Source organism: Isoptericola sp. NPDC056618 (assembly GCF_042792715.1).
Lineage (GTDB): Bacteria > Actinomycetota > Actinomycetes > Actinomycetales > Cellulomonadaceae > Isoptericola > Isoptericola nanjingensis.
Map to the genome: position 1 here is coordinate 1 of NZ_JBHTVZ010000024.1, position 54824 is coordinate 54824.

A 54824-nucleotide genomic window follows, 5' to 3' on the forward strand; every position below is an offset into this window, starting at 1 on the left:
GGCGTCCGCGCAAGGATGCGCGGCCGCCCGTCCTACCTCGGCGGATCTCGTACTACCTCGGCAGGGTCAGGCGGGCTCGTCCGCGAGCTTGTAGCCCAGGCCGCGGACGGTGAGCAGGAGCTGCGGTGCCCCCGGGTCGGCCTCGATCTTGGAGCGGATGCGCTTCACGTGAACGTCGAGCGTCTTCGTGTCGCCCACGTAGTCCGCACCCCAGACCCGGTCGATGAGCTGCCCGCGGGTGAGCACCCGGCCGGCGTTGCGCAGCAGCAGCTCCAGCAGGTCGAACTCCTTGAGCGGCAGCGACACCGCGTCGCCGCCCACCGTGACGGTGTGCCGCTCCACGTCCATCCGCACCGGGCCGACCTCGAGCACGGGCTCGCCGTCGTCGTCGTGCCCGTTCGAGGCCGCCTCGGGGGCCGCGGGGCCGCGCCGGCGCATCACCGCGCGCATGCGGGCCAGCAGCTCGCGGAAGGAGTACGGCTTGGTGACGTAGTCGTCGGCGCCCAGCTCGAGGCCCACGACCTTGTCGATCTCGGAGTCCTTGGCCGTGAGCATGATGACGGGCACGTCGCCGCGCTGCCGCAGCTCCCGGCACACCTCCGTGCCGGACAGGCCGGGCAGCATGAGGTCGAGCAGCACCAGGTCGGCGCCGCCGTCGTCGTAGGCGGCCAGCGCGTCGACCCCGTTCGAGGCCTCCACGACCTCGAAACCCTCGCGGGTGAGCTGATATGTCAGGGGGTCCCGGTAGGACTCCTCGTCCTCGACCACCAGGATGCGCGTCACGCACCTACCTCCTCGTCCGTCGTGCCTCGGTTGTGCTGATGGTTGTGCAGATGGGTGTGCTGATGGGTGTGCTGATGGTCGTGCTGGTCGGCGTGACCCGCGGTGAGCTCCGGGTCGCCCTGCGCGAGCTCCTGCGGCACGTCGGCCGCGGGGATGCGCAGGGTGAACGTCGAGCCCTTGCCCGGCTCGGACCAGATCTGCACGTCGCCGCCGTGGTCGGCCGCCACGTGCTTGACGATGCTCAGGCCCAGGCCGGTGCCGCCCGTGTCGCGCGAGCGTGCCGGGTCGACGCGGTAGAAGCGCTCGAAGACCCGGTCGTGCTCGTCGGGGGCGATGCCCACGCCCTGGTCGACGACGTCGATCTCGACCAGGCCGCGGCGCACGCGCACCCCCAGCCCCACGCGGGTGTTCTCCGGCGAGTAGGCGACGGCGTTGTCGAGCAGGTTGCGCACCGCGGTGACGAGCAGGTTGTGGTCGCCGTACACGAGGACGTCGGCCGAGCCGCCGACCGTGATCGTGATGTTCTTCGCCTGCGCGGTGGTGCGGGCGCGGTCCACGGCCTCGGCCACGACGTCGCGCACCGGGATCGTCGTGACCTCCTGCAGCGCGCCCGCCACCTGCAGCCGGGACAGCTCGATGATCTCGTGCACCAGGGCGGACAGGCGCTGCGCCTCCGCCTGCATGCGCTCGGCGAAGCGCCGCACCGCGACCGGGTCGTCCGCGGCGTCCTGCACCGTCTCCGCCAGCAGGGCGAGCGCCCCTACCGGCGTCTTGAGCTCGTGCGAGACGTTGACGACGAAGTCGCGGCGGATGGCCTCGACGCGGCGGGCCTCGGTGCGGTCCTCGGCGAGCACGAGCAGCTTGTCCGGGCCGACGGGCGCCACCCGGACCTGCAGCAGCACCGTGCCCGACCCGATCGGGCCGCGCGGCAGCTCCAGCTCCTTCTCGCGGATCACGCCGTCCCGACGCACCTCGCGCACCAGGTCGACGATCGCCGGGTGCTGCAGGGCGTCGTTGCGCACCACGCCCAGCGCGTACGCCGGAGGGGACGCCCGCACGACGTCGTCGTCCTCGTCCAGGACCACCGCGGCCGACCGCAGCACCGCGAGCACGCGGACGAGCCCCTCGTCGAGCTCGGCGGGGGCTGCCTCGGGCGACCGGCGCTGGACACGCTCGGAGAAGCGGAAGGCGAGGGTCGCGATCACGCCCACCACGACCCCGAAGATGCCCGCGACGACCGCGGTCACGCCCTGGATGATTCCGTCCACGAGGCAAGCGTAGGTCGCGGTGGCCCGGGAATCCGTCGCGGAGCGGAACTGCTCAGCGAGCCGTCGCCCACTGTTCACCTCCGACCCTCCCGGAGTTCACCTGGGCGCCCCCGGCCCGTCCACGAGCCGTGTCAGGCTGGCAGCAGACCTATTACCCCGAGAGGACTGCGATGCGAGAGATCTTCGAGGCCGAGCTGCGCCAGGTCGGTGACGACCTCATCGAGATGAGCCGGCTCGTCGAGTCGGCCATCCGGCGCGCGGGCGACGCCCTGCTGGAGGCCGACCACCAGCTCGCGCAGGAGGTGATCGCCTCCGACCACGCGATCGACCGGCTCGAGAGCGAGCTCGACGAGCGCTGCGTGCACCTGCTGGCCCAGCAGCAGCCCGTCGCCACCGACCTGCGGGTCGTCATCTCCGCGCTGCGCATCAGCGCCTCGCTCGAGCGGATGGGCGACCTCGCCCGGCACGTCGCCGAGATCGCCCGCGGGCGGTACCCCGCCCAGGCCGTGCCCGCGCCCGCCCGCGAGACGTTCGTCAAGATGCACGGCGCGGCGGTGCACGTCGCGCAGCGCACGACGGCGCTGCTCGCCACGCGCGACGTCGCCCTCGCCGCGGAGGTGCAGCAGGACGACGACCTCCTGGACGCCCTGCACCAGGACACCTTCGCCGCGACGCTCGACCCGGAGTGGCCCGGCACCACGCAGGAGACCGTCGACGTCACGCTGCTCGGCCGCTACTACGAGCGGTTCGGCGACCACGGCGTCTCCGTCGCGCGCCGCATCACGTTCCTCGTCACCGGCAACTTCGACGACGAGCACGCCCGCACCGACGCCTGACCGCCCGCGAGGTAGTTCCGGGCTCCGCGAGGTAGTCCCCCTGCCGGCGAGGTAGTACGAGCTCCGCGAGGTAGTACTACCTCGCGGAGCTTCGTACTACCTCGCCGTTTCTCGTACTACCTCGGCTCAGAGGACGCGGCACCCGAGGGGCCGCGGACCAGCGCGACGCGGCGGGGGCCGTCCATGAGGACGTCGACGGCGTCCACCCACTGCTCGACGGCGCCGGGCAGGCCGCGCACGGCGTCCCCGGCGGCGTCCCGCAACAGCTCGGGCAGCGCGCGCAGCCCGCGGGACGGGCGGTCGAAGAACGGCTCCGTCGCGGGGCCGTCGAGGGCCGGCAGCCCCAGCTCGCGCTGCCGCTCGTGCAGCGCGTCGCACGCGGCGCCGAGCGCGGCGTCCCGCTCCTGCCAGGTCGTGGCCGCGAGCGCCCGGTCCAGGTGCGGGCCCGCGGTCACGGCCGACGGGAGGCCCGCGAACGCGGTGCCGAGCCACTTGGGGTAGGGCGGCCAGCGCCGCTCCAGCAGCAGGCCGAGCCGCAGCAGGGAACCCGCCAGCCGCGCGGCGAGCACCCGCGACCCGGTGTCGTCCCCCCGTACCCCGGTGCGCCCGACGAACGGCAGCTCCTGCCCGACCCGCGCCCACTCGGCCGCGAGGACGTGCAGCCACACGTCGTGCGGGTACCAGGCGAGCCGGTCCCGGATCGCGGTGAGCTCCCCCGGCCCGTCGTGGAAGACGGCGCCGGCTGTCACCTCCAGCACGCTCTGCCCCGTGAGCGCCAGCCAACCCACGGCGTCGAGGTCGGTCGTCGGGTCGAGCCCGAGCCGCGAGGTCGCGAACCCGCGCGGGCTCGCGACCTCGACACGATGGCGCACCACCGGGTCCCAGGTCGTGGCGAACCGCACCGGAAGGCCCGCGTGCTCGGCCGGCAGCGCGCCCTCCAGGTGGGTGTCGACGGCCGCGACGTCCCGCTCGTCGACCAGCAGCGTGAGCCGCAGCCCCCAGTCGTGGTCGCGCGACGTCGCGTCGTCGAGCCCCAGGACGTCGGACCCGCTGCCCAGCCGGCCCGCGGCGTACGGCAGGCCGGGACGCCACGCCTGCAGCAGGGGGCGGACGACGTCGTCGTGGTACGCGCGGGCGAGGTCGATGCCGGTGGTCACGCCGCCATGCTGCCAGCAGGCCGCCGGAGGGCCGTCACACCGCGGCCCGCCGTACCGTCGAGAGGCTGAGGAGAGGAGACCACCATGAGGGTCCTCGTCGCCGGAGCGACCGGAGCCGTCGGCAGCAGGCTGGTGCCGCTGCTGCTCTCGGCGGGACACCAGGTCGTCGGCACCGCACGCAGCGAGCCGCGCCTCGAGGCGGTGCGTGCCGCGGGGGCGGAAGGGGTCGTCATGGACGGCCTGGACCCCGGCTCCGTCCGGGACGCCGTCACGGCCGCCGCGCCGGACGTCGTCGTGCACCAGCTCACCGCCCTGTCGTCGATCTCCGGCGACTTCCGCCGCTTCGACCAGGACTTCGCCGTCACCAACCGGCTGCGGACCGAGGGCACCGACTCCCTGCTCGCCGCGGCCGTCGCGGCGGGGGCCCGGCGGTTCGTGGCCCAGAGCTACACCGGGTGGCCCAACGAGCGGGCCGGCGCCCTGGTGAAGACCGAGGAGGACCCCCTCACCGGCGACCCCGGCAAGGAGGCCGTCCGGTCGTTGCGCGCCATCGTGCACCTCGAGCGTGCGGTGACCGGCACGCCGGGCGTCGAGGGCGTCGTCCTGCGCTACGGGGCGTTCTACGGGCCAGGCCAGGCCCTCTCGCGCACGGGCGCCGTGGCCGACCTGGTCCGCCGCGGGCGCTTCCCCGTGGTGGGGGGCGGCACGGGCATGTGGTCGTTCATGCACGTCGACGACGCCGCGACGGCGGCGGCGGCCGCCGTCGACCACGGCGCGCCGGGGATCTACCACGTCGTCGACGACGACCCGGCACGGGTGGCCGACTGGCTGCCGTACCTGGCCGAGCAGCTCGGCGGGCGGCGGCCGATGCGGCTGCCGGCCTGGCTCGCCCGGCCGATGCTCGGCCAGCTGGGGACGGCCATGATGACGACGGTCCGCGCGTCGTCCAACGCCAAGGCGCGACGCGAGCTGGGCTGGGCGCCGCGGTTCGCGAGCTGGCGCGAGGGGTTCCGGACCGGACTGGGTTGACCGCCCGGTCCCCTCGGACGACGACGGCGCCGCACCCGGGAGGGTGCGGCGCCGTCGTGCCGTGGGCCGTCCGAGGGACGGGGCCCGGTGTTACTTGCCCTGGTTCGCGACCGCCGCGATGGCGTCCTTCGCGGCCTCGGGGTCGAGGTACGTGCCGCCCGGGTTGGTCGGCTTCAGCGTCTCCTCGTCGAGCTCGTACACCAGCGGGATGCCCGTGGGGATGTTCAGCCCGGCGATGGTCTGGTCGTCGACGCCGTCGAGGTGCTTGACGATGGCGCGCAGCGAGTTGCCGTGCGCGGCGACCAGGACGGTCTTGCCGGCCTGGAGGTCCGGGACGATCTCCCCGTCCCAGTACGGCAGGGCCCGGTCGAGCACCTGCTTGAGGGCCTCCGCGCGCGGGATGGGCTCACCGGCGTAGCGGACGTCCGAGTCCTGCGAGAACTCCGAGCCCAGCTCGATCTCGGGCGGCGGCACGTCGTAGGAACGGCGCCAGAGCATGAACTGCTCCTCGCCGTACTGGTCGCGCACCTGCTTCTTGTCCTTGCCCTGCAGGTCGCCGTAGTGGCGCTCGTTGAGGCGCCAGTTGCGCTTGACCGGGATCCAGTGGCGGTCGGCGGCGTCGAGGGCCAGGTTCGCCGTGTTGATGGCGCGGCGCAGCAGCGACGTGTGCACGACGTCGGGGGTGACGCCCGACTCCTTGAGCAGCTCGCCGCCGCGCTTCGCCTCCGCGGTGCCCTTCTCCGACAGCGGCACGTCCACCCAGCCGGTGAAGAGGTTCTTCGCGTTCCACTCGCTCTCGCCGTGGCGGAGCAGCACGAGGGTGTAGGTCATGGGGTCCATCCTGCCTGCTGCCCGGCGCCGCCCGCACCGCGGGTCGGATCCCGGACTCGCGCCGTCCGGATCGAGCGGCCGGATCGAGCGGCCGGGTCAGGAGTCCGCGCGCTCGAGCACGAACACGGGGATCTCGCGGTCGGTCTTCGTCTGGTAGTCCGCGTAGTCGGGGTACGCGGCGACCGACCGCTCCCACCAGAGCGCCTTCTCGTCGCCGGTGACCTCGCGCGCGACGTACTCGTGCTTCTCCGGGCCGTCCTGGAGCTCCACCCGCGGGTTCGCCAGCACGTTGTAATACCAGACCGGGTGCTTCGGGGCGCCGCCCAGCGACGCGACGACGGCGTACGTGCCGTCGTGCTCCACGCGCATCAGCGGGGCCTTGCGGAGTGCGCCGGTCTTCGCGCCGACGGTCGTGAGGATGACGACGGGCATCCCGCGCATCGTCGTGCCCTTGGTGCCGCCCGAGCTCTCGTACTGCTCGACCTGGTTCGCGGCACGGGTGGACGGGCTGGGGACGTACTCTCCGGTGATCGGCATGCCACGTGCAATTCCCTGCCCGGGCGATCCATTCCCGGGCTACCGCGACGAGCGGGCCCGGTGCACCTTCGCCGCCTGGGCGTACACGTCGAGCATCGCCGCGGCGGCGCGGTCCCAGCTGAAGCGCTCGCTGGCGCGCCGGGCACCGGCGGCGAGGCGGGCGCGACGCTCGTCGTCGGCGAGGAGGTCGCCGAGCTCGCGCGCCCACGTCCACGGGCCGTGGTCGGGCACGAGGACGCCGGACGTCCCGTCCACCACGACCGTCTGCAGCCCGCCCACCGCGGCCGCGACGACCGGGGTCCCCGCCGCCTGCGCCTCGGCGGCCACCAGGCCGAACGACTCGTTGTGCGACGGCACCGCGACGACGTCCGCCGCGCGCAGGTAGTCGACCAGCTCCTCGCGCGGCACCGGCGGGCGCACGTCGAGGTGGTCGGTGACACCGACCTGGTGGGCCAGCGCCTCGAGCTCGCGCACCGCCGTCGCGCGGCCGCTGGCGCCGCCCAGCACGACAAGGGTCGGCACGCGCGAGCCGCCGCCGTCGCACCACGCCTCGGGCTCGGCGGCGTCGCCGGAGCTCGCGTGGTCGGCCAGCACCCCGAGCGCGCGGACCAGGACGTCCGGGCCCTTGAGGAGCTGGACGCGGCCCGCGAACAGCACGATCTTCCGGTCGGTGGGCAGGCCGAGCCGCTCGCGCAGGGCGCGGCGCGCCGCGTCGGCGTCCTCCCCCACCGCTGGCTCGAGCGGGCGGAAGACCTCGAGGTCGACGCCGGGCGCCACGACGTGGACGCGGTCCGGGTCGGCGCGGTACTCCTGCTCGAGGTCACGGGCCTCCTCGCGGGTCGAGGCGACCAGCCCGTCGGCGGCCTCGACCACCTGCTCCTCCCCCACGACCCGGCCCACGGGCTCCGGGGTGTCCCCCGGGGCCAGGGCCGCGTTCTTCACGCGCGCCATCGTGTGCATGGTGTGCACGAGCGGGACGTCCCACCGCTCGGCGGCCAGCCAGCCCACCTGCCCCGACAGCCAGTAGTGGCTGTGCACGACGTCGTACCAGTGCGGCGGGCGGTGGGCTTCCGCCCGCAGGACGCCGGCGGTGAACGCGCAGAGCTGGCCCGGCAGGTCGTTCTTGTCCAGCCCCTCGTACGGGCCCGCGGACACGTGCACCACCCGGATCCCCGGCTCGACGTCGACCCAGCGCGGCTGCGCGGACGCCGTCGCGCGCGTGAAGATCTCGATCTCCGCCCCCCGGCGGGCCAGGGCGCGGGCCAGCTCCATGACGTAGACGTTCATGCCGCCCGCGTCCCCCGTGCCGGGCTGGTCGAGCGGCGACGTGTGCACCGACAGCATCGCCACCCGCGGACCGGGCCGCTCGCCGGGGGTGGTCATCACGACTCCAGCACGCAGGCGGGAGGCGTCGGCAGCGCGTGCCGCGCCACCACCTCGCCGGTGCCCGTCGCGGGGTCGACCCGGACCGTCGCGAGCTCGCTGCGGCCCTGCAGCGCGACGACGACGGTCTCGGCACCGTCGGCGTCCGTGCCGGGCTGCGCGGAGCCGAGGACGGCGTGGTGGCGCGGCCACGCGCCGTCGCCGAGCGGGACGTCGGCGAGGTGCCGCAGGACCGGCGTCCCGCCGTCCGTCGCCACCGCGAGCACGGCGAGCAGGTCCGCGCCGCGCAGGCCGACGTGCAGGCGCGTGCCGTCGGCGCTCAGCGTGACGTGCGCGGGGAAGTCGCGGCCCGCCTCCGCCGCCGGCGAGACCGGCACTGCCGCCGCGGCCGTCCACCCGGCGCCGTCGCGCACCAGCACGTGCGCGCGGGCGTCGAGCTCCCCGACGACGACGAGCGAGCCGTCCGGCAGCGTGACGAGGTGGCGCGGCCCGGTGCCGGGCGGCAGGACGGCGGCGACGTCGGCCGCGGCGCCCGCCTCGGCGCCCTTGGCGGGGTACCGCCGCACGACGTCGGCGCCCAGGTCGCACACCAGCACGCCGTCGCCGGCCTCGGCCACGAAGTGCGCGTGCGGGCCGGCCTGCCGCTCGACGACGGGCCCGCTGCCCACGCCGGGGTGCGCGACGACACCCTCCGCCGCGAGGTCGCCCGTCGCCGGGTCGACGTCCACGGACGCGGCGACGCCGTCGCCGTAGTTCGCGACCCACACGGTGCCCCCGAGGGCCAGCACGTGGCACGGGTCGTCGCCCCCGGACGCGAGGGAGCCCGACGGCGCGAGCCGGGCGCCGTCGTCGGCGTCCTCCACGCGGAACGCCGAGAGCGTCCCCGCGGGGGTCTCGCCCACCGCGTAGAGCGTGCGGCCGGTCGGGTGCAGCGCCAGGAACGAGGGCGACGTGGCGGCCACGGCCGGCGCCGCCGCCTCCACCGCGCCGTCCGGGCCCAGGGCGACCCGCCAGATGCTCTCCCCGCTGCCGGGGCCACCGCCCGGCTGCGGGTAGGTGCCGACCCAGAGCTGCGCCCGCGCGTCCCGTTCCGTCATGGCCTCAGCCTATGACCGCACGACCGCCGCCCCGGAACGCGCACGACCCCCGACCGGAGCCCGGTCGGGGGTCGTGCGGGATGCTCACGCAGCCGTCAGTGGGCGGCCTCGTAGGCTTCGAGGACGGAGCTGGGGATACGGCCGCGGTCGCTCACCTTGTGGCCGTTCTCGCGGGCCCACTCGCGGATCTTGGCGAGCTGCGCGCGGTCGGTGCCGGTGCGACGGGCGGCGCTCCGCGTGCCGCCGCCCAGCCGCGTCGTGGTCTTGCGACCGTGACCGATCCAGGTGGCGAAAGCGTCCCGGAGCTCGGCCGCGTGCCTGGCCGTGAGGTCGATCTCGTACGAGACCCCGTCGAGCGCGAAGGTGACGGTCTCGTCGGCGTCGCCCCCGTCGATATCGTCGATCAGGACGATCTGCTGCTTCTGGACCACGTGAATTCCCCTCGGTCACGATATTCGGACAGAAGTGAGAATGCCCCTCGGGTCACTCGATTGTCAATCCGAATCCCCGGAATGGGAATCGCGCGACAGAATTCAGCGAGTTTCGGTTTCGGGGGCCGCGGCCGCAGCGGCCGCCGCCTCTTCCGCGTCCATCCTCTCGAGCGCGATCCGCTCGTTCCGGTCCGCGTGCAGGATCTTGCGCATCGCGAGCCAGAACAGCAGGCCCACGCCGACCGACGGGGCGAGCCCGCTCATGATCGCGAGAAAGGTGTCCATGGGATGACTTTCGTTCAGGCCGTCGGCTTGACGAGCGGGAAAAGGATGGTCTCGCGGATTCCGAGGCCGGTGAGCGCCATGAGGAGCCGGTCGACGCCCATGCCCATGCCGCCCGACGGCGGCATCGCGTGCTCCATCGCGGTGAGGAAGTCCTCGTCGAGCGCCATCGCCTCGTCGTCGCCCGCGGCGGCGAGGCGCGCCTGGTCCTCGAACCGCTGGCGCTGGACGACGGGGTCCACGAGCTCGGAGTACCCCGTGGCCAGCTCGAAGCCGCGCACGTACAGGTCCCACTTCTCGACGACACCCGGGATCGTGCGGTGCGCGCGCACCAGCGGAGAGGTCTCGACCGGGAAGTCGCGCACGAAGGTCGGCGCGTAGAGGTCGTCGCCCACGTGGTGCTCCCACAGCTCCTCGACGAGCTTGCCGTGGTTCGACTTCTTCGGGTCCACCGAGATCTCGGCCTTCTCGGCGAGGGCGAGAAGGTGGTCGACGGTCGTCTCGGGCGTGATCTCCTCGCCGATCGCCTCCGAGAGAGATCCGTACATCGTGATCTGCGCCCATTCGCCGCCGAGGTCGTACTCCTCGCCGTCCGGAAGGGTGACCGTCGTGGTGCCGAGAACGTCGAGAGCGGCCTTCTGCACGAGATCCTGGGTGAGCGCGCCGATCGTGTTGTAGTCGCCGTACGCCTCATAGGCCTCGAGCATCGCGAACTCCGGAGAGTGCGTCGAGTCCGCGCCCTCGTTACGGAAGTTACGGTTGATCTCGAAAACCTTCTCGATGCCGCCGACGACCGCGCGCTTGAGGAAGAGCTCCGGCGCGATCCGCAGGAAGAGGTCGATGTCGTACGCGTTCATGTGCGTGCGGTACGGGCGCGCCGAGGCGCCGGACGCGATGGTCTGCAGCATCGGCGTCTCGATCTCGAGGAACCCGCGGTCGTGGAAGTTGTCGCGCATCGAGCGGACGACGCCGGCGCGGGTGCGGACCATCTCGCGGGCCGCGGGCCGTGCGATGAGGTCGACGTACCGCTGGCGGACCCGCGCCTCCTCCGAGAGGTCCTTGTGCAGCACGGGCAGCGGGCGCAGGGCCTTGGCCGCCATCGCCCAGCTGTCGGCGAACACGCTCAGCTCGCCGCGCCGGGAGGAGCCCACCCGGCCGTGCACGAACAGGTGGTCGCCCAGGTCGACGTCGGTCTTGAACGACGCCAGCGACTCCTCGCCGACCTCCTTGAGGCTGAGCATCGCCTGCAGGCGGCGCCCCTCGCCGTCCTGCAGGGTGACGAAGCACAGCTTGCCGGTGTTGCGCAGGAACACGACGCGGCCGGCGACGCCGACGACGTCGTCCGTCTCCTGGCCGGCCTCGAGGTGCTCGTAGCCGGCCCGGACCTCGGCGATCGAGTGCGTGACCGGCAGGCTCACCGGGTAGGGCTCGACGCCCTGCTCCAGGAGCCGGTCGCGCTTCTCCCGGCGCACGCGCATCTGCTCCGGGAGGTCGTCCGTGGCCGCGGAGTCGATCGCGGGGTCGACGGCGGGCACGGCGGAGGCGGGGTTCTGCGGGGAGGTCACCCGTCGATTCTACGGGCGACGCACCTCACACCCGCCCGGCGGGGTCGGACGCGGTCAGGACGCCGCGGGCCGGGATCACGCGCGCAGGTCGAGCGCCAGGTCGAGGATCGGGGCGGAGTGCGTGAGCGCGCCGACGGACAGGTAGTCGACGCCGGTGCCGGCGACCTCGCGGGCCCGGTCCAGCGTGAGGTTGCCCGTCGCCTCCAGCTCGACGTGCGGGGGCACGCCGTCGCGCCCCTGGCGTTCGCGGACCGCGGCGACGGTCGCGGCGAGGACGGGCGTGGGCATGTTGTCGAGCAGCAGGAAGTCCGCGCCGGCGTCGAGCGCCTCCATCGCCTGGGCGGTGGTGTCGGCCTCGACCTGGACCAGCACGTCGGGGAAGGTGCGGCGGACGGCGCCGATCGCACCCCGCACCGAGCCCGCCGCGACGACGTGGTTGTCCTTGACCATCGCGACGTCGTGCAGGCCCATGCGCTTGTTGGTGCCCCCGCCGGCGCGGACGGCGTACTTCTCCAGGGCTCGCAGGCCCGGCGTCGTCTTGCGGGTGTCGAGCACCTGGGCGCCCGTGCCGGCGAGCTCGCGCGACCAGGCCGCCGTCGCCGTCGCGACCCCCGACGCGCGGGAGGCGAGGTTGAGCAGCGTCCGCTCCGCGACGAGGAGCACCTGCACGGGGCCCGCGAGGGCGGCGAGCACCTGCCCGGGCGTGACGGCGTCGCCGTCCTGCGCGTGGAACGTCACGGTCGGGGCCGGGAGCCCGAGACGACCGGCGACCTGGCGCAGCACCTCCGCCACCACGACGAGCCCCGCGACGGTGCCCGCCGACCGGGCCACGAGGTCCGCGGTGCCCGTGGCCGACGCCGGCACCGTGGCCTGCGTCGTGACGTCGCGGCCGGGCGCCGCGCCGAGGTCCTCGTCCAGCGCGGTCTCGACGACGCGGGCGACCCATGCCGCGTCCAGCCCGGGCTCGACGGCGGACGGCTGGTCGTGCACGGGCAGGTCGCGGGAGAGGTCCGGGCGCAGGTCGGTCACGGTGCGCAACGCTACCCTCCGCGAGGTGGTACCGGGCCTGCCGAGTGCTACCTCGCGGAGTCTCGTACTACCTCGGCAGATTCGGTACTACCTCGCGGGCTCGTTCCACCTCGCGGAGGGTGCCGTCCTCGTCGAGGGCGAGCGTGACGCGGCGCCGCCACGCCGGGTCCGGCGCGGGGAAGTCGGTGCGGAAGTGCCCTCCGCGGGACTCCTCGCGCACGCGGGCGGCGTGCACCAGCGCGCTGGCGACCTGGTGCACGGTGGTGGTCTCCCACTCGGCGACCTGCGGGTCTGCGACGACGTCGGTCGCGCGGTGAGCGTCCGTCCGGACCCCGGCCAGCGCCTGCGCTGCGCGCTCCAGCGACTCCGCCGACCGCACGGGGCCCGCGCCGTCCGACGTCGCGCGCTGCACGCGCGAACGGGCTGCCGCCGCGACGAGCGCCGCCCCGCCCGGGCGCTCCTCGGGCTCGGGGGCCCGGCGTGGCCCGCCGTCCTCGACCTGCCGCACGACGTCGCGCGCGGCGCGGTGGGCGAAGACCAGGCCCTCTAGCAGCGAGTTGGAGGCCAGCCGGTTGGCGCCGTGCACGCCCGTGCACGCCACCTCCCCGACCGCGTACAGGCCGGGCACCGAGGTGCGGCCGCGCGGGTCGGTCACGACGCCGCCCGAGTGGTAGTGCTGGGCGGGCGCCACCGGCACCGGCTCCTCGGTCCAGTCGATGCCCTGGGCCAGCAGGCGGGCCGTGATGGTCGGGAAGCGGCGGCGCAGGAAGCCCGCCCCGAGGTGGCGGGCGTCGAGCAGCACGTGGTCGGCGTTCGTCGCGGCCATCCGCCGCACGATGGCGTGCGCGACGACGTCCCGCGGCGCCAGCTCGGCCAGCTCGTGCTCGGCCGGCATGAAACGGGCGCCGTCGACGTCGAGCAGCAGCGCACCCTCGCCGCGCACCGCCTCGCTGATGAGCGGCAGCTGCCCCTTGGCTCCCATGCCCTGCCACAGCACGGTGGGGTGGAACTGGACGAACTCCAGGTCGCCCACGGCCGCGCCCGCGCGCAGCGCGGCGGCGATGCCGTCCCCCGTCGCGCCGGGCGGGTTGGTCGACGAGCGGAACACCTGCCCGATGCCGCCGGTCGCGAGCACCACGACCGGTGCCAGCGCGGCCCCCACGCCGTCGCGGCTGCCCGCGCCGCGCACGTGCAGCGTGACGCCGGCGACCGAGCGGTGCCCGTCGGGGCCCGGGGCTCCGGTGAGGACGTCGAGCACCAGCGCGTTCTCGAGCACCTCGATGCCCGGGTCGTCGCGCACCGCCTCGATCTGCGCGACCAGGGCGCGGGAGATCTCGGCCCCGGTCGCGTCGCCGCCGGCGTGCGCGATGCGGTCGGCGCGGTGCCCGCCCTCGCGGGTGAGGGCGATGCCGCCGTCCGGGCCGACGTCGAACGACGTGCCGCGGGCCACGAGCTCGCGCACGCGGTCCGGGCCCTCCGTGACGAGCACGCGCACGGCCTCCGGGTCGCTGAGGCCGCCGCCGGCCGCCAGCGTGTCCGTGAGGTGGGCGTCGGGGGTGTCGTCGGGGTGCAGGGCCGCGGCGATGCCGCCCTGCGCCCACACCGTGGAGCCGGACGAGAGCGCGCCCTTGGTGACGAGCAGCACGCGCGGCACGCGCGAGCGCAGCTCCAGCGCCGCGGTCAGCCCGGCGATGCCGGTGCCGACGACGATCGCGTCGGCGGCCGTCGTCCAGCCGGGGGCGGGGGCGGCGAGGGCGCGGGCCAGCCGCGGCCCGGTCACGGACGGTTCACCGGGGGCGTCACCGGACGGCCGCGAAGGGCACGCCGCTGGACTCCAGGCCGAAGCCGTCGGGCACCTGTCCCGGGTCGTCGTCGAGCTCGACGATCCGGTTCTCCGGGTCGACGAACACGACGGCCGGGGAGTACGTGCGCGCGTCGGCGTCCGACATCGTGCCGTACGCGATGACGATGACCGTGTCCCCGGGGTGCACCAGGTGCGCGGCCGCGCCGTTGATGCTCACCTGGCGACCGCCGCGCTCGCCCGGGATGACGTAGGTCGTGAGGCGGGCGCCGTTGGTGACGTCCACCACGTCGACCTGCTGGCCCGGGTAGAGGTCGGCCGCGTCGAGGAGGTCGGCGTCGATGGTGATCGAGCCGACGTAGTGCAGGTCCGCCTGCGTCACCGTGGCGCGGTGGATCTTGCCGATCATCATCGGCCGCTGCAGGGAGGCGGGGCGGTTCGCGTGCTCAGTCACTGGCGTTCTCCTGGGGGTCCTCACCGGTAGCAGGGCCGCTGGCAGGGCTGCCGGCGAGGTCCACGGCCTGGTTGTCGATCAGTCGGGTGGCGCCCGTACGCGCCGCCACGAGGAGGAGGGCGGGGCCGCGGAAGTCCGCGGGCACCGGGTCCACGGTAGTCGGGTCGACGAGTGCGAGGTAATCGACCTCAACGCCCGCGGCCCCGTCCAGGATTCCCGAGGCCGCCTCCACGACCGCCGACGCACCCCCGCCGGCCGCGTCCGCGCCGGCGCGCAGGGCCCTCGAGAGCGCGAGCGCCGAGGCCCGCTCGTCGTCGGACAGGTAGGCGTTGCGCGAGGACAGCGCGAGCCCGTCGGCGTCGCGCACGATCGGCACGCCGAGCACCTCGACGTCCACGTCCAGGTCGCGCACCATGCGGCGCACGGCCAGCAGCTGCTGGGCGTCCTTCTCCCCGAACAGCGCGACGTCGGGGCGCGTCAGGTGCATGAGCTTGAGCACCACGGTGAGCACGCCGTCGAGGTGGCCGGGGCGCGTCTCGCCCTCCAGCACCTCGCCGACCCGGCCCGCCGACACCCGCACGATCGGGTCGCCGTCGGGGTAGACGACGTCCGGGGTGGGCGCGAAGACGACGTCCGCGCCGACGCTCGCCAGCTTCGCGACGTCGCCGTCCAGGTCGCGCGGGTAGCGGTCCAGGTCCTCCCCCGCACCGAACTGCAGCGGGTTGACGAAGATCGTCACGATCACCTGGCCGGTGGGGCCGGCCGCCTCGCGGGCCGCCCGCACCAGCTGCAGGTGCCCCTCGTGCAGGGCGCCCATGGTCATGACGACGGCGCGGCGGTCCGTCGGCTCCGGGCCGGACAGCGTCCATGCCCCGAGCGCGTCGTGCAGGTCCGCCCGGGAGCTCACGACGGCGGGCGCGTGCGGGGTGGTGGTCATCGGGGCTCCTGCGGGTCGTCGGGGTGGGACGCGGGCGGCGGCGCGAGGGCGTCGAGCAGCTCGCGGGCCGCGCGGTCGTCGATGCGGTGGGCGGCGAGCGCACGGCTCGTGGCACCGCGCGACAGCTCGGTGTACGACGCCGGCACGTCGGTGGCGCCCGTCCCGGCCGCCAGCGCCCGCAGGGCGTCGAGGTGCGTGCGCACCGTGCCGACGTCGCCGCGCGACACCGGGCCGGTGAGGGCCGTGATCGCCCCCGGCCCGTCGGGCACGTCGGCGGCGCGCGTCGCGCCGTCGAGCGCGGCGGACAGGAGCGGCGCGAGCGCGCGCCCCGGCTGCTCGACGCCGGCCGCCGCGAGCGCCTGGGCGGCCTGCGCCACCAGCACCACGAGGTGGTTCGCGCCGTGCGCGAGGGCCGCGTGGTAGAGCCCGCGGGCCTCCTCCGCGACGATCACCGGCTCCCCGCCGACCTCGACGACGAGCGCCTGGCCGATCGGCTGCACGGCCGACGGCGCCGTGACCGCGAACGTGCAGCCCTCCAGCCGGTGCAGGTCGAGCGACGTGCCCGTGAACGTCATCGCCGGGTGCAGCGCCACCGGGATGGCACCGGCCTTCCGCGCCGGGTCGAGGACGCCCACGCCGTACCGGCCGGACGTGTGCACGACGAGCTGCCCGGGCTGCCACGCGCCGAGCGTCGCCAGGCCGCTCACGACCTCCGCGAGCGCGTCGTCGGGCACCGCGAGCAGCACCATCTCGGCGCGCTCCACGACGTCGGTCACCTCGAGGTGCGGCACGCCCGGCAGGAGCGTCGCGATCCGCTCCCGCGACTCCTCGCTGACCCCGCTCGCGCCCACCACCGTGTGGCCCGCCGCGCGCAGCGCGCTACCGAGGACAGCGCCCACCCGGCCGGCGCCGACGACGCCGACGCCGAGGCGGCCGGGGCGCCCGGACGGTGGGACCGACGATGGTGCGGACGACGGCGCGGAATCCGGGCGGTCGTCGTCGGGCGCGCTCATCCTCGCCCCTCCATCCAGCGCTCCGGCCCCGCGTGGGCGCGGGCGGCCCGGGCGCGGGAGGACTGCTCGCCGAGCAGGCGCGCGGCCTCGTCCTCGGCGAGGTGGTGGACGGCCGGGCTGATCGGGCCGGGCGTCGAGTGCAGCACGAACGACGCGAGGCCGCGCCGTCGCTGCCACGGCCCCTGCTCGATCCCGAGGGACTGGGTGCGCTCGTGCGGCACCACCTCGAGCGAGCGGACGAAGCGGCCCCCGCGCGCCAGCAGCGCGCGGCCCGTGACCGCGTAGCCGTTGCGGCGCCAGCTCCACGGGTCGAGCAGGCGGGCGCTGCGCGGGCTGGTGACGAACCAGCGGTCCGTGCGGGCGTCGCCGGTGAGGGCCTCGTCGAGCAGCGCCAGCGTCTCGTCGGGGTTCTCGACCTCGAGGTCGGGCAGCACGAGCCACAGCGCCGTGAGCGCCTCCTCGCGCGGCCCGACCGGCAGGAGCACGTGCTGCTGCTCGCCCTGCTGCTGCCCCTCTCCGCCGCCGTAGCCGGCCACGTTGACCTTGACGCGCCACCAGTCGGGCCCGCGCCACAGCGGGCCCTGCGTGAGCGACACCGCCTGCACGCGGCCCGGCGGGATCGTCTGCGCGCGGGTCTCCAGCAGGCCGTGGCGCAACCGGATGCCGTCCGGCGACAGCGCGGCCCGGAAGCCGAACTCCCCCGCGAACCGCTGGAAGATGTAGCCGCCGACGCCGAGGATCGCGGGCAGCGCCGAGAACAGGATGCTCACCTCGCGGGTGACGGCGACGGCCACCCCGACGCCGATGAGCACCAGGACGCCGATCCACACGCCCGGCATCCGCAGCAGCGACTGCAGCAGGCGCGTCGCCGGCACCTCGTACACCTGGCGCTCGGGCGCCTCGGGCGCGACGCCGTCCTGCCCGTCGTCGGACGCGTGGGCTGCTCCTGCGGGCCGGGCGTCCGACAGGTCCGCGGGCGCCGTCGTGGTGTCCGGCGCTGGGCCTGCCCCGGTGGGCCGTGCGTCGGACAGGTCGGTGCGGCGGGCCGCCTTGACCCCGGCCGCGCGCGCGAGCAGGTCGGCACGCAGGCGCTGCGCGTCCGCCTCCTTGAGGAACCCGATGGCCACGCCCGAGTCGGAGCCGCCCGCCACCTCCAGGCGCAGCTCCGCCAGCCCGAACAACCGCGCGAGCAGCGGCTGCCGCACGTCGATCGCCTGCAGCCGGTCGAGGCGGGCGTGCCGCTGCTGGCGGAACAGGATGCCCTTGCGCAGCCGCACGGCGTCGTCGTCCACCGCGTACGCCGTCATGCGCCAGGCCAGCGCCGCGTAGCCGAAGATGATCGCGACGAGCAGCACCAGCGCGAGGATCACCACCCACCACAGGCTGCGGATCGAGTCGACCGCCCTGACCGCGTTCGACACGTCGTCGAGCACCTGCTGCCCGCCGATGACGAGGATCGCCACCACGGCCGCCCAGCCCCGCACGAACGGCGTGACCGGGTGCACGCGGCGCCACTCCTGCTCCTGCCCGGCCTGCTCCTGCCCGCCCTGCTCCTGCCCGCCCTGCTCCTGCCCGGCCGGTTCGTGCGTCGGCGCGTGACCCGTCTCAGGGGCCCGCTCGGGGCTCGGCTCGCTCACAGGCCCGCCAGCCTCGCCTCGCCCCGCGCGGTGAGGCGGTCACGCAGGCGCTCTGCCTCGTCGGGCACGAGGCCGGGGATGTCCGCGTCGGTGCTGGCCGACGCGGTGTGCAGCTGCACCTTCGCGATGCCGAGCTTGCGGTCCAGCGGACCCGCCTCCACGTCCACGTACTGCATGCGGCCGTAGGGCACGACGACGAGCGTGCGGAACATGATGCCCTTGCGGATCAGCAGGTCGTCGTCGCGCTCCGCGTACCCGATCGCGCGGACCTGGCGCGGCACCAGCAGCAGCGCCCACACCAGCAGCGCGGCCGGCACCCCGGCGAGCAGCCAGAACCACGGCGAGACGAGGACGGCGAGCACCACGCCGGCGACGATCGGCAGGGCCAGCGTCACGGACGTCGAGATGAGGCGCGCCGGGACGAGCCGAGGCGACACGCCCTGCCAGACGACGCCGGGCGGGTCGAAGGGGCCCGTCTGCCGCGTGGTCGACGGGTCGGCGCCCGCGGGGATGCTGGTCATGGGTCCATCCTTCCATCCGGGGACCCGCCGGCCACATCGTCCGACCGGCCCATCCGCACCGTCCCGCGTCCGACCTCCGGACGACACCGGTCTGCGCCGGTCTGGACCGGCGGTGCCGGTCACGACGGCAAGGGGTCCGCGTGCTCCTCGGTGTCGCCCCCGTCGGGGTCGTCGGACGGCGGCAGCTGGCAGAACTTCTCCACGACCAGCCCCACGACGCACAGCACCACGGCGCACGCCGCCGCGACGGCGGCGGCGACCGCCTGGTCGCGGCGCGCCTCGATCTGCAATTGACCCAGGACGACGAGCAGGCTCGCGACGTACCGTCCGGCGAGCAGCGCTCCGGTCAGCGCCCCCGCCTTGGCGAGCACGAACGTGCGGGCCGCGCGCATCGGGTCGAGGTCCGGGCGGTCGCCCTTCTGGTACGCGCGCACCGCCCAGCCCATCCAGAAGATGACGCCCGCCAGCGCGAGCATCGCGACGTCCTCCACCCACGCGACGGTGGGCAGGTAGACGCCGCGCGACTCGAGCAGCCGGAGCAGCCCGGCACCGCCGACCGCCACCACGGCGGCGACGACGGCGAGGAGGCGGACGGAGGTGCGGCGCATCTCAGCGGCCGTCCTCCCCGAACCGCTCCTGCGGGGCGGCGTGACCGGGCAGCGGGCCGGGGTGCGCCTCCGGCAGCGGGGCGAACGGGTCCGGGAAGGCGGGCAGGTCGGCGACGGGCGCGGGGGCCGGCGGCACCGGGTCGTGCCGCGGGGCCGGCGGGGCGAACGACGACGCGGCGGGCGGCGCCGCCGGGCCCGACGGCCGCTCCGACGGGTCGGCGGGCGCGGGGAACGGGCTCGCCGGGGCCGGGGGCACCGGCGCGTGCGGGGCCTCCGGGGCGTCGCCGCGCGGCTCCGCGGGGATCGGCGCGGGCGACCCGACGGGAGCGAACGGGCGCGGCATGAGCGGCTGGTCGGGGTCGGGGCCGAACGGGTCGGCCACGACGGCGCGCGCCTCCGGTGCGGGCGGGTCCTCCCGGCGCGGCTCCGGCACGGCAGGCGGCTCGACGACCCGGGGCTCGACGACGGGTGGCTCGGCCGCCGGGGGCACCGGCAGGTACGGCTCCGGCGCGTACTGCTCGGGTGCGTACTGCTCGGGTGCGTACTGCTCGGGCACGTACTGCTCCACGACCGGGCTGCTCCCCGACGTGGGCTCGGCGGACCGGGGGGTCTGTGCGGGCTCCGCGGGGTACGCCTCCGGCGCGTAGGTCTCCGGGGCGTAGGTCTCCGGGGCGTAGGTCTCCGGGGCGTAGGTCTCCGGGGTGGAGGGCCCCGGCGCGTACGACTCGGCGTGGGCCTCCGGCGCGTACGACGCCTGGGCGGCGTCGGCTGGCTCGTGCCCGGGCTGGTGGGCAGCCTGGTCGTCAGGCTCGTCGGCGGGCGCCGCCGGTGCGGACTGCGGCACCGGGGTGGACGGCGCCGCGTCGGCCGCCGCGGCGGAGACCTGCCCGGTGCTCTGCGTCGGGCCGGTCAGCCAGTCGAGCGCGAGCCAGCGGATGCCGGCGCGGTCGGGGGCGGTCACCGCGAGCTGGCCGACGGGGCCGCCGCCGGGCCCGCCGAGCAGCGCGTCAGGCGCCACCTCGGCCCACGGCACGAGCACGAAGGCCCGCTCCTTCGCGCGCGGGTGCGGCAGCTCGAGGTCGGGCGCCGTCACGACGAGCGACCCGTACTGCACGATGTCGACGTCGAGGGTCCGCGGTCCCCAGCGCTCGTCGCGGACGCGACCGTGCTGGGCCTCCACCTGCTGCGTGCTGCGCAGCAGGTCGCGCGGCGACAGGGTGGTCCGCACGACGAGCACCGCGTTGAGGTAGTCCGGCTGCTCCGGCCCCCCGACGGCGGCGGTGCGGGCGAGCGGCGAGACCTCCATGACCTGCACGCCCGGCAGGCGGTCCACGTCCGTCACGGCCTGGCGGAGCGTGACCTGCGCGTCCCCGAGGTTCGCCCCGAGCGCCAGCACGACGTCGACCGGCTCCGCGGGGGTGGCGTCCAACGGGTCGGCGGGGGGCGGCGCGGGCGCCTCGGCGGGCGGCGTGGCCTCGGCGGGCTCGACCGGCACCGCCGCGACCGGGGCCGGCGGCACGGGCGCGTGCGTCACGGCCGGCTCGAGCGGCGGGACGGGCACGGCCGCAGCGACGGGCACCGCCGTCTCGGCGGGCTCGTCGGCCGGGGCGGCGTCGACCACGGGCATGCGAGCGCGGTCGCGGCGCACGACGATCGCGACGTCGTCGAACGGGACCGGGATCGGCGCCTGCGGCTTGTGCACCCGCACGTCGACGGCCTGCACGGCCGCGTGGCTCAGCACGACGGCGGCGATCCGCTCGGCGACGGTCTCCACGAGGTCGACCGGGGAGCCCGCGAGGACGTCGTGCACCTCCTGGGCGACGTCCGCGTAGCTCACGGTCTGCCCGAGGTCGTCCGACGACGCGGCGGCCCGGGTGTCCAGGTGCAGCACGACGTCGGCGCTGAAGACCTGGCCGTCGGCGCGCTCGTGCGCGAGCACCCCGTGGTGCCCCGTCGCCGTGACGCCGGCGAGGCGGATCTGGTCGAGCGGCTGTCCGTCCGGTCCCGGTACGGCTGCGGCGAACGTCACGAGGGGCCCTCCTCATCAGCGGCGGTTCCTGCTCCGCCCACGGCGTGGGTGGGGTGTACCGGTGCGGTCATCCCGGCATCCAACACGTCGCGGGAGGCCGACGTCCAGGCGTCCGCGACCCGGACGGCGTCGGCGCTGGCACGCACGGCGTGCACCCGCACCGCCCACGCGCCGGCGGCGGCGGACAGCGCGGAGATCGCGGCGGTGGCGTCGTCGCGCTCGAGGGGCGGCGCGGGCTCGTCGGCGGACAGGCCGCGCGTGCCCTCCAGCAGGTGCCCCAGGAAGCGCTTGCGCGAGGCGCCCACCAGCACCGGGCGGCCGAGGGAGCTCAGGGCGTCCAGGTGCGCGAGGATCGGCCAGTTCAGCACCCCGGCCTTCGAGAAGCCCAGGCCCGGGTCGAGCACGAGCTGCTCCGGGTCCACGCCCACCGCGACCAGCGAGTCCATGCGCGCCGCGAGCTCGTCGCGCACCTCCGCGACGACGTCGTCGTACACCTCGAGGCTGTCCATGACGTCCGCGTGGCCGCGCCAGTGCATCGCGACGTACGCCACACCCGTCTCCGCCACGACGTGCCCCATGCGGGGGTCCGCGTAGCTGCCCGACACGTCGTTGACGATCCGCGCCCCTGCCGCGACGGCCGCCTCGGCGACGGACGCGCGCGTCGTGTCCACCGACACGACGGCGCCGTGCGTGGCCAGCCGCTCGATGACGGGGACCACGCGGCGCAGCTCCTCCGCCTCGTCCACGCGGGCCGAGCCCGGCCGGGTCGACTCGCCGCCCACGTCCAGGATCTCGGCGCCCTCGGCCAGCAGGTCGAGGCCGTGCTGCACGCCCGCGTCGGCGTCGAACCAGCGGCCGCCGTCGGAGAACGAGTCGGGCGTGATGTTCACGACGCCCATGACGAGGCACCGGCCCACGCCGGACAGCTCCGGGAGCCCGGCGACCACCGCGTCGCGCGGGTGCGCCGTCATGCCCGGGTCACCGTCCCGTGATGAGGCTCATGGCCTCGGCGCGCGTGGTCGCGTTCTGCATGATGCCGCGCACCGCCGACGTGACGGTCCGCGAGCCGGGCTTGCGCACCCCGCGCATCGACATGCACAGGTGCTCGCACTCCACCACCACGAGGACGCCGCGCGGCTCGAGGATGCGCACCAGCGCGTCCGCGACCTGCGTCGTCAGGCGCTCCTGCACCTGCGGGCGGCGGGCGTACACCTCGACGAGGCGCGCCAGCTTCGACAGGCCCGTGATGCGGCCGTCGGTGTTGGGGATGTAGCCCACGTGCGCGACGCCGTGGAACGGCACGAGGTGGTGCTCGCACGTCGAGTACACCTCGATGTCGCGGACCAGCACCATCTCCTCGTGGCCGATGTCGAAGGTCGTGGTGAGCACGTCCTCCGGCTCCTGGCGGAGCCCCGCGAAGATCTCCTGGTACGCGCGGGCCACGCGGGCCGGCGTCTCCTTGAGTCCCTCGCGGTCCGGGTCCTCGCCGACCGCGAGCAGCAGCTCGCGGACCGCGGCCTCCGCTCGGGCGGCGTCGTACGGCGGCACGTCGACGGCAGCCCGCATGCCCAGGTCCGTCACCGGGTCGGTCACCGGTGGTCCCCCGTCGCCGGCGGCTCGGTGTCGCTGCCGAGGCCGGGCCCGGCCTCCTGCAGGTCGTTCTCGTTGCCCACGATGGCGGCCTCGTCCTGCGGCACGACGACCTGCCCGTTGCCGTTGGACGCGGCGCGCTCGGCGTCCGTCATGATCGGGCCGCGCGTGTGCACGGTGCGCTGCTCGCTGGACAGCCACACGTCGCGCGGCTCGCGCTTGACGACGGGGGCGAAGACCTCGGCGAGCTCCGCCTGGTTGAGCGTCTCCTTCTCCAGCAGGCGCAGCACCAGGTCGTCGAGCACGTCGCGGTACTGGGTGAGCACCTGCCACGCCTCGTCGTGCGCCGCCTCGACGAGCTTGCGCACCTCGTGGTCGACGGTGCCGGCGACGGCCTCGGAGTAGTCGCGCTGGTGGCCCATGTCGCGGCCCAGGAACGGCTCGCCGGACCCGCTGCCGAGCTTGATCGCGCCGACCTTCTCGCTCATGCCGTACTCGGTGACCATCTTGCGCGCGGTCGCCGTGGCCTTCTCGATGTCGTTGCTCGCGCCGGTGGTCGGGTCGTGGAAGACGATCTCCTCGGCCACGCGGCCGCCCATCGCGTACGCGAGCTGGTCGAGCAGCTCGTTGCGGGTGGTGGAGTACTTGTCCTCCATCGGCATCACCATCGTGTAGCCGAGGGCCCGGCCGCGCGGCAGGATCGTCACCTTGGTGACGGGGTCCGTGTAGCGCATCGCCGCCGCGACCAGGGCGTGCCCGCCCTCGTGGTACGCGGTGATCTTCTGCTCCTTGACCTTCATCACGCGGGTGCGCTTCTGCGGGCCGGCGATGACGCGGTCGATGGCCTCGTCCAGCGCACGGTCGTCGATCAGCTGGGCGCCGCTGCGCGCGGTGAGCAGCGCGGCCTCGTTGAGGACGTTCGCCAGGTCCGCACCCGTGAAGCCGGGCGTGCGGCGCGCGACGACGGCCAGGTCGATGCTCTCGACCATCGGCTTGCCCTGCGCGTGCACCTTGAGGATGTGCTCGCGGCCCTTGAGGTCGGGGGCCTCCACAGCGACCTGCCGGTCGAAGCGGCCCGGCCGCAGCAGCGCCGGGTCGAGGATGTCGGGCCGGTTGGTGGCCGCGATGAGGATGACGTTCGTCTTGACGTCGAAGCCGTCCATCTCGACGAGCATCTGGTTCAGCGTCTGCTCGCGCTCGTCGTGCCCGCCGCCCATGCCGGCCCCGCGGTGGCGGCCGACGGCGTCGATCTCGTCGACGAAGATGATCGCGGGGGAGTTGTTCTTCGCCTGCTCGAACAGGTCGCGCACGCGGGAGGCGCCGACGCCGACGAACATCTCGACGAAGTCCGAGCCGGAGATCGAGTAGAACGGCACCCCGGCCTCGCCGGCGACGGCGCGCGCGAGGAGGGTCTTGCCGGTCCCGGGCGGGCCGTACAGCAGCACGCCCTTGGGGATCTTGGCGCCCACGGCCTGGAACTTCGCCGGGTCCTCGAGGAACTCCTTGATCTCGTGGAGCTCCTCGACCGCCTCGTCCACGCCCGCGACGTCGGCGAAGGTCACCTGGGGCATGTCCTTGCTGATCAGCTTGGCCTTGGACTTGCCGAAGCCCATGACGCCGTTGCGGCCGCCGCCCTGCGCCCTCGACAGGATGAACCAGAACACGACGCCGATGAGCAGGAACGGGATGAGGAACCCGAGGATCGAGCTCCAGAAGCTGGGCTGCGGGTTCTCGGAGTCGAAGCCCTTCGGGGGGTCCGCCTTCTCGACGGCCGTCGCGACGGCGTCGCCCTGCGGCTCGACGTAGAAGAACTCGACCTTCGTGCCGTGGTCCTGCTCGCTCTCGGTGCCCGCGCCGGTGACGTACTTCTCGCTCAGCTCCAGCTCGACGCGCTGCTCCCCGTCCACGACGAGGGCGTGGTCGACGGTGTCGCCGGCGAGCAGCTCGAGCCCCTGGGAGGTCTCGATCCGCGACACCCGCTCGGTGTTGAACGCGCTGAAGGCCAGCGAGACGAGCAGCAGGCCGACCACGATCCAGATGATCGGGCCGCTCAGGATCTTCTTGATGTTCATCGGCGACGGGGACGGTTCCCCGCTTCCCTTCCGTCGGGCAACGTGTGGTTCACGACGCTACACGCCGAGTGTGGACGAACCGTGGGTGTTCGCCCAGGGCGCGACGGCGCTCGTCAGCTGTAGACGTGCGGCGCGAGCGTGCCGACGAACGGCAGGTTGCGGTACTTCTCGGCGTAGTCGAGGCCGTAGCCGACGACGAACTCGTTCGGGATGTCGAAGCCGACGTAGCGCACGTCGACGTCCACCTTCGCGGCGTCGGGCTTGCGGAGCATGGTCGCGATCTCCACCGACGCCGGGCCGCGGGACCGCAGGTTCGCGACGAGCCACGAGAGCGTGAGCCCGGAGTCGATGACGTCCTCGACGATGAGCACGTTGCGGCCCGTGAGGTCGGCGTCGAGGTCCTTGAGGATGCGCACGACGCCGGAGGACTTGGTGCCCGACCCGTACGAGGACACCGCCATCCAGTCCATCTGCACCGGGTGGTGCAGGCGGCGCGCGAGGTCCGCCATCACCATGACGGCGCCCTTGAGGACGCCGACGAGCAGCAGGTCCTGGCCCGCGTAGTCCGCGTCGATCCGTGCGGCGATCTCGTCGAGCTTGCTGCCGATCTGCTCCTCGGTGAGCAGGATGTTGGCGAGGTCGCCTTCGACGTCCGACTGGTCCACGGTCACTCCTCGAGGGGCGGGGTTGGGTCTGGGGGGTGCGCCGCCCCGGCGGGGTGCGGCTCGGCGGGGCGCAGGTAGAGCCTGCCACACGCGCGGAGCGCTCGGGCGTCGCCCGGCAGGTGGACGTCTCCCTGCCCACGCCACGAGACGACGAGCGCGTCGAGGGCGTCCACGTGCCGCGCCGTCGTCGCGCCGGGCGGGCAGCCGACGGCCAGCGCCGCCGACCGCAGGGCACGCCGGCGCAGCGCGGCGTGCGCCTCCGCGAGGGGACCGACGTCGAGCACCAGGGTGCTGCCAGGGACCTGGCGTGCTCCGGTGGGCCGGGCCTCTGACGGCTCGCCGGCGGGAAGGGTGGCCGCGGCGAGCAGGTCGGCGGCCAGGGCGTCGAGCGCGTCGGCGTCGGCGCGCAGCTGGCCGGCGGTGCGCGCGAGCGACTCGACGACGCCCGGCCCCAGCGCGTCCTCCAGCACCGGCACGACGGCGGCCCGCACCCGCGTGCGGGCGGGCACGGCGGCGCCGCTCTCGCCGTCGACGGCCTCCGCGCCGTCGGGCATCAGGTTGGTGGGGTCGGTCCAGAAGTGGACGCCGACGGCGGCGCACACGGCCTCGGTCTGTGCGCGGCGCAGGCCGAGGAACGGCCGGCGGTAGCGGCCCCGGCGCCGGGGCATCCCCGCCAGCGACCGCGCCCCGCTCCCCCGCGCCAGCCCGAGCAGCACGGACTCCGCCTGGTCGTCGAGCGTGTGGCCGAGCAGGACGGCGACGGCCCCGGTCTCCTCGGCGACGCCGTCGAGCGCGGCGTACCGGGCGGCGCGGGCCGCGGCCTCCGGACCGGCCGCGCCGGGGCCGGCGCCCACCCGGACGCGACGTACCCGCACCGGGTCGAGGCCGAGGTCGCGGCAGCGCGCGGCCGCCGTGGCCGCCACGGCGTCCGAGCCCGCCTGCATCCCGTGGTCCACGACGACCGCCCCGACCCGCACCGCGAACCCCGCCGAGCGCACCGAACGGCCCACGCGCGGTCCCTCGAGCGCCGCGGCCGCCGCCAGCGCGAGGCTGTCCGCGCCGCCGGAGCAGGCGACGAGCACCAGGTCGCCCGCCGACAGCCCGCCGTCGCGCGCGAGGTCGCCGAGCTCGGCCCGCACGGCCGCGCGGGCCGCCGCGAGCGCCGGGTCGACGCGGGGCATGTCGTCGTCCGCCCGTCGTCAGCCGTGCACGCGACGGACCCAGGCGCGCGGGTCGGCGATCTCGCGGGCGGACGGCAGGAACCCGGGCCCCGACCAGACGGCGTTGAGCCCGTCCCGCCCGACCCGGTCCTCGACGGCCCGCACGAACGTTGCGCCGTCGCGGTACTGCGCGAGCTTGGCGTCCATGCCGAGCACGCGCCGCAGCACGACGTCCAGCGCGGGCGCCCCCTCGCCGTCGCGCCGCTTCTCGAACCGGGCGCGGATGGTGCGCACGGAGCGCACGACGCGCGGGCCGACGGCGTCCATCATCACGTCGGCGTGCCCCTCGAGCAGGGCCATGACGGCGGTGATCTCCTCGAGCTCGCGCCGCTGCTCGGGGCCGAGGATGCCGTCGAGCGGGGTGACGAGCTCGCCGCGCACCGCCCGCAGGACGGTGCGGCCGACCACCGCGGCCTTCTCCCGCAGCGGGGCGTGCGCCATCGCGACCGAGCCGCGGGTGACGCCGCTCATCAGGTCGCCGACGCGCCCCACCAGGTGGTCGGCGAGCCACGGCGCCGCGGCGAACTGGAGGGCGTGCGTCTGCTCGTGCAGGCACACCCACAGCCGGAAGTCCCGGGGGCGCAGCCCGAGCGCCCGCTCGACCTGAAGCACGTTGGGCGCCACGAGGAGCAGCCGGCCGTGACCGGGGGCGTGGCCGGCACCGTACGGGTCGAACTGACCGAGCACGCGGCCCGAGAGCAGCGCGAGCAGGCCTCCGACCTCCGCCGCCCCGGCCAGCCGCACCGCCGACGACGTGGCCGGCATCTCCCCGGCCAGCACCGCCATCACGGGGTCGGTCATGGCCCGCATCGACTGCGCGTTGGCGCGGGCCCAGCCGGCCCGGTCCACCACGTGCACGTCGCCGAGCACGCCCTCCGCGCGGGGCGCCGCGGGCGTCATGCCGGTGACCTCCAGCACGTGCCCGACGGCGTCCCCGGCCGCGGAGCGCAGCCCGGCGACCAGGGCGTCGAGGTCGTCGCGGGGGGCCGTGGCGCCCGGGCGCGCGAGCCGCCCGGCGATCTGGGCCGCCGCCGTCCAGTCCAGCAGGGGCTCGGCGGCGGGGGCTGGCGTGGTCACGGGACCACGGTAACCATCGCCGGGCGTACCGCCGGCGTCGACCTGGCCTACCTACCGGCAGCCGCAGTCGGCGAGCTTCCCCGCGAAGTTGTCGAAGATCACCCGCGCGCCGGCGGAACCGCCCTCGGGCACCTTGTCCGCGAGCGTCACGAACACCAGGAGCCGGTCGTCGGCCGTGACGACGGTGCCGGCCAGGCCCGTGACCTTCGGCAGGCTCCCCGTCTTGCCGTTGACGTAGCCGCGGCCGGGGTTCGACGTCGGGTAGCGGTCGTGCAGGGTGCCGTTCAGGCCCGCGACGGCGAGGCCGTCAGCGACGTCGCGCAGCGCGGGGTGGTCCGGGTCGACGGCGAGCGTCAGCACCGCGGCGAGCTGGCTGGGCGTCGCCCGGGACCCGCGGCCCAGCCCGGACAGGTCGACGAGCCTGGCGCCGTCCATGTCGACGCCGAGCTCCTCGACCTGCGCGGTCACGGCCTGGATCGCGGCCGTGCCGGTGCCCGGCTCGCCGGCGTCGAGCGCCACGATGCGGCCCACGACCTCCGTGATGGTGTTGTCCGAGCGGCGCAGCATGTCGCCGACGACGTCGCGCAGCGGCGCGGACTCCACCCGGCCGACCTCGCGGGCCGACGACGACGCCTCCTCGCGGGAGACCTCGCCGCGCACGGCGACGCCCCGCTTCTCCAACGCCTTCGCGAACGTGCGCGCGGCCGCCAACGCCGGATCCTTCTCGCGCGGTGCGTACTCCTCGTCCGTGGTGCGTGCGACGTCGACGGCGAGGGCGGCCACCGGGGCGGTGTAGCCGTCCCTGACGTCCGCGGCGGGCACGTCGGCGGGCACGGCCGGGCCCGAGAACAGCGAGTCGTCCAGGCCGAGGGTCACCGTGTCCTGCCCGGCGTCCAGCACCTGCGCGGCCACCTGGTCCGCGAGGTCGCCCAGGCCCGCACGGCCGTTCACCGCGTCGGGGTCGCCGGAACCGGCCGCGAGCATCATGTCGCCGCCGCCCACCAGCACGAGGCGTGTCTCGTCGTCGAGCACCGCCGTCGTCGGGAGCGTCGTGTCGCCGCCCGGGCCGGCGAGCGCGGCCACGGCCGTGAAGAGCTTCTGCGTCGAGGCGGGGACCATCGGCCGGTCCGGGGCGGCCGCGCCGAGCGTCTCGCCGGACGCGGCGTCGACGACGACGGCGCCCACCCGCTTGCCCAGGCGGTCGTCCTTCGTCAGCCCGGTGACGAGCCTGCCGACGGCGGACGCCGCGGGCTCCGGCGCGTCGGAGGGCAGGTCGGGCAACGAGCGCTCGGGGGTCGGGCCGGTGGTGGCGCCGGGCGCCGTCGGGAACGGGGCCGCCGGTGCGGGCGGGGGCGCGGTGGTGAGCATGCCCGGGACGACGTCGAGGGCGTCCGCCACGAGATAGCCGCCGAAGAGCGCGACCACTGTCGTGACGGTGGCGCCGACGCTGGCCCGCCACCCCATGTCGTCCTCCCGCGCCCCGTGAGCTGTCCGTGAGCCGTCCGTGAGCATCGTCACAGCCCGGACCCCGTGGCGCGCTCCGTGCGTATCTTCCCACGTCCGTCCGCGGTTCGACGCCGCCGCACCGGACCGGGCGGGCGCGCCCGCGCATGGCACACTTTGACAGGGCGTCCGCACCGAGCATGCCCGCAGCGAGCATGTCCGAAGCATCTCCCCGAGCACGTCCCGAGCATGGAGGAACAGTGGAGTTCGACGTCACGATCGAGATCCCGAAGGGCCAGCGGAACAAGTACGAGGTCGACCACGAGACCGGTCGCATCCGCCTCGACCGCATGCTCTTCACCTCGACCCGCTACCCGGACGACTACGGGTTCATCGAGGGCACCCTCGGCGAGGACGGCGACCCGCTGGACGCGCTCGTGCTGCTGGAGGAGCCCACGTTCCCCGGCTGCCTGATCCGCTGCCGCGCGCTCGGCATGTTCCGCATGCGCGACGAGGCCGGCGGCGACGACAAGGTGCTCTGCGTGCCGCTCGGTGACCAGCGCGCCGCGTGGCGGCAGGACATCGACGACGTCTCCGACTTCCACCGCCTGGAGATCCAGCACTTCTTCGAGGTCTACAAGGACCTCGAGCCCGGCAAGTCCGTCGAGGGCGCCCACTGGGTGGGCCGCTCCGACGCCGAGGCCGAGATCGAGCGCTCCTTCCAGCGCGCCAAGGACACCGGCTACTACGACGGTCACTGACCACCCGGCCCCGCGACGGCGCCGCACCCCACCAGGGGGTGCGGCGCCGTCGTCGTCCCCGGACCGCCCGGCGGCCGTCTACCGTGAACCCATGCGTGCAGCCGTCATCCACGGGCCCCGCGACGTCCGCGTCGAGGACCGCCCGGACCCGAAGATCCTCACCCCGGGCGACGCGGTGGTCCGCGTCGTCGCCGCCTGCGTGTGCGGCTCCGACCTCTGGCCGTACCGCGGCGTCACGACCGTGAAGCGGCCGCGCCCCATCGGCCACGAGCTGGTGGGCGTGGTCGAGGAGCTCGGCGCCGACGTGACGTCGGCGCGCGTCGGCGACTTCGTGATCCTGCCGTTCACCATGAGCTGCGGCGAGTGCCAGGCCTGCCGGGCGGGCTACCCCGCGGCCTGCGACCTCGTCACCGGCTTCGGCTCCACCGACCGCTGGGGGAACCCGGTGGACGGCGCCCAGGGCGAGCGCGTGCGCATCCCGCTCGCGCAGCACTCCCTGTTCCCCGTGGGCCGGCCGGAGGTCGAGCTCGAGTCCGCGGGGCTGGTGCCGCACCTGCTCACCCTCGCCGACGTCATGTCCACCGGGTACCACGCGGCGTTCTCCGCGGGCGTCTCCGCGGGCGACACCGTCGTCGTGGTCGGCGACGGCGCCGTCGGGCTGTCCGGCGTGATCGGCGCGCGCCTCCTGGGCGCGGAGCGGATCGTCGCGATGAGCCGGCACGACGACCGTGCCGCTCTGGCCCGCGAGTTCGGCGCCACGGACGTCGTCGCCGAGCGCGGCGAGGAGGGCCTCGCGGCCGTGCGCGACCTGCTCGACGGCGACCTGGCGGACGCGGCGCTCGAGTGCGTCGGCACCAAGCAGTCGATGGACACCGCGCTCGACGTCGTGCGCGGCGGCGGGCGTGTCGGCTTCGTCGGGGTGCCGAACGGCGGACCCGAGCTGAGCGTGCGGCGCCTGTTCGACCGCAACGTCACCATCGGCGGCGGCATGGCGTCCGCCCGCCGCTACATGGAGACGCTCCTGCCCGAGGTCCTGTCCGGCGCGATCGTGCCCGGCAAGGTCTTCGACCTGGAGCTGCCGCTCGCCGACGTCGCCGAGGCCTACGCCGCGATGGACGAGCGCCGCGCCACCAAGGTGCTGCTGCGCCCCTGACCGCCGGCCTGACCGTCGTGGGCGCTCACGGACGGCCTGCGTACGGCATGACCTCGTCCCAGCGGACCGGGGTCTCGCGGACGTCGATGCCGGGGCGCGGGGCCTCGACCATCATCCCGCCGCCGGCGTAGATGGCCACGTGCCGGATGGTCGACGGGTCGGACGTGTCGTTGGCGTAGAAGATCAGGTCGCCCGGGCGCATCCGGTCGTAGGAGACCTTGCCGACGGTGAGGTACTGCGACCGCGACGTGCGGGTGATCCACACGCCCGCCGCGTTCCACGCCCCGGCAGTCAGACCCGAGCAGTCGTAGCCCGGGTTGCCGTCGCCGCCCCACTGGTAGGCGGTGCCGATCTTCGAGCGCGCCCACGCCAGCGCCTCGCGGCCCTGCGCGGCGCCGCCCTGGCCGACGCCGCTGACCGGCGGGGGCTCGGGCTTCGGGTCCGGCTCCGGGTCGGGCCGCGGCGCCGGGTCCGGGGCGGGCTCGCGGGTGCGCGTCGGCTGCGGGTCGGGACCCGCCGCGCTCCCCGAGCCGCCCGACGCCGCGTCGTCGGCCCGGGCGCCGTCGTCCGACCCGGCGGACCGGGATCGTTCGGGCTCCGGGCCGGCCTGCTCGGCGGCGTCCGCGCGGTCGGCGGTCCCGTCGGACGCGCCCGACGAGCCGCCCGACGACGAGGCGTCCTCGGCACGGTCCCGCGCGGCGGCCTCGCGCGCGGCGGCGGCCTTCTGCTGGCGGTCGGCCTCGCGCTGCCGCTCGAGCTCGACGCTGGTGCTGCGCAGGTCGGCGAGCCGTGCGAACAGGCGGTCGCGCTCGTCCTCGGCGGTGGCGGTGCGGGCGATCAGGTCGTCGGCCGTGCGCCGGGCGGCGGCGAACGCGGCCTCGGCCGCCTCGCTGGCCTCCTGCTGCGCGGCGCGGGCGGCCTGCCAGCGGGCGTCGGCGTTGCGCGCCGCGGAGCGCACGTCCGCCTGCCGGGCGAGCGCGCCCGCGACCTTCCGGTCCACCGCGCGCTGCGCGGCGTCGGTCGACACGACGTCGCCGACGTCGCGCGCCCCGGTGACGACGTCGAGCGGCCCGAGTCCGTTCTCGTTCGCCCGCGCCGTGGTGCGGTACGCCTCGGCGAGCGTCCCGCGGGCGGCGTCCTCGGCCGCCTGGGCACGGTCGGCCCGCTCCCGCGCCTCGGCGGTCTCGCGCTTCGCCGCGGACAGCGCCGCGCGGGCCTCGGCGTAGTCCTCCGCCGCGGTCTGGACGGCGGCCTCGGCCCGGGCGAGCTCGGCACGGATCGCGTCCAGCCGCGCCTCGGCGCCGTCGACGTCGAGGGCGGCGGCGTCCGCCGCCGCGTGCGCGGCCGCGACGTCGTCGTCGGACGGCGGGTCGGCCCACGCTACGCCTCCGGCGGCGACGGACCCACCGGCGAGCAGCGCGGCGGCGGCCCACGACGTGACCCTGACGGCACGACGGGTGCGAGGCATGATCTGCTCCTCCCTGGACTGACGCGCTCCGGGCAACCTCGCCCAGACTCACCCCGGCCGACCAGGAGCGCCACCGGGGAGTGCGCCCAGGCCATGCCGCGCAAGCCGACACGCCGTCCATATTCTGGTCCCGAATGGCGAGACATGGGTGTCGCGCGCTACGCCGCCGGGCTACGGTCGTCCGCATGACCCGTCGAATGTGCCGCTGACCACCGCGCACGTTCGCCTGCCTGCGGCCGCTCGTCGACCCAGCCATCCGCTCCGCGTGCGCAGCCGACCGCCGCGGCCCGCCCCAGACGCGCAGGCCTCCTGGTTCCCGCCGCGGCCCGATCACCGCCGACCGAACCGCGACCGAGCCCCAGGAGCACGTCATGACCTCCAGCTGGACCTTCGAGACCCGCCAGATCCACGCCGGCCAGACCCCGGACCCTGTCACCGGGGCCCGCGCGCTGCCGATCTACCAGACCACGTCGTTCGAGTTCCCCAGCGCCGACGTCGCCGCCGACCGCTTCGCCCTCGCCGACCTCGGCCCCATCTACACCCGCATCGGCAACCCCACCCAGGAGGCCGTCGAGGCGCGCATCGCCGACCTCGAGGGCGGCGTCGGCGCGCTGCTCGTGGCGTCGGGCCAGGCGGCGGAGACGCTCGCGATCCTCAACGTCGCGCAGGCCGGCGACCACGTCGTCGCCAGCCCCAGCCTGTACGGCGGCACCTACAACCTGCTGCGCCACACGCTGCCGCGCCTGGGCATCGAGACGACGTTCGTCGACGACCCGCACGACCCCGAGTCCTGGCGCGCGGCGGCCCGGCCCACCACCAAGGCCTTCTTCGCCGAGACGATCCCCAACCCCCGCGCGGACGTGCTGGACATCGCCGCGGTCGCGGACGTCGCGCACGAGGTGGGCGTGCCGCTCATCGTGGACAACACCGTCGCCACCCCGTACCTGGTGCGCCCGATCGAGCACGGCGCCGACGTCGTCGTGCACTCGGCCACGAAGTACCTCGGCGGCCACGGCGCGGCCATCGGCGGCGTCATCGTCGACGGCGGCACGTTCGACTACGCCGCGCAGCCCGAGCGCTTCCCCGGCTTCAACCAGCCGGACGAGAGCTACCACGGCCTCGTCTACGCCCGCGACCTCGGCGTGGGCTCCGCGCTCGGCGCCAACCTCGCGTTCGTGCTCAAGGCGCGCGTCCAGCTGTTGCGCGACCTCGGCCCCGCCGTCGCGCCGTTCAACGCCTTCCTGCTCGCGCAGGGCCTCGAGACCCTGTCGCTGCGCGTGGAGCGCCACGTCGCCAACGCGCAGACCGTGGCCGAGTGGCTCGAGGAGCGCGCCGACGTGCGCCTCGTGCACTACGCCGGCCTCCCCTCGTCGCCGTGGCACGGGAACGCCCGGAAGTACGCGCCGAAGGGCGCCGGCGCGGTGATCGCGTTCGAGCTCGACGTCGCCGACCCGGAGCTCGCGAACGCCGCGGGCCGCGCGTTCGTCTCCGCGCTGGAGCTGCACTCGCACGTGGCGAACATCGGCGACGTGCGGTCGCTCGTCATCCACCCCGCGTCGACCACGCACTCGCAGCTCACCCCGGAGGCCCAGGCGCAGTCCGGCGTGACGCCGGCCCTGGTGCGGCTCGCGGTCGGCCTCGAGGGGATCCAGGACATCCTCGCCGACCTCGAGCTCGGCTTCGCCGCGGCGGCGGACGTGATCGCGGGCGGCACGACGTCGGACGACGAGGCCGCCGCGTGACCGCGGTGCCCGGCCCGTCCGCGCGGTGCGGCGGCGGCGTCGCCGCCACCGTGCCGTCGGTCGGCGGCCGCCACCAGGCCGCCCCCACCGTCCGCCCGACGCCGGTCTCGCGGGACCGGGTCAAGCCGCCCGTGCCGGCCACCGGCGCGTGGCGCGAGGGCGACCCGGCCGCCGACCGCGCGTTCGTCGACGTCGGCGCGGTCGAGCTCGAGGCGGGCGGCGTGCTGCCCGACGTCCGGGTGGCCTACGAGACGTGGGGCGAGCTGGCCCCCGACGGTTCCAACGCCGTCCTCGTGCTGCACGCGCTGACCGGCGACGCGCACGTCACCGGGCCTGCCGGGCCGGGGCAGCCGACCGCCGGCTGGTGGGCGGACATGATCGGCCCCGGCGCCCCCATCGACACCGACCGGTACTTCGTCGTCGCGCCCAACGTGCTGGGCGGCTGCCAGGGCACCACCGGGCCGGCGTCCACCGCTCCCGACGGCCACCCGTGGGGCGGGCGCTTCCCCCGCATCACCACGCGCGACCAGGTCGCCGCGGAGATCGAGCTCGCCCGGCAGCTCGGCGTCGAGCGCTGGTCGCTGGTCGTCGGGGCGTCGATGGGCGGGCTCCGCGTGCTGGAGTGGGCGCTGCTCGGCCCCGAGGCCGGGATCGCGGTGGACGGCATCGCCGCCATCGCGACGACGGCGCAGACGTCGGGCGACCAGATCGCGTGGGCGCACCCGCAGCTCGGCGCGATCCGGGCGGACCCGCGCTGGCGCGGCGGCGACTACTACGGCGCCGCCGACGGCGACGGCCCGGACACCGGGCTCGCCATCGCCCGGCAGATCGCGCACACGACCTACCGGACGGCGGCCGAGCTCGACGTGCGGTTCGGGCGGCTGCCCCAGGGCGGCGAGGACCCGCTCGAGGACGGGCGGTACGCCGTGCAGTCGTACCTCGACCACCACGGGGACAAGCTCGCGCGCCGGTTCGACGCCAACTCCTACCTCGTGCTCACCGAGTCGATGCTGAGCCACGACCTGGGCCGCGACCGCGGCGGCGTCGAGTCGGCGCTGTCGCAGATCACGGCCCGCGCGCTGGTCGTGGCCGTGGACTCCGACCGGCTGTTCCCGCCGGAGCAGGCGGGTCGCATCGCCGCCTGGGTGCCGGGGGCGGAGCCGCTGCGCATCGTCACGTCCGACTTCGGCCACGACGGCTTCCTCATCGAGTTCGACCAGCTCGGCCCCATCGTCGCCGACTTCCTCGCCGGCGCGAGCGTCGAGGAGGACGAGGCCGGGGCATGATCGGCGTATGACCACCACCGTCACGCTGCCCGACGGTCGCGCGGTCCCCGCGCTGGGCCAGGGCACCTGGTTCCTCGGCGAGACGCCGTCCCGCCGCGCCGACGAGCTTGCCGCGCTGCGCACCGGCCTCGACCTGGGCCTCACCCTGATCGACACCGCCGAGATGTACGGCGAGGGTGCGGCGGAGGAGCTGGTGGGCGAGGCCGTCGCCGGGCGCCGCGACGACGTCGTCCTGGTCAGCAAGGTCTACCCGTGGAACGCGGACGCCCGCGGCACCGTCGAGGCGTGCCGGGCCAGCCTGCGCCGCATCGGCACCGACCGGCTCGACCTCTACCTGCTGCACTGGCGCGGCGGGGTGCCGCTGGCGGAGACCGCGGCCGCCCTCGACGCGCTGGTGCAGGCGGGCGACGTGCTCGGCTGGGGCGTCAGCAACCTCGACGTCGACGACCTGCGCGAGCTCGACGGCGTCACCGGCGGGCTGGGCAGCGCGTGCCAGACCGACCAGGTGCTGTACAACCTCTCCCGCCGCGGCCCGGAGCACGACCTGCTGCCCTTCCTCCGGGAGCGCGGCGTCGCGACCATGGCCTACTCGCCGGTGGAGCAGGGACGCATCCTCGGCGACCCCGCGCTGCGGAAGGTCGCCCGGCGGCACGGCGCCACCCCGGCGCAGGTCGCGCTCGCGTGGGTGCTGGCCGGCGAGGGCGTCGTCGCGATCCCGCGGTCCGGGTCCGCGGAGCACGTGCGCGAGAACGCCGCGGCGCGCGACCTGCGCCTCGGCGCCGAGGACCTCGCCGAGCTCGACGCCGCGTTCCCGCCGCCGAGCGGCCCCGTGCCGCTCGACATGCTCTGAGGGGGACCCCGCCGCCGGCCCGCGGCGCCCGCCGCCCGCGCGTGTGTCAGCGGCCGTGCCTAGCGTGGTGACCGGCCGCCGACCCGCGCGGCCAGCCACCCCGCAGCGCTGCTGGAGGCGCCCCATGGTCCGGCTCAACCCCTATCTCAGCTTCAAGAACCAGGCCCGCGAGGCCCTCGAGTTCTACCGGTCGGTGCTCGGCGGCGAGCTCGACGTCAGCACGTTCGGCGGGATGCCGGCCGACTCGGGCATGCCGATCGCGGACTCCGACAAGGACCTCGTCATGCACGGCCAGCTCGAGACGCCGTCCGGCCTCACGCTCATGGCCGCCGACACCGGCTCGATGATGCCGTACGTCGCACCCACGAGCGGCGTGACCGTCGCGCTGACCGGCGGGCCGGAGGACTACGACTACGTCGCGGGCGCGTACGCCAAGCTGGCCGAGGGCGGCAGCGACGCGATGCCGTTCGACAAGGCGCCGTGGGGCGACTTCTACGGCCAGGTGACCGACCGGTACGGCATCACCTGGATGTTCGACGTCGGCGCCCCCTGACGGCGGCGGTCACGCGACGAGCAGGCTCTCCCGCCGGGCGGCGAGCGCCGCGAGCTCGGCCTCGGCGGCCGCGGACCGCTCGGCGAGGCGCTGCCGGACCCGTGGACGGCGCGGGTCGCCGCCGCCACGCGGTCGCGCGCCTCGGCGATCCGGTTCCGCACCGACCAGTCGGTGAAGATGGTGTCGAACCAGACGTCGAGCGTGCGGGTGAGCCCGTCGACGCCGACCCCGCCGACCCCCTGCTCGCCGAGGTCGCCCAGCTCGACGGTGAGGTGCCGCAGCGCTCCGTCCGCCTCGCGCAGCAGGCCCGCGGCGCGGTCCATCGTGTCGTGCTTGACCATGCTCGCGAGCATGCCGCCGTCGAAGAACGTGTCGTAGGTGGACCAGCCGTCGGCGCCGCGCAGCTCGACCTCCGCCGCGGCCAGACCGGCGTCGACGGCGCGCACCTCGCGCTCCGCGGCGTCCCGCCGCGCCTGCGCCGTCGCGGCGACGTACTCCGCGGCCTGCTGCTCGGCGCGCTCGGCGTCGAGGCGCTGCGCGCGGTCGCCGCGCAGCCCCGCCCACACGCGCGCGAGGCTCAGCGACTCCAGCCGCGCGACGTCGGCCGCCTCGTCGGCGAGCGAGGCCCGCGCGTCCGCCAGAGCATCCTCCGCCGCGGCGAGCTCCCGGCCCGCGACCTGACGCCGCGCCGACTGCTGCGCGTGCCCGACGACGGCCGCTCGTGCCGCGGCCAGCTCTTCCTCGACCGCACCGGTAGGCATGGCGGACAACCTAGGGCATCTCCGGCCCCGGCCTCCGGGTCCGTCCTCGCGGGCCGACCATCAGGAGGTCGGGACAGCAGGTCGGGACAGTAGGTTGGGACAGTAGGTTGGGACGCATGCTCGCCGCCACCGTCGCCCGGTTCTCGCCCGACTCCCCCCTCGACGGCCTCGAGGTGGGTGAACGCCCCGAGCCCGAGCCGCGGGAGAACTGGACCACCGTGCGGGTGCGCGCCGCGACGCTCAACCACCACGACCTGTGGTCGCTGCGCGGCGTGGGACTGCGGCCCGAGCAGCTCCCGATGATCCTCGGCACCGACGCCGCGGGCACCGCCGCGGACGGCACGCCGGTGCTCCTGCACGGCGTGATCGGCGCCGACGGGCACGGCGTCGGGCCGACCGAGCGCCGCACGCTGCTGTCGGAGCACTACCCCGGCACGCTGGCGGAGTACGTGGCGGTGCCGATCCACAACCTGGTGCCCCTCCCCGAGGACCTCTCGCTGGAGGAGGCCGCGTGCCTCCCCACGGCCTGGCTCACCGCCTACCGGATGCTGTTCGGCGCGGCCGGTCTCGCCCCCGGCGACCGGGTGCTGGTGCAGGGCGCGGGCGGCGGCGTCGCCTCCGCGGCGATCGTGCTCGGCGCCGCGGCCGGCCTGGAGGTCACGGTGACCTCGCGCTCCGCGGAGCGCCGCGATCGAGCGCTGGAGCTGGGCGCGGCGCACGCCGTCGAGACGGGCGCCCGCGTGCCGGCCCGTGTGGACGCGGTGATCGAGTCCGTCGGCCAGGCCACCTGGGCGCACTCGGTGCGCTCCGTGCGGCCGGGCGGCACGATCGTCGTCTGCGGCGCGACGTCGGGCGACGCCCCGCCCGCCGAGCTGACCCGCGTCTTCTTCAACGAGATCCGGGTGCAGGGCGTGACCATGGGTTCGCGCGACGACCTGGCCGCGCTGACACGGTTCGTCGCGCGCACCGGCGTGCGGCCCGTCATCGACTCCGTCGTGCCGCTCGCGCGGGTCGGCGAGGGGCTGGCGCGCCTCGCGGCCGGCGAGCAGACCGGCAAGATCGTCGTCCTGCCCTGACCTCGCCGCGTCAGGCGAAGCGGTGCCGGAAGGCGTCCATCAGGGTCGGGCCCTCGGCGCCGAGGCGCCAGACGCTCCACCCGTCGGCGGTGGGCGAGCCCGAGGCGGCCGACGCCGCGTGGTCCGGGTGCCAGTAGCGGGAGCCGTCGGCGAGCTGGATGGCGCCGTCCTGGTGCAGCACGGCCTCGAAGTACTGGCGGCGTCGCGGGCGCGACCACACGATCGTCGTCGGGTGCACCAGCGTGCCGGCCAGGGCGACGAGGTCCGGGTCCACCTCGTCGTCGCCCGCGACGGGCGTCGCCCACGACCCGGACGCCGCGAGCGGCTCCGGCGGGGGCGGGACGGGCGACGTCAGCGGGTCGTAGCCGTGGTCGCGCGGCGCGGGCACCCAGCCGGGCTCCAACGGGTCCGACGGCGGCGTGCGCAGGCGTGGCGGCTCGAGCGGCGGCACCTGCAGGCGGGGGAGGTCGTCCTCGACGCCGGACCAGCGCGGCTCCGGCACCGGCAGGTCGAACGCGGGGGCCGCGACCTCCGCGAACGCCTGACCGAAGTCCTGCCGTCCGAAGTCCTGCCGTCCGAAGTCCTGCTGCCCGAAGTCCTGCTGCCCGAGGTCCGACGACGGCACGTCGAGCTCCGGTCGCGACGTGAAGCGGTCCGAGCGCGAGCGGCGGCGCGGGGCGCCGTCGGGGAGCGGCGGCCGCTCGCGGGTGATGTCGAGGTCGTCGTCGAGACCCGGTGCGCGGCTCGGGGCGGGCGCCGGGATCGGCAGGGAGGACGGCGGGGGCGGAGGCACGGGGGCGTGCGGGGCCGGCACGGGCGCGGCCGGCACGGGCAGCGGGCCTCCGGGGAGCGCGGCGTCCGACGGGCCGGCCTCGGCCGACCGCGGGCGCGCGGCCCGGCGGCGGGTCCGAGACGGCGGGGCGGACTCCGCCCTCTCGCGGGGCGCCTGCACCGTGGCGGGATTCTTCCCGCCCAGCGCGAGGCCGACGGCCACGCCCTCGGCGAAGGTCTCGGGGTCGACGCGGGCGGTGCCCCCCGTCGGGCTCGCGGTGTCGTCGCCGGGCGCGGCGACCGTGTCCGTCGGCGCCGCCGGGGCGGGCGCGGACAGGCTCGGGGCCGACGGCGCGGACGCGGGGTGGATCACCAGCGGCGAGACGTCCACGAAGCGGCGCCCGTCCGCGCTGTGCACCACGCCCATCTTCAGCACCTCGACGGGCATGGTGGGCTGGCGCAGGAAGTCGACGGCGTTGAGGATCTCCTCGCTCGCCTCCTGGCAGATGACGATGAGCCGCGCGCTGCTGCGGCCCGGCTGCGACCGGGTGATGGGCACGCTGTCGTAGAACGCCGACACGTCGCGGTGGAAGGCGGCCGGCCCGCCGTGGTACCGCTCGGCCAGGGCGCCGCGCGTCAGCCGGCCGGCGGCTCCGGCATGGTCGAGCGCCCGGGTGAGGGCGGCGCGGTCGAGGTCGGCGACGAGCTCGACGACGACGGGCGAGCCGGTCGCGTCGAGGGCGAGCAGGTGCGGCTCGTCCGGGCCGACGCCGGGACTCACCGGGAAGATCTGCTCGCCGAGCAGACCGTCGATGTGGCTGTCCACCACCCGGTGGGCGGTGGTCCCGACGCCCTGGGCGCTGGCCGTGGGCGACCGGTCGGACTGGACGAGGAGGGGCCTCTGGGCATCGACCTCGAACAGGGGCATTGCACACCACTCCTGGATCGGACCCGGCCCCGGCGGCCGGATTCCGGGGCAAGCCTACGGCCCCCGCAGCGTGGCGTGTACCACAGCGGGCTCCCAGGCGCGCGTCGACGCGCGAAGCCGCCGCGCGGAGGTCCGGCGAGGTGCGGCGAGGTGCCGCCGGGGCTACGCGTGCCCGGTGCCGCCGTCGTCGGCGAGCCGCTCCTCGACGCGCGCGACCTTCGCGTCCAGCTGTCCCGTGTACCCCGGGCGGATGTCCGCCTTGAGCACCAGCGACACGCGGTGCCCGCCCGCGCCGACGGCCTCCGTGGCGCGCTGGATCACCGGCATCACCTCGTCCCAGTCCCCCTCGATCTCGGTGAACATGGCGGTGGTCCTGGTGGGGAGCCCGGACTCGCGGACGATGCGGACGGCGGCGGCGACGGAGTCCGCCACGGACTCGCCCGCGCCGAGCGGGGCGACGGAGAAAGCGAAGACGGCCATGCGCTCATTCTGCGTGCCGGACGGGCGGTTGACACCGTGATCGCGGCCGCGTCGTCGCGATCACCGTGTCGACCGCCCGTCCGGCGCCTCCGGGTGGGCGGCGAGGACCGTAGGCTCGTCGGGTGAGCACACGCGTCACCCTTCTCGCCGGCGGGGTCGGCGGCGCCCGCCTGGCGCACGGCCTCGCCCTCGCCCTGCCCGACGACGGCGCACCGACGCCGGACGGCGGCCTCACCGTCGTCGTGAACGTCGGCGACGACACCGAGCGGCACGGCCTGCTCGTCTCCCCCGACCTCGACACGGTCATGTACACGCTCGCCGGGCTGAACGACGAGACCCGCGGGTGGGGGCTGACCGACGAGACGTACACGACCCTCGACCAGCTCGCCCGGCTCGGCGAGGACACGTGGTTCACGCTGGGCGACCGGGACCTCGCGACGCACGTCGTGCGCACCGCCGCGCTGCGCGAGGGGCAGCCGCTGCACGCGGTGACGGCGCGCCTCGCGGCGTCGTTGGGGGTGCGCGCCCGCCTGCTGCCGGTGACCGACGACCGGCTGCGCACGCTCGTCGACACGCCGTCGGGCCGGGTCGCGTTCCAGGAGTACTTCGTGCGCCGGCAGCATGCCGACGCGGTGCTGGGGATCGAGCTCGACGGCGTCGCCGCAGCCCGGCCCGCGCCCGGGGTGCTCGACGCGATCGCGCGCGCCGACCTGCTCGTCGTCGCGCCGTCCAACCCGTTCCTGTCGGTGGAGCCGGTGCTGGCCGTGCCCGGGGTCCGCGACGCCGTCCTGGCCTCGCCCGCACGGCGCGTGGCCGTGAGCCCGATCGTCGGCGGGCAGGCGATCAAGGGCCCGGCGGCGCAGATCCTCGAGTCGCTGGGGCACGAGGTGTCCGCGCTGGGGGTGGCCCGGCTGTACGCGGACCTGGTCGACGTCATGGTCGTGGACGACGCCGACGCCGACCTCGCCGACCCTGTCCGCGACCTCGGCGTCGAGGTGCTCGTCACCGACACGATCATGGGCGGGGCCGCCGGCCGCGAGCGCCTCGCCCGCGACCTGCTCGCCCTCGGATGAGCGCACCGGACGGCGCCGGCCCCGTCCGCACGGTCGCGCTGGTGCCGCTGCGCGACGGCGTCTCGGGCAAGTCGCGGCTGGCGTCCTCGCTCGACCCGGCCGCGCGACGCCGGCTCGTCGCGGCGCTGGCCCGGCACGTCGTCGCCGTCCTGCTGGCGGCGGACGGGGTCGACCGCGTGCTCGTCGTCACCGCCGACGCGCCGTTCGTCGGCCAGACCCTCGCCCCGCTCCGTCATGGCGGCAGTTCGATCCCGACGCGGCAGCTCGAGCTGCCGCGTCGAGCGGAAACTGCCGCGCCGAGCGTCGAGGTGGTGCCGCAGCCGCCGGACCGGCCTGGGCTGAACGCGGCGCTCGACGTCGGGCGGGAGGCGGCGCTCGAGCGGGGCGCGGAGCGGCTGCTCGTCGCGCACGCCGACCTGCCGCTGCTCACGACCGACGACGTCACGGCCCTGCTCGCCGCGGGCGCGCCGGCTCCCGACGGCGCACGGCGTGGTGACGCCGTCGTCGTCGCCACCGACCGGCACCTGGCGGGGACCAACCTGCTGGTGCTGCCCGCGGCGGCACCGTTCCGGTTCCGTTTCGGCGAGGCGTCGCGGACGGCGCACGTCGCCGAGGCCGAGCGCGCGGGGCTGCGGCCGGTCGTGGTGCGCCGCCCGGGCACCGCCGTCGACCTCGACACGATCGACGACTGGGGCGAGCTGCCCCGCGCCGTCCGCGACCGGCTGCGGCACGGGCTCGACCTGCCGCTCCCCTGACACCGCTCAGTTCCGCGCCCGGGCCCGGTCCATCCGGCATGAGCACCGAGCCGAGAATCGAGCTGATCGAGCAGGCCACGCTGCCGGGCACGGACTTCGAGGGTTACCTGCACGGGTCCACCGTGTCGGTGATGTTCGAGCGGTTCGACCGCGACGGCGTCGGCCCCCGCCTGCACCGCCACCCCTACACGGAGACGTTCATCCTCCGTTCGGGGCGGGCGCTGTTCCGGGTGGGCGACGACGAGGTGGTCGCCGTGGGCGGCCAGATCCTCGTCGCCCCCGCCGGGACGCCGCACAAGTTCACCGTGATCGGCCCCGAGGTGTACGAGGCCCTGCACGTGCACGCCAACGACCGGTTCGTCACCGAGTGGCTGGAGTGACCGCGCAGGCCTCGTCCACCCCGGGGGGCGGTCACACCGCGTCGAGGCGGGCGCGCACGTCGTCGTCGAGGTCGAGCTCGGCGGCGCCGAGGATCTCCTCGAGCTGCGCCAGGCTGCCGGCCCCGACGATCGGGACCACCGGCACCGGGCCGCCCAGCAGCCAGGCGAGCACGACCTGGTTCGGCGTGGCGCCGATCTCGTCCGCGACCTCGCGCAGCACGCGCAGCCGCTCGTGCGTCGTCGGGTGGTCGAAGCCGTCCCACAGCGGCTTGTCGTCGCGCACCAGCGCCCCCTGCATGAGCGGGGAGTAGGCGACGACGGCGAGCGGGCTGCCCGCCTCGGACGACGCACGGGCGTAGTCGAGCAGCTCGTACGACGCCCAGTTGTGCCGCCCGACGTCGGGCCGCGGGTAGGGGTAGGTGAGCTGCTGCTGCACCAGGCCGTAGGGGGCGACGCCCTGGCGTCGGGCCTCCTCGCGCGCCTCGACGACGCGGTGCAGCGCGACGTTGGAGATGCCGGTGATCCCGACGAGGCCCTCGGCCTGGAGCTTGCCGAACGCGCCGACGGTCTCGGCGAGCGGGGTGTCGTAGTCGTCGACGTGGCCGTAGTAGGCGTCGAGGTGGTCGACGCCGAGGTGCCGCAGGCTCTCGCGCGCCTCCCACGCGATCGTCTCGGCGCCGAGGCCTTGGTAGTTGGTCGGCGGCACGTGCTGCAGCGGCAGGTTCGGGTCCTTCTTGGCGGCGCCCACCTTGGTGGCGATCCGCAGCTCGTCGCGGTTCCCCCGGTCGGCCAGCCAGCGGCCGAGGACGTCCTCGCTGTCGCGGCCGTGGCCGCCGCCCCAGCCGTTGTAGTTGTTGGCGGTGTCGAGGAACGTGCCGCCGGCTTCGACGAAACGGTCGAGGATCGCGAACGACGTCTCCTCGTCGGTCCGGGTGCCGAACCACATGGTGCCGAGGCAGAGCGTGCTGACGTCGAAGGACGTCGTGCCGTCGCCGATGGTGCGGTAGCGCATGGGTGCTCCTGTCAGGGGTGCGGGTCGTGCGGGCCGGCGGACCTCCCGCCGGCCGACACCCACGAACCTACGAACCGATCGGCCCGGGTGTACCGTCCAATTCCATGGCAGCAACCCAGACCAATCCGGTGCTGGCATGGGACACCGTGCTCGACCTCGGGGACGACGACGCCCCGCTCGTCGCGCGCCTCGAGCGCGCCGTGCGGGACGCCGTGCACGCGGGCCGGGTGCCTGGCGGGGCGGCGCTGCCACCGTCGCGCGCCCTCGCGGACACGCTCGGGGTGTCGCGGTGGGTCGTGACGGAGGTCTACGGCCAGCTCGTCGCGGAGGGGTTCTGCGAGGCCCGCGTCGGGTCCGGCACGCGGATCGCGGCCGGCGCGGCCGCGCACGCCACGCCGAAGCACCCGACGGGGCACCCGGTGCCGTCCGCCGCCCCCGCGCGCCGCGCGCGACTCGACCTCGCGCCCGGCGTCCCCGACCTGCGGCACGTGCCCCGGGCGGCCTGGCTGCGGGCGCTGCGCGACGCCCTCGCCGACACCCCCGACGCCGACCTCGGAGCCCCGCACCCCGCCGGCCACCCGGCGGCCCGCGCCGCCGTCGTCGAGTACCTGGCGCGTGCCCGCTCCACCTGCACCGGGCCCGACGACGTCCTGGTGACGCACGGCGCCACCGACGGCATGACCCGCCTCGCCCGCGCGCTGCGCTCGGCCGGGCACCGCGCCGTCCTGGTCGAGGACCCGAGCTGGGGGCGGCTGCGCGACGTCGCACGCGACGCCGGCCTGGTCCCCGTGCCGGTGCCCGTCGACGGCCGCGGGGTGGACGTGGCCGCGCTCATCGCGGCCGCCGCGCGCACCGGCGCCCGCGCCGCGCTGGTCGCGCCGGCGCACCAGTTCCCCACCGGCGTGGCCCTCGCGCCGGAGCGGCGCGACGCGCTCGTGTCGTGGGCGCGCGCCGTCGACGGCCTGGTCGTCGAGGACGACTACGACGCCGAGTTCCGCTACGACCGCCGACCCGTCGCCGCGCTGCAGGGTCACGACCCGGGTCGGGTCGCCCTCCTCGGGTCGCTCAGCAAGACGGTCTCCCCCGCGTTCGGGCTCGGCTGGCTGGTGCTGCCGCCGCGCTGGCGGGAGCGGCTGGGCGCCGACGCGGGCGGTCCCGCGCCGTCGACCCTCGACCAGCTCGCGCTCGCCCGGTTCCTCACGGACGGCGGCTACGAACGCCACCTGCGGGCCGCGCGCGGCCGGTTCCGCCGCCGCCGGGCGGCCCTGCTCGCCGCGCTCGACACGGCGCTGCCCGGCCTGGCCGTGAGCGGCCTCGCGGCCGGTCTGCACGTCGTGCTCGGGCTGCCCGACGGCGTGCCCGCCGCCGCGGTCGTCCGCGCCGCCGCCGCGCGCGACGTCGGCGTCACCGACCTGCGCCGCTACCGCGTCTCGGCCGCGGCCCCCGGCGCCGAGGCGCTCGTCGTCGGGTACGGCAACCTCGCCGACGCGCGGGTCGACGAGGCCGTCACGGCGCTCGCCGCGGCGGTGCGCTCCGTGGGCGGCTGACGGGCGTCACCACCGCCCCCGGTGCACGACGTCCTCCAGCGGCTTGCGACGGCGGCGCGTCGAGGAGCCCTTGGCCCCGCCGTCGGCGGGGTGCCCGACGGCGACCACCCCGGTCTGGACCCACCCGTCGGGGATGCCGAACGCCTCCCGGAACGCCGGCATCTCGCCCGCGCCGACGCCGAAGAAGCACGCGCCGAGGCCCTCGTCGACCGCCGTCTGCAGCATGAGCAGCGACGCCATCCCGGCGTCGACGTGCCAGTACGGCACCGGCCAGCGCGCCTCGTCGCGGTCGGTCCAGCCCTTGTCCGCCTCGGCGTAGCGGCCGAGGTAGGCGTCCTTCGAGCACAGCGCGACGACGAGCACCGGGGCGGTGCGCATGCCCGCGAGCCACGTCGACATGTCGCGCTCGGAGTCCGCCGGGGTCGCGGCCGTCCAGAACCGCTCGCGGTCCGCCGGCTCCGTCAGGACGAGGAACGACCACCCCTGCGAGAACCCCGCGCTGGGTGCGCGCACGGCGTTGCGCACCAGCCGGTCCACCGTCTCGGGCGGCACGGGCTCGTCCGTGAACCGCCGCACCATCCGCCGTCTGCGCACCACGTCCTGGAACTCCACGGACCCATCCTGCCCCTTGCCGAACAGGCGGTTGACACCGTCATCGCGTGCTCGGGGTCGCGATCACGGTGTCAACCGCCTGTTCGGCAGGATCAGGACGAGCGCTACAGGACGAGCTCGGGCTGCAGCTTGGTCACGGTCCACACGCGCTGCTTGCGGGCGGCGAGGGTCGTCAGGGCCAGCGCGACGACGAGGACGCCGAGCAGCACGGTGACGTCGCGCGTGACGGTGGCGAGGTTGCCGCCGTAGAGCAGCTGGCGCAGGCCCTCGACGGCGTAGGTCATCGGCATGAACTGGTGCATCGCCTTGAGCGGCTGCGGGATCGTCTGCCAGGGGAACGTGCCGCCCGCGGTGACCAGCTGCACCAGCATCAGCACCAGCCCCAGGAACTGGCCGGCCGCGCCCAGCCAGACGTTGAGCGCCTGGAGGACCGCCACGAACGTGCCCGACACCAGCACGAGGAACAGCGCCGTGAACAGCCCGTAGGACGGTTGGATGTCCAGCGCGAACTTCGTCACGGCGAACATCGCCGCCACCTGCACGACGCCGATCGCGGCCGGGGTGGCCCAGCCGCCCAGCGCCGTCGCGAGCCCCGACCGGCCCGCCGCGAGCGCCCGGGTGGACAGCGGCCGCACCAGCAGGAACAGCACGTACGCGCCGATCCACGTGGCCAGCGACAGGAAGAACGGCGCGAGGCCCGCGCCGTACGTGCCTGCCGACGACAGGGCGTCGTTGCGCACCTCCAGCGGGTTGCCGATCGTCGACGCCGTGTCCTCGCGCGTCTGGTCGTCCAGGTCGGGGATCTGGCCCAGGCCCTCGGCGAGCCCGTCGCGCAGCTCGGCGATCCCGCTCTTCAGCTCCCCGGAGCCGTCCGCGAGCCTCGTCGTGCCCGAGGCCAGCTCCGCGGCCCCGTCGGACACCTGGCCGGTGCCGTCCGCGAGCCGGTGCACGCCGTCGACGAGCGCGGGCGTGGCGGCGGCGAGCTGGCCCGTGCCGTCGGCGAGCCGGTCGGCGCCGTCCGCCGCCGACGCGATGCCGGCGGTGAGCTGCGGCGTCGCGCCCGCCAGGGTGGCGGCGCCGTCGGCCACCCGCCGGGAGCCGTCCGCGAGCTGGTCGAGCTTCTCGGACGCGCCCTCGACCGTCGTCACGGCCGACCGCACGTCCTTCCGCTGCGCGTCGAGGGCGCCGTCGACGTCGGCGCGCGTGGCGTCGAGGCGGTCGAGCGCCTGCGTGCGCAGGTCGGCGCACTGCGCGGCGAGGTCGGCGGCGTCGTCCGGCACCTGCGCGCACAGGTCGGCGAGCTGCTGGTCGAGGTCCGCGCGCCCCTGGTCGAGGGCGTCCGCCGCGTCGGAGCGCGCGCCGTCGAGGGTCGGCAGCACCTGCCCGGCCGCCTCGGCGGCCTCCTGCCCGTACTGCGCCACCTGGGCGTTGCCGTCGGCCACCTGGGCGGCGCCGTCGGCGAGCTTCTGGGTCTGGGCCGGCAGGTCGGCCGTCCTGTCCTGCAGTGTCCCGAGGCCGGTCGCGAGCTGTCCCGCGCCGTCGTCGAGCTGCCCGACGGCAGACGCCAGCGTGCCGACCTTGCCGTCCAGGGTGGCGGCGCCGGCCGCTGCCTGCGCCGCGCCGTCGGCGAGCGTGTGCGCGCCGTCGTCCGCGTCCGCGAGGCCGTCGTCGAGCGACGTGGCGCCCGTGAGCAGCTGCTTCGCGCCGTCCACCGCGTCCGCGAGGTTGGTGTGGATGGACGCGAAGCCGCGCAGGAACGTGTCGGCCGCCTCCGTGCCGACCTCCTCCGCGATCGAGTCGCGCACCTTGCCCACGATCGTGTCCGAGATGGTGCCCGCGAGGTAGTTGTTCGCGTCGTTCGTGATGAGCGTGAGGCTGGCCTGCTGCGGCTCGAACTCCCCGGCCGACGCGAGGTCGGAGGAGAACGTCGGCCCGATGATCAGGGCCGCGTCGTACCGGCCGGAGCGGACCCCCGCCTCGGCGTCCGCCTGGGACGTCTCGACCCAGCCGAACCCACCGTCGTCGAGCAGCTGGTCCGCCACGTCGCGACCGAAGTCGCGCTCGGTCGTCTCGCCGGTCTCGGCGTCCTTGGTCGTGGTGCCCTCGTCCTGCACGACGACGGCGGCCGGGACCTGCTCGAGCTGCCCGTACGGGTCGTGGTTGGCGAACAGGTACAGCCCCGCGTACAGCGTGGGGATGAGCGCCATCGCGAGGATGGCGAGCTTCGGCAGGCGCCCGGCGGCGAGCCGCCTGAGCTCCGAGAGAGCGAGCCGGACCGCGGTCATCGGGCCTCCTCCTGCGGGTCGTCGGCCGGTGTCGCGGCCATGCTGTCGTGGATCGGGGTGTCGTCGATCGGGGAGTCGTCGATCGGGGTGTCGTCGGGGGCCGCGGCGTCGAGCGGGTCGTCGAGCTCCTCCTCCGCGCGGGCGTCGGGGTCGGGGGACAGCTCCAGCTCGTCCTCGACCTCGGGCTCGACGGCGGGGCCGCCCTCGGCGGCGGCCTCGGCCTGCGGCTCGGGCTCGGCGACCGGCTCGGCGACCGGCCCGGCGGCGGGGAGGACGGCGGTCGCGCCGGGCTCCTCCACGGGCGCGCCGGGGGTCTCGCGCCGCACGACCTGCGGCGGCTCGTGCAGGGTGGCGCCGCGCGCGGGCGGCAGGTCGACGCCCAGGTCGCGGGCGGACGACCGCGTGCACTGCACGAGCACGCCGAGCCCGGACGCGGCGAGCGTGCGCGCCGTCTCCCACCAGCCGGACGGCTCGCCGCCGTGCCGGTCGGGCAGGGTCAGCACGACGAACCGGACGTCCGGGTTCTCGGCCGCCAGCGCCGCGAGGACGGCGGTGCGCACGACGCCCGGCAGCTGGTCCACCCGACGCCCGCGGTCCTCGGTGAGGGCGCGCTCCTCGAGCCACCGCGCCACGTCGCGCGGCAGCGACCGGCGCCCGGCGAGGGCCAGGCCCTCGGCGACGACGTCGGCGAGGGACAGGGCGTCGTCGGGCTCGCTGATGCCGGGCACGTCGACGACGGCGGTGCGCGCGCGCAGCGCGGGCGACGGCACGACGGCGCCGTCGAGGTGCACCGTGCCGGACGACGGGACGAACCGCCCGGTCGCGACGAGGGCGAGGGCGGTGTGGCCGTGCCCCGGCTCGCCCGCGACGAGCAGGCACTCCCCCGTCGACCAGGCGAGGTCCGTGGCCTCCAGCATCGGGTCGCGACGCCCCTCGACCCGCACCCCGCTCAGCGTGATCTGCACCCTGCTCCCCGTCCCCCGACACACTGTTGACTTGCGATCAACAACTCTACGACCGGTGTTGACTGGCGGTCAATAACGCCGTACAACTGTGCCCATGCCCTCCGCCACCCCGCGCCCCCGCACGCGCCACGAGCCGTCGGACCGGCGTCGCCAGCTCCTCGAGGCGGCCGTCGCCGAGGCGGAGGCCGCGGGGCTGGACGCGCTGACGCCGGCGACGGCGGCCGCCCGCGCGGGGGCGTCGAAGGCGCTCGTCTTCCACTACTTCGGATCCACGACGGCGCTGCGCCGCACGGTCGCCCTCGAGGCGGTGTCCGACCTGGAGCAGACGCTGCTGGCACCCGACGATCGTCCCCTCGCCGACCGCCCGGCGCACGCGATGTCGCTGTTCCTGGGCTCGGTCACCTCGCACCGGCGCGTCTGGGAGGACATCTGGCGCGGTGCTCTCGCGGGCGACGACGCCACCGAGGACGCCCTGCAGCGCGTGCGGACCGCGCTCGTGGCGCGCATGACGACGACGGCCGGCGTCATCGGCTTCACGCCCAGCAACCGGCTGCAGCTCCTGGCCGGCGGGTGGGTGGCGCTGGTCGAGAACGTCACCGCCGCCTGGCTGGGCGGCAGCGGCATCCCGCGCGGCGAGCTCGAGCGGCTGCTGCTCGAGTCGCTCGTCGTCCTCGTCCCGGAGCTCCCCGAGCCCGCGCGCTCCGGCGTCCTCGCCCTCGTCCGCCGCCCCTGATCGTCGTGGGCAGGCCGGGGCCGCGGGTCAGAGGCGCTCGGCGATGACCTCCACGAGCGCCTTGCCCTGGGTGCCCTCGAGCTGCACGGCCTGGGTGCGGCAGGAGAAGCCGTCGGCCACGTACTCGGTGCCCGGCGCGGCCTCGCGCAGCGCCGGCAGCAGCGCGTTCTCCGCCACGGCGACGGACACGTCGTAGTGGCCCTTCTGCATGCCGAAGTTGCCGGCGAGGCCGCAGCAGCCGGCCAGGACCTTGATGTCGGCGCCCGCGGCGCGCAGCAGCGCCTCGTCGGCGTCGAAGCCCATCACGGAGTGCTGGTGGCAGTGCGGCTGCACCACGGCGGTGAGGTCGGACAGGTCGGGCATCTCCCAGCCCGACCCGGCCGCCGGCGAGGTCTCCGGCGACGTGAGCAGCTCCGCCAGGGTGCGGGTCGCGTCCGCGACGGCCTGGGCGCGCGGGTCGTCGGGGAAGAGGTCCAGCAGGTCCGAGCGCAGCACCGCGGTGCACGACGGCTCCAGACCGAGGATCGGGATGCCGTTGACGGCGTACGGCCCGAGGACGGACAGCAGCTGCGACAGCCTGCGCCGGGCGCCGTCGAGCTGGCCGGTCGAGATCCAGGTGAGCCCGCAGCACGCCTGCTGGTCGGGCACGACGACGTCGTACCCCGCCGCGGTGAGCACCTTCACCGCGGCCTGCGGGACGGACGGCGCGAGGGCGTCGCTGAACGAGTCCGCCCAGAGCACGACCTTCGGGCGCGCTCCCGTGGGGCGGTCGTGCGGCGTCTGGCCGGCCCCCAGGCCGGGCACGCCGTGCGATGCCCAGCCGCGCTTCCACCAGGTGCGGAACGGGATCTCCGCGAACTGCGGCACCTGCCGCCGCGTGTCCATGCCGCCCGCCCACAGCACCGCCTTGGCGATCCACGGCACGCCCAGCACCTTGTTGACGAACCGCGGCATCCCGCCGGCCAGGCGCGCCCAGCGGGGCAGCCAGCCGAGGGCGTAGTGGTCCACGGGGCGCAGCTTCCCCTTGTACGTACGGTGCAGCACCTCGGACTTGTACTGGGCCATGTCGACGCCCGCCGGGCAGTCGGACGAGCACGCCTTGCAGCTCAGGCAGAGGTCGAGCGACTCACGCACCTCGGGCGCCGTGAGGCCGCCCACGAGGGTGCCGTTGACGGCCTCCTGCAGCACGCGCGCCCGCCCGCGGGTGACGTCCTTCTCGTCCTTCGTCGCCTGGTAGCTGGGGCACATGAACCCGCCGGAGGCATGGTTGTCGGCGCGGCACTTGCCCACGCCGACGCAGCGGTGCACGGCGGTCGTGAGGTCGTGGTGGTCGTGCGCGAACGAGAACCCGGTGTGGCCGGCCTTCTTCGCGATGCCGTGCAGCGGGCCCGAGCCCGCCATCCCCCGCTCCCCCACCGGCAGCGTCGAGAGCACGGCCTTCGCCGCGGGGCGGCGCAGGTCGGCGTCGACGGCCGCCGGACGCACGACGACGCCCGGGTTGAGCAGGTCGTCCGGGTCGAACAGCGCCTTGAACCGCTCCATGAGCCGGATCGCCTCGGGCGTGTACATCAGCGGCAGCAGCTCGGAGCGGGCGCGGCCGTCGCCGTGCTCCCCCGACAGCGAGCCGCCGTGGTACGCCACCAGCCGCGCGGCGTCGGTCATGAACGTGCGCAGCACGGAGCCCGACGTCTCCATCGGGATGTCGATGCGCAGGTGCACGCAGCCGTCGCCGAAGTGCCCGTAGGGCAGGCCGTCGACGCCGTAGCGCGCCATGAGGTCCTCGAGGTCGCGCAGGTACGCGCCCAGGCGCTCGGGCGGGACCGCGGAGTCCTCCCAGCCCGGCCACGCCTGCTCCCCCGCGGGCGTGCGGCCCGCCAGCCCCGCGCCGTCGGCGCGGATCTGCCACATCTTGGTGGCGTCCGGCCCGGCGGGCAGCACCAGCGACGACAGGGCGGACGACGACGTCACGATCGCCTCGGCCCGCGCGCTCGCCTCGTCCTGGCTCGCGCCCCCGACCTCGATCATCAGCCAGCCCGCGCCCTCGGGCAGGGCCGGCACGGACGCCTCGCCCTTGGCCTTGCGCACGACGTCGACCAGGCGCGCGTCGAGGCCCTCGATCGCGAGCGGCTTGTGGCCGAGCAGGTGCGGGACGTCGTCGGCCGCCGCGGGCATGTCCGGGTAGCCGAGCACGACGAGCGTCGGCGCGGTCGGCACGGGCACCATCCGCAGCGTGGCGCCCAGCACCGTGACCAGCGTGCCCTCGGTGCCCACCAGCGCCTTGGCGAGGTCGGAGCCGTTCTCCGGCAGCAGGTGCTCCAGCGAGTACCCGGACACCTGGCGCCCGAACCGGCCGAACTGGGTGCGGATCAGCGCGAGGTTCTCCCGCACGAGCTCCGCCAGGCCCGGCACGGCGGCGAACGTCGCGTCGCCGCGGCCCGCGGTGAAGCGCCGGCCGCGCCCGTCGACGACGTCGAGCTCCACCACGTTGTCGGCGGTACGGCCGTAGGCCACGGCGTGCGGGCCGCACGCGTTGTTGCCGATCATCCCGCCGAGCGTCGCGCGGTTCTGCGTGGACGGGTCCGGGCCGAAGCGCAGGCCGTGGGCGGCGCCCGCGCGCTGCAGGGTCGACATCACGGTGCCGGGCTCGACGACGGCCGTCCCCGCCTCCGGGTCGACGGAGACCACCTGGTTCAGGTGCCGGGAGAAGTCGAGCACCGCGCCCGTGCCGACCGCGTTGCCGGCCACCGACGTGCCGGCGCCGCGCGCCGTCACCGGGATCTTCAGCTCGCGCAGCACCTCCAGGCCGCGGACCACGTCGCGCGAGCTGCGCGGGAAGGCGACGACGTCGGGCACGACGCGGTAGTTCGAGGCGTCGGTGGAGTACTCCGCGCGCCGCCGGGAGGAGGAGTCGACGTCGCCCGCGATCACCGTCCGCAGCGCGGAGACGACGGCCGCGCGGGCCTCGTCGGCCGCGCGCCTGGCCGCGCTCTCCGCCTCGTCACGGGTGGGCGCGACGTCCGCGCCGCCGTCCGGGGTCGGGGCGTTCCGGGTCTGGGCTGGCACGCGCCGATTCTGCCATCGGAGCCCGCGGGGTGCCGACGCGTCCACGCCGCCGCCGCCCCGCCCGCCCCGTCGGACGGGCGATCCGTCGCCGGAAGGGGTCGTTCCCCGCGATGGATCGACCGCGCGGAGATCAGCCGCGGTCGGCCTTCTCCTGCGCCGCCCGCACGGCCTCCGCCTCCGCCTTGCGGGCCTCGCGCAGCGCCTTCTCCCGATCGCGCACCTTCTTCTGCTCCTCGCGGAGCCGGCGCTCGACGTCCTTGCGCCTGCCCGCCGCCTTCTTGACCTTGGGGTCGGAGGCGTAGCGCTGCGCGACGGCGAGCGCCTCGGCCACGCCCTCCTCCTGCGGGACGGTGCCGGGCGACGTCTCCGCGGCGGACGCGCCGGCCGCCTCGCGCGCGGCGACGTAGGCCGCGACGCCGTCGAGCGTGCGCTCGAGCCCCCACCCGACGTCCTCCTCGTCGTCGAAGGTGCTCGTCCCGTACGCGGCGTAGGTGCCGCGCTCGACGATGGGGCGCAGGTACGGGAACCGGACCTCGTCGACGAGAGCGCGCAGCGTGTCCGCGAGCTCCGGGCCCACGGACGCCGCCGTGTCGGTGCCCGCGGTGTTCGCCTGCGCCAGGTCGCGGTCGAGCAGCGCCGCGTTCCGCGTGTAGCCGTTGAGCAGCAGGATCGTCGCGATCTTCTCCCCGTCGTCGAGCGGGGTGGAGCGCAGGGCGCGCAGCCCCGCGTCGAGGGCACGCAGGCTGGCGGGCGTGACCGGGGCGCCCGTGACCGGGACGTCGAGCACCCACGAGTGGCGGCGGAACAGCTCGAACGTGAACAGGGCCCACTCGCGCAGCTCGGACCGCCAGTCCGCCGGGTCGTGCGGCGGCGGGAACTCGAGGTCGAGCACCACCTCCTGCATGAGCAGCAGCAGGTCGTCCTTGCTGGTGACGTACCGGTACAGCGACATCGTGGTGAAGCCGAGGCTCTTGGCGACGCGCGCCATGGAGACGCCGGCGAGGCCCTCGGCGTCCGCGATCTCGACGGCGGCCTCGACGATGCGCTCGATGCTCAGCTCGCGGCGGGGCACGCGCTCCGGCCGCTCGGCCACGCCCCAGGCCAGCGCGAGGCGCGGCGGGAGGTCCGGCAGCTCCGCGCCCGGCAGGGCCGACTCGGGCAGGTCCGTCTCCGGCGTGTCCGTCATGCGCTCATCATCCCCGACCTGGTCGATCGGTCCAGCGTCGTCGTGGGTGGGCTCGTGGCCCCGTTCCGCGTCGGAACGGTGCCACGAGC

At 75.5% G+C, this 54824-nt stretch carries 50 protein-coding genes; 14 read left to right on the forward strand and 36 right to left on the reverse strand.

The genetic code is table 11. From position 1 onward, the window contains the following. Nucleotides 1-66 precede the first annotated feature (66 nt). Both ACFQ8T_RS19960 and ACFQ8T_RS19965 read right to left on the reverse strand, forming a co-directional pair. Nucleotides 67-783 carry a response regulator gene (locus ACFQ8T_RS19960; RefSeq protein WP_430548220.1) on the reverse strand — a complete coding sequence of 239 codons (717 nt, stop codon included), beginning with the start codon at nucleotides 781-783 and terminating at the stop codon, nucleotides 67-69. Then, complete coding sequence (locus tag ACFQ8T_RS19965) at nucleotides 780-2051, reverse strand: sensor histidine kinase (RefSeq protein ID WP_430548221.1); 1272 nt, start codon at nucleotides 2049-2051, stop codon at nucleotides 780-782. The genes ACFQ8T_RS19960 and ACFQ8T_RS19965 overlap by 4 nt, the downstream gene beginning before the upstream one ends. Nucleotides 2052-2221: 170 nt before the next feature. Between ACFQ8T_RS19965 and phoU the strand changes: the two genes are divergently transcribed. Then, nucleotides 2222-2887, forward strand: coding sequence for a phosphate signaling complex protein PhoU (gene phoU, locus ACFQ8T_RS19970; protein ID WP_430548222.1), 666 nt, complete (start codon nucleotides 2222-2224; stop codon nucleotides 2885-2887). Between the two features lie 116 nt (nucleotides 2888-3003). Here the strand turns inward: phoU and ACFQ8T_RS19975 are convergent, their stop codons facing one another. Continuing rightward, nucleotides 3004-4044, reverse strand: a complete 1041-nt coding sequence (locus ACFQ8T_RS19975; RefSeq protein ID WP_430548223.1) for a DUF4037 domain-containing protein — start codon at nucleotides 4042-4044, stop codon at nucleotides 3004-3006. 84 nt (nucleotides 4045-4128) lie between these two features. Here ACFQ8T_RS19975 and ACFQ8T_RS19980 point away from each other — a divergent pair, with 84 nt between their 5' ends. After that, on the forward strand, nucleotides 4129-5073 hold the full coding sequence (locus ACFQ8T_RS19980; RefSeq protein WP_430548224.1) for an NAD-dependent epimerase/dehydratase family protein: 945 nt from the start codon (nucleotides 4129-4131) through the stop codon (nucleotides 5071-5073). Between the two features lie 90 nt (nucleotides 5074-5163). Here ACFQ8T_RS19980 and ACFQ8T_RS19985 read toward each other — a convergent pair whose 3' ends face one another. From ACFQ8T_RS19985 to dacB, 23 genes are all read right to left on the reverse strand, one after another. Then, nucleotides 5164-5904: a phosphoglyceromutase gene (locus ACFQ8T_RS19985; protein WP_429766794.1), complete on the reverse strand. Its 741-nt coding sequence runs from the start codon at nucleotides 5902-5904 to the stop codon at nucleotides 5164-5166. Nucleotides 5905-6000: 96 nt separating this feature from the next. Beyond that, complete coding sequence (locus ACFQ8T_RS19990) at nucleotides 6001-6441, reverse strand: nitroreductase family deazaflavin-dependent oxidoreductase (RefSeq protein WP_430548225.1); 441 nt, start codon at nucleotides 6439-6441, stop codon at nucleotides 6001-6003. A 39-nt stretch (nucleotides 6442-6480) separates the two neighbouring features. Next, the gene (mshA, locus tag ACFQ8T_RS19995) at nucleotides 6481-7824 is read right to left on the reverse strand and encodes a D-inositol-3-phosphate glycosyltransferase (RefSeq protein WP_430548226.1); all 1344 of its coding nucleotides are present in this window, start codon (nucleotides 7822-7824) and stop codon (nucleotides 6481-6483) included. After that, a complete protein-coding gene (locus ACFQ8T_RS20000; protein WP_430548227.1) occupies nucleotides 7824-8921 on the reverse strand; it encodes a lactonase family protein in 1098 nt (365 codons plus the stop codon). The genes mshA and ACFQ8T_RS20000 overlap by 1 nt, the downstream gene beginning before the upstream one ends. Before the next feature lie 95 nt (nucleotides 8922-9016). After that, the gene (locus ACFQ8T_RS20005) at nucleotides 9017-9352 is read right to left on the reverse strand and encodes an Lsr2 family protein (RefSeq protein WP_430548228.1); all 336 of its coding nucleotides are present in this window, start codon (nucleotides 9350-9352) and stop codon (nucleotides 9017-9019) included. A gap of 102 nt (nucleotides 9353-9454) precedes the next feature. Next, entirely contained in the window at nucleotides 9455-9637 is a 183-nt protein-coding gene (locus ACFQ8T_RS20010) for a hypothetical protein (protein WP_430548229.1), read from the reverse strand. 14 nt (nucleotides 9638-9651) lie between these two features. Then, nucleotides 9652-11112 carry a lysine--tRNA ligase gene (gene lysS / locus ACFQ8T_RS20015; protein ID WP_430548260.1) on the reverse strand — a complete coding sequence of 487 codons (1461 nt, stop codon included), beginning with the start codon at nucleotides 11110-11112 and terminating at the stop codon, nucleotides 9652-9654. A 162-nt stretch (nucleotides 11113-11274) separates the two neighbouring features. Beyond that, entirely contained in the window at nucleotides 11275-12219 is a 945-nt protein-coding gene (gene nadC / locus ACFQ8T_RS20020; RefSeq protein ID WP_430548261.1) for a carboxylating nicotinate-nucleotide diphosphorylase, read from the reverse strand. A gap of 76 nt (nucleotides 12220-12295) precedes the next feature. Next, complete coding sequence (locus ACFQ8T_RS20025) at nucleotides 12296-14008, reverse strand: L-aspartate oxidase (protein WP_430548230.1); 1713 nt, start codon at nucleotides 14006-14008, stop codon at nucleotides 12296-12298. Nucleotides 14009-14027: 19 nt separating this feature from the next. Continuing rightward, on the reverse strand, nucleotides 14028-14441 hold the full coding sequence (panD, locus tag ACFQ8T_RS20030; protein WP_429734367.1) for an aspartate 1-decarboxylase: 414 nt from the start codon (nucleotides 14439-14441) through the stop codon (nucleotides 14028-14030). A gap of 34 nt (nucleotides 14442-14475) precedes the next feature. Next, on the reverse strand, nucleotides 14476-15420 hold the full coding sequence (panC, locus tag ACFQ8T_RS20035; protein WP_430548231.1) for a pantoate--beta-alanine ligase: 945 nt from the start codon (nucleotides 15418-15420) through the stop codon (nucleotides 14476-14478). Next, complete coding sequence (locus tag ACFQ8T_RS20040) at nucleotides 15417-16433, reverse strand: Rossmann-like and DUF2520 domain-containing protein (RefSeq protein ID WP_430548232.1); 1017 nt, start codon at nucleotides 16431-16433, stop codon at nucleotides 15417-15419. The genes panC and ACFQ8T_RS20040 overlap by 4 nt, the downstream gene beginning before the upstream one ends. After that, on the reverse strand, nucleotides 16430-18070 hold the full coding sequence (locus ACFQ8T_RS20045) for a PH domain-containing protein (RefSeq protein WP_430548233.1): 1641 nt from the start codon (nucleotides 18068-18070) through the stop codon (nucleotides 16430-16432). The genes ACFQ8T_RS20040 and ACFQ8T_RS20045 overlap by 4 nt, the downstream gene beginning before the upstream one ends. Next, nucleotides 18067-18591, reverse strand: a complete 525-nt coding sequence (locus ACFQ8T_RS20050; RefSeq protein ID WP_430548234.1) for a PH domain-containing protein — start codon at nucleotides 18589-18591, stop codon at nucleotides 18067-18069. Before ACFQ8T_RS20050 ends, ACFQ8T_RS20045 begins: the two co-directional genes overlap by 4 nt. Nucleotides 18592-18710: 119 nt before the next feature. Beyond that, complete coding sequence (locus ACFQ8T_RS20055) at nucleotides 18711-19199, reverse strand: DUF3180 domain-containing protein (RefSeq protein WP_430548235.1); 489 nt, start codon at nucleotides 19197-19199, stop codon at nucleotides 18711-18713. A gap of 1 nt (nucleotide 19200) precedes the next feature. Then, complete coding sequence (folK, locus tag ACFQ8T_RS20060) at nucleotides 19201-21228, reverse strand: 2-amino-4-hydroxy-6-hydroxymethyldihydropteridine diphosphokinase (protein ID WP_430548236.1); 2028 nt, start codon at nucleotides 21226-21228, stop codon at nucleotides 19201-19203. Continuing rightward, nucleotides 21225-22199, reverse strand: a complete 975-nt coding sequence (gene folP / locus ACFQ8T_RS20065; RefSeq protein WP_430548237.1) for a dihydropteroate synthase — start codon at nucleotides 22197-22199, stop codon at nucleotides 21225-21227. Before folP ends, folK begins: the two co-directional genes overlap by 4 nt. 7 nt (nucleotides 22200-22206) lie before the next feature. Then, nucleotides 22207-22794 carry a GTP cyclohydrolase I FolE gene (gene folE / locus ACFQ8T_RS20070; RefSeq protein WP_430548262.1) on the reverse strand — a complete coding sequence of 196 codons (588 nt, stop codon included), beginning with the start codon at nucleotides 22792-22794 and terminating at the stop codon, nucleotides 22207-22209. A 23-nt stretch (nucleotides 22795-22817) separates the two neighbouring features. After that, entirely contained in the window at nucleotides 22818-24890 is a 2073-nt protein-coding gene (ftsH, locus tag ACFQ8T_RS20075; protein ID WP_430548238.1) for an ATP-dependent zinc metalloprotease FtsH, read from the reverse strand. A gap of 113 nt (nucleotides 24891-25003) precedes the next feature. Continuing rightward, nucleotides 25004-25555: a hypoxanthine phosphoribosyltransferase gene (hpt, locus tag ACFQ8T_RS20080; protein WP_429766771.1), complete on the reverse strand. Its 552-nt coding sequence runs from the start codon at nucleotides 25553-25555 to the stop codon at nucleotides 25004-25006. Nucleotides 25556-25557: 2 nt separating this feature from the next. Then, nucleotides 25558-26736, reverse strand: a complete 1179-nt coding sequence (gene tilS / locus ACFQ8T_RS20085; RefSeq protein ID WP_430548239.1) for a tRNA lysidine(34) synthetase TilS — start codon at nucleotides 26734-26736, stop codon at nucleotides 25558-25560. An 18-nt stretch (nucleotides 26737-26754) separates the two neighbouring features. After that, nucleotides 26755-27852 (reverse strand): zinc-dependent metalloprotease, encoded by a 1098-nt coding sequence (locus ACFQ8T_RS20090; protein WP_430548240.1) that lies wholly within the window; start codon nucleotides 27850-27852, stop codon nucleotides 26755-26757. A 51-nt stretch (nucleotides 27853-27903) separates the two neighbouring features. Continuing rightward, entirely contained in the window at nucleotides 27904-29316 is a 1413-nt protein-coding gene (gene dacB, locus ACFQ8T_RS20095; RefSeq protein ID WP_430548241.1) for a D-alanyl-D-alanine carboxypeptidase/D-alanyl-D-alanine-endopeptidase, read from the reverse strand. A 239-nt stretch (nucleotides 29317-29555) separates the two neighbouring features. Here dacB and ACFQ8T_RS20100 point away from each other — a divergent pair, with 239 nt between their 5' ends. Together ACFQ8T_RS20100 and ACFQ8T_RS20105 are read left to right on the forward strand one after the other, a co-directional pair. Further along, nucleotides 29556-30056 carry an inorganic diphosphatase gene (locus ACFQ8T_RS20100; protein ID WP_079570841.1) on the forward strand — a complete coding sequence of 167 codons (501 nt, stop codon included), beginning with the start codon at nucleotides 29556-29558 and terminating at the stop codon, nucleotides 30054-30056. Nucleotides 30057-30147: 91 nt separating this feature from the next. Continuing rightward, on the forward strand, nucleotides 30148-31209 hold the full coding sequence (locus tag ACFQ8T_RS20105) for a zinc-binding dehydrogenase (protein ID WP_430548242.1): 1062 nt from the start codon (nucleotides 30148-30150) through the stop codon (nucleotides 31207-31209). Between the two features lie 25 nt (nucleotides 31210-31234). On the opposite strand, the gene ACFQ8T_RS20110 is transcribed toward ACFQ8T_RS20105, so the two are convergent. Continuing rightward, nucleotides 31235-32677, reverse strand: coding sequence for a C40 family peptidase (locus ACFQ8T_RS20110; protein ID WP_430548243.1), 1443 nt, complete (start codon nucleotides 32675-32677; stop codon nucleotides 31235-31237). Nucleotides 32678-33006: 329 nt separating this feature from the next. On the opposite strand from ACFQ8T_RS20110, the gene ACFQ8T_RS20115 reads away from it, so the two are divergent. The 4 genes from ACFQ8T_RS20115 (at nucleotide 33007) to ACFQ8T_RS20130 (ending at nucleotide 37108) form a co-directional block, all read left to right on the forward strand. Further along, nucleotides 33007-34419 (forward strand): bifunctional o-acetylhomoserine/o-acetylserine sulfhydrylase, encoded by a 1413-nt coding sequence (locus ACFQ8T_RS20115; protein ID WP_430548263.1) that lies wholly within the window; start codon nucleotides 33007-33009, stop codon nucleotides 34417-34419. Continuing rightward, nucleotides 34416-35705 (forward strand): homoserine O-acetyltransferase, encoded by a 1290-nt coding sequence (locus tag ACFQ8T_RS20120; protein ID WP_430548244.1) that lies wholly within the window; start codon nucleotides 34416-34418, stop codon nucleotides 35703-35705. Before ACFQ8T_RS20115 ends, ACFQ8T_RS20120 begins: the two co-directional genes overlap by 4 nt. A 7-nt stretch (nucleotides 35706-35712) precedes the next feature. Further along, nucleotides 35713-36555 (forward strand): aldo/keto reductase, encoded by an 843-nt coding sequence (locus ACFQ8T_RS20125; protein WP_430548245.1) that lies wholly within the window; start codon nucleotides 35713-35715, stop codon nucleotides 36553-36555. Nucleotides 36556-36679: 124 nt separating this feature from the next. Continuing rightward, nucleotides 36680-37108, forward strand: coding sequence for a VOC family protein (locus ACFQ8T_RS20130; RefSeq protein WP_429766758.1), 429 nt, complete (start codon nucleotides 36680-36682; stop codon nucleotides 37106-37108). Here ACFQ8T_RS20130 and ACFQ8T_RS20135 read toward each other — a convergent pair. Continuing rightward, nucleotides 37048-37869 carry a hypothetical protein gene (locus tag ACFQ8T_RS20135; RefSeq protein WP_430548246.1) on the reverse strand — a complete coding sequence of 274 codons (822 nt, stop codon included), beginning with the start codon at nucleotides 37867-37869 and terminating at the stop codon, nucleotides 37048-37050. The two genes, ACFQ8T_RS20130 and ACFQ8T_RS20135, sit on opposite strands and share 61 nt — an antisense overlap. Nucleotides 37870-37985: 116 nt before the next feature. Here ACFQ8T_RS20135 and ACFQ8T_RS20140 point away from each other — a divergent pair, with 116 nt between their 5' ends. Further along, complete coding sequence (locus ACFQ8T_RS20140) at nucleotides 37986-38945, forward strand: zinc-binding dehydrogenase (protein ID WP_430548247.1); 960 nt, start codon at nucleotides 37986-37988, stop codon at nucleotides 38943-38945. A gap of 10 nt (nucleotides 38946-38955) precedes the next feature. Here the strand turns inward: ACFQ8T_RS20140 and ACFQ8T_RS20145 are convergent, their stop codons facing one another. Both ACFQ8T_RS20145 and ACFQ8T_RS20150 read right to left on the reverse strand, forming a co-directional pair. Next, nucleotides 38956-40644 carry a hypothetical protein gene (locus ACFQ8T_RS20145; RefSeq protein ID WP_430548248.1) on the reverse strand — a complete coding sequence of 563 codons (1689 nt, stop codon included), beginning with the start codon at nucleotides 40642-40644 and terminating at the stop codon, nucleotides 38956-38958. Between the two features lie 162 nt (nucleotides 40645-40806). Continuing rightward, a complete protein-coding gene (locus ACFQ8T_RS20150; RefSeq protein WP_429733876.1) occupies nucleotides 40807-41124 on the reverse strand; it encodes an MTH1187 family thiamine-binding protein in 318 nt (105 codons plus the stop codon). Between the two features lie 122 nt (nucleotides 41125-41246). Between ACFQ8T_RS20150 and cofD the strand changes: the two genes are divergently transcribed. The 3 genes from cofD to ACFQ8T_RS20165 are packed head-to-tail and all read left to right on the forward strand — an operon-like array spanning nucleotide 41247 to nucleotide 43332. Continuing rightward, nucleotides 41247-42197 (forward strand): 2-phospho-L-lactate transferase, encoded by a 951-nt coding sequence (cofD, locus tag ACFQ8T_RS20155; RefSeq protein WP_430548249.1) that lies wholly within the window; start codon nucleotides 41247-41249, stop codon nucleotides 42195-42197. After that, the gene (gene cofC / locus ACFQ8T_RS20160) at nucleotides 42194-42952 is read left to right on the forward strand and encodes a 2-phospho-L-lactate guanylyltransferase (RefSeq protein WP_430548250.1); all 759 of its coding nucleotides are present in this window, start codon (nucleotides 42194-42196) and stop codon (nucleotides 42950-42952) included. Before cofD ends, cofC begins: the two co-directional genes overlap by 4 nt. A 38-nt stretch (nucleotides 42953-42990) precedes the next feature. After that, on the forward strand, nucleotides 42991-43332 hold the full coding sequence (locus ACFQ8T_RS20165; protein WP_430548251.1) for a cupin domain-containing protein: 342 nt from the start codon (nucleotides 42991-42993) through the stop codon (nucleotides 43330-43332). A 31-nt stretch (nucleotides 43333-43363) separates the two neighbouring features. Here the strand turns inward: ACFQ8T_RS20165 and ACFQ8T_RS20170 are convergent, their stop codons facing one another. Next, entirely contained in the window at nucleotides 43364-44344 is a 981-nt protein-coding gene (locus tag ACFQ8T_RS20170; RefSeq protein WP_430548252.1) for an aldo/keto reductase, read from the reverse strand. Nucleotides 44345-44448: 104 nt separating this feature from the next. On the opposite strand from ACFQ8T_RS20170, the gene ACFQ8T_RS20175 reads away from it, so the two are divergent. Then, nucleotides 44449-45891, forward strand: a complete 1443-nt coding sequence (locus ACFQ8T_RS20175) for a PLP-dependent aminotransferase family protein (protein ID WP_430548253.1) — start codon at nucleotides 44449-44451, stop codon at nucleotides 45889-45891. 6 nt (nucleotides 45892-45897) lie between these two features. Here ACFQ8T_RS20175 and ACFQ8T_RS20180 read toward each other — a convergent pair whose 3' ends face one another. The 3 genes from ACFQ8T_RS20180 to ACFQ8T_RS20190 form a co-directional block, all read right to left on the reverse strand. Beyond that, nucleotides 45898-46503: a nitroreductase family protein gene (locus ACFQ8T_RS20180; protein ID WP_430548254.1), complete on the reverse strand. Its 606-nt coding sequence runs from the start codon at nucleotides 46501-46503 to the stop codon at nucleotides 45898-45900. Between the two features lie 104 nt (nucleotides 46504-46607). Beyond that, nucleotides 46608-48788, reverse strand: coding sequence for a YhgE/Pip family protein (locus tag ACFQ8T_RS20185; protein ID WP_430548255.1), 2181 nt, complete (start codon nucleotides 48786-48788; stop codon nucleotides 46608-46610). Further along, nucleotides 48785-49753 carry a hypothetical protein gene (locus ACFQ8T_RS20190; RefSeq protein ID WP_430548256.1) on the reverse strand — a complete coding sequence of 323 codons (969 nt, stop codon included), beginning with the start codon at nucleotides 49751-49753 and terminating at the stop codon, nucleotides 48785-48787. Before ACFQ8T_RS20190 ends, ACFQ8T_RS20185 begins: the two co-directional genes overlap by 4 nt. 94 nt (nucleotides 49754-49847) lie before the next feature. On the opposite strand from ACFQ8T_RS20190, the gene ACFQ8T_RS20195 reads away from it, so the two are divergent. Further along, on the forward strand, nucleotides 49848-50486 hold the full coding sequence (locus ACFQ8T_RS20195; RefSeq protein ID WP_430548257.1) for a TetR family transcriptional regulator: 639 nt from the start codon (nucleotides 49848-49850) through the stop codon (nucleotides 50484-50486). 27 nt (nucleotides 50487-50513) lie between these two features. Here the strand turns inward: ACFQ8T_RS20195 and ACFQ8T_RS20200 are convergent, their stop codons facing one another. Next, nucleotides 50514-53549, reverse strand: coding sequence for an FAD-binding and (Fe-S)-binding domain-containing protein (locus ACFQ8T_RS20200; RefSeq protein ID WP_430548258.1), 3036 nt, complete (start codon nucleotides 53547-53549; stop codon nucleotides 50514-50516). 130 nt (nucleotides 53550-53679) lie between these two features. Further along, the gene (locus tag ACFQ8T_RS20205; RefSeq protein ID WP_430548259.1) at nucleotides 53680-54735 is read right to left on the reverse strand and encodes a TetR/AcrR family transcriptional regulator C-terminal domain-containing protein; all 1056 of its coding nucleotides are present in this window, start codon (nucleotides 54733-54735) and stop codon (nucleotides 53680-53682) included. Between the last annotated feature and the right edge of the window lie 89 nt (nucleotides 54736-54824).

Bases quoted from the DNA above. Each gene is read 5' to 3' on its own strand.
- ACFQ8T_RS20185 (WP_430548255.1), bottom strand. From the start codon at position 48,788: ATGACCGCGGTCCGGCTCGCTCTCTCGGAGCTCAGGCGGCTCGCCGCC.
- ACFQ8T_RS20150 (WP_429733876.1), bottom strand. From the start codon at position 41,124: ATGGCCGTCTTCGCTTTCTCCGTCGCCCCGCTCGGCGCGGGCGAGTCC.
- ACFQ8T_RS20105 (WP_430548242.1), top strand. From the start codon at position 30,148: ATGCGTGCAGCCGTCATCCACGGGCCCCGCGACGTCCGCGTCGAGGAC.
- ACFQ8T_RS20170 (WP_430548252.1), bottom strand. From the start codon at position 44,344: ATGCGCTACCGCACCATCGGCGACGGCACGACGTCCTTCGACGTCAGC.
- panD (WP_429734367.1), bottom strand. From the start codon at position 14,441: ATGATGATCGGCAAGATCCACCGCGCCACGGTGACGCAGGCGGACCTG.
- ACFQ8T_RS20125 (WP_430548245.1), top strand. From the start codon at position 35,713: ATGACCACCACCGTCACGCTGCCCGACGGTCGCGCGGTCCCCGCGCTG.
- cofC (WP_430548250.1), top strand. From the start codon at position 42,194: ATGAGCGCACCGGACGGCGCCGGCCCCGTCCGCACGGTCGCGCTGGTG.
- ACFQ8T_RS20205 (WP_430548259.1), bottom strand. From the start codon at position 54,735: ATGACGGACACGCCGGAGACGGACCTGCCCGAGTCGGCCCTGCCGGGC.
- ACFQ8T_RS20130 (WP_429766758.1), top strand. From the start codon at position 36,680: ATGGTCCGGCTCAACCCCTATCTCAGCTTCAAGAACCAGGCCCGCGAG.
- ACFQ8T_RS20165 (WP_430548251.1), top strand. From the start codon at position 42,991: ATGAGCACCGAGCCGAGAATCGAGCTGATCGAGCAGGCCACGCTGCCG.
- ACFQ8T_RS20175 (WP_430548253.1), top strand. From the start codon at position 44,449: ATGGCAGCAACCCAGACCAATCCGGTGCTGGCATGGGACACCGTGCTC.
- phoU (WP_430548222.1), top strand. From the start codon at position 2,222: ATGCGAGAGATCTTCGAGGCCGAGCTGCGCCAGGTCGGTGACGACCTC.
- ACFQ8T_RS20140 (WP_430548247.1), top strand. From the start codon at position 37,986: ATGCTCGCCGCCACCGTCGCCCGGTTCTCGCCCGACTCCCCCCTCGAC.
- panC (WP_430548231.1), bottom strand. From the start codon at position 15,420: ATGACCACCACCCCGCACGCGCCCGCCGTCGTGAGCTCCCGGGCGGAC.
- ACFQ8T_RS19980 (WP_430548224.1), top strand. From the start codon at position 4,129: ATGAGGGTCCTCGTCGCCGGAGCGACCGGAGCCGTCGGCAGCAGGCTG.
- ACFQ8T_RS20145 (WP_430548248.1), bottom strand. From the start codon at position 40,644: ATGCCCCTGTTCGAGGTCGATGCCCAGAGGCCCCTCCTCGTCCAGTCC.
- ACFQ8T_RS20195 (WP_430548257.1), top strand. From the start codon at position 49,848: ATGCCCTCCGCCACCCCGCGCCCCCGCACGCGCCACGAGCCGTCGGAC.
- folP (WP_430548237.1), bottom strand. From the start codon at position 22,199: ATGACGGCGCACCCGCGCGACGCGGTGGTCGCCGGGCTCCCGGAGCTG.
- ACFQ8T_RS20050 (WP_430548234.1), bottom strand. From the start codon at position 18,591: ATGACCAGCATCCCCGCGGGCGCCGACCCGTCGACCACGCGGCAGACG.
- folE (WP_430548262.1), bottom strand. From the start codon at position 22,794: ATGCGGGCTGCCGTCGACGTGCCGCCGTACGACGCCGCCCGAGCGGAG.
- mshA (WP_430548226.1), bottom strand. From the start codon at position 7,824: ATGACCACCCCCGGCGAGCGGCCCGGTCCGCGGGTGGCGATGCTGTCG.
- ACFQ8T_RS20055 (WP_430548235.1), bottom strand. From the start codon at position 19,199: ATGCGCCGCACCTCCGTCCGCCTCCTCGCCGTCGTCGCCGCCGTGGTG.
- ACFQ8T_RS20010 (WP_430548229.1), bottom strand. From the start codon at position 9,637: ATGGACACCTTTCTCGCGATCATGAGCGGGCTCGCCCCGTCGGTCGGC.
- dacB (WP_430548241.1), bottom strand. From the start codon at position 29,316: ATGGGGTGGCGGGCCAGCGTCGGCGCCACCGTCACGACAGTGGTCGCG.
- ACFQ8T_RS20000 (WP_430548227.1), bottom strand. From the start codon at position 8,921: ATGACGGAACGGGACGCGCGGGCGCAGCTCTGGGTCGGCACCTACCCG.
- ACFQ8T_RS20040 (WP_430548232.1), bottom strand. From the start codon at position 16,433: ATGAGCGCGCCCGACGACGACCGCCCGGATTCCGCGCCGTCGTCCGCA.
- ACFQ8T_RS20110 (WP_430548243.1), bottom strand. From the start codon at position 32,677: ATGCCTCGCACCCGTCGTGCCGTCAGGGTCACGTCGTGGGCCGCCGCC.
- tilS (WP_430548239.1), bottom strand. From the start codon at position 26,736: ATGCCCCGCGTCGACCCGGCGCTCGCGGCGGCCCGCGCGGCCGTGCGG.
- ftsH (WP_430548238.1), bottom strand. From the start codon at position 24,890: ATGAACATCAAGAAGATCCTGAGCGGCCCGATCATCTGGATCGTGGTC.
- ACFQ8T_RS19990 (WP_430548225.1), bottom strand. From the start codon at position 6,441: ATGCCGATCACCGGAGAGTACGTCCCCAGCCCGTCCACCCGTGCCGCG.
- ACFQ8T_RS20135 (WP_430548246.1), bottom strand. From the start codon at position 37,869: ATGCCTACCGGTGCGGTCGAGGAAGAGCTGGCCGCGGCACGAGCGGCC.
- ACFQ8T_RS19985 (WP_429766794.1), bottom strand. From the start codon at position 5,904: ATGACCTACACCCTCGTGCTGCTCCGCCACGGCGAGAGCGAGTGGAAC.
- lysS (WP_430548260.1), bottom strand. From the start codon at position 11,112: ATGCGCGTGCGCCGGGAGAAGCGCGACCGGCTCCTGGAGCAGGGCGTC.